Here is a 57317-nt window from a genome sequence, read left to right as displayed (position 1 = left end):
AGAACTCATTACCTGCAACAAAATATGTAAACATCATTTGGGCATTATACTTTTCACATAATTTATCACCTTTATCATCACTAAACCCCAAACAAAACTTGCATTTTTCTTTTCTGTCTTTAGGCAAAGCTTTTTTCATACAATCTTTGACCGCATCAAAAGCAATTTCATAGTTTTTTTCTCCACCAATAAATTTCTTCAGATAGAATATATAGTTTTTTTCGTTCTGGGTTTTGAAGTATTCATTCATCTCTTCGGACATTGGTATATAAACCACTTTTGAATCCTCAGGAATATTTATTTCGCAGCCAATTCTCTTATTTTTCATTACTTAGCTTTTTTCAATGGAACATCTTCTAATCTCCAAACTGTCTGCATAAAACCTTTTCTATCATCATTATTTGGTTTATAGTACTTATTAAACACCTCCAAACTTTTATGCCCCGTATAACTCATTATCACTTTGTCAGGGATTTTTTTGTTTTTCATTATTGTAATAAAGCTTCTTCTTGCCGTATGTGACGAAATACGCTCATACATTGGATTGATTTGTTCTATTAGGTCTTTACCAATTTTAATAGTCTTCTTGATATTCTCATCATATCCCATTAATTCAAATACTTCTTTGATATAATCATTAAACTTCTGATTTGATAGCTTAGGCAGCTTATATTCATATTTTTTAAGTATATAGCTAGAAAAATCATTAAGAGGAACTTCTAAGGACTTATCATTATTCTTTTCATCACGAACCTTTATAATACCATTCTGAATATCTTTTTTTGCTACTTTTGAGTAATTACCGTAACGCATACCTGTTGCACAACCAAAAACAAATAAATCTCTTACTTTTTCTAATCGTTCATTATTACTCAAATCAAACTCAAACACTTCTTGAACTTGAACTAAGCTTAATGCTATTTCATCTGTTTGTTGCGCTTTAGGAGCTTTAAATTTTTGAAAATCTGTTTTATATGTATGCCCATTTTCTAAAGCCCAATATAAAAAGGTCTTGAAGAGACCTACATTTCTCCTAAGTGTATTAACAGAATGACTCTTTTGATTTACACAAAAGTCGATAAATGAATTATAAAACGCTTTGTTAACTTGATTAAAATGTAGCTTCTTCTTTCGATGAGTTTGAAATTCACTCAATAACTTTTTATTATACTCATATCTTTTTATAGTTGTTTGTGAATTAGCGCCTTCTGTATAATCATTTTTCTTTTCTGTTAAGAATATATCATAAACCTCAAAAAATTTACTTGATATAGATTTAGTTCGCTTAAATTCAATATCAAAATCATCCTTAACATCTGATATTATAATTTCTCGATTAGCCAATTTATAATTTTGGATAGTATCTGAAAAAAAGTTTGAATATCTATCTAACTGTCTTTTTATCCCTCTTTGTTTATTAGCTTTTTCAGTTCTACCGTTGAGGTTCTTTGGTTGCTTATTTTCAAAATCCCAATCATTTGGATGAATAGATTCACCAGTAGAGTAAACAAATTTGCGCCCTTCATTTTTAAAATATGAAGAAAACAAGATTAATGTTTCCTTGTCTTTCTTGGGTTCTTTAAGATTAAATGTACTTCTCATAACTTTTTATCAGTTGACAGAATCGTTGACAGTAAAGTTATGTTTTAATATCATATTACGATATGAAAAGATATTAAGATTTTTAACAACTTATTGACAATTAAGGGTTTTAATAAAATTAACTATATCAAAAGACAAAAGGTTCAAATACCTCTTTCTCCGCTTAATAAACGAAAAAGCCCAGTAATCACTGGGCTTTTTTATTTTTGATCGATAATGTAGTTGATTATTCTATATCTTTTAATGATTATGACCTGAATGATTATCTGACTTATTTTCTCCAGACTGATTCATTTTCATACTATGATCGTATTGACAACAACCAGGTAGGTTTTTATAAGCTTCTTTACTTCCAGCTACTTTTTCTGTATCGTAACCTGAAGCTGCAATAGCATTATGAATAGCCATTAAATTTGTTTTAGACTCATCAAAAGACACATCTATTTTCTTTTTGTTTCCATCCCAATTTGCACTAGTAACCCCATCAACACTATTTGCTGCTTTTTCTATAGTATTTTTACACATACCACAATTTCCTCTAACTCCAAAAGAAACATCCTTTATTACTAATTCTTTAGAGTTTTCTATTGCTGCATTTTCTGTTTGTTTTTTTTCTTGATTATTACATCCTGTTAATCCAATCATTGCTATCATTGATAGACTTAAAATCACTTTTTTCATTGTTTAAAATTTAATTATTGTTTTTCTATTACTTGTTTTACTTCTCCACATTTCAGCATCATATCACCAAAATACGGATTAAGTATTTGCTCTTCTTTACTCAACCAGTAAGCTCCTTTATCATTATTTGCCATTGGACAAAACTGAATGTACAGCTTATCGTTAAGCTCATCAATATTCTTAACTATATCAATCAGTTTATCTGAAATGATATTGAATTCTTTTCGTTGCCATTCTAAATCCGCTTTTTTATTTATCTCTTTAGATGCACTGTGTAATAAAAACCAATAGTTATGTGTTTTATCTCTTAACTCTACAGGTATTTTTTCTAATTGCTTTCTAAATGCTTCACTCTTAGATGATGCTAACAAAACATCCGATTTAATTAATGCATCTTTAAGTTCTATATAAGAGTCTATAACTCCATTAAATGATTTTTGTACATCGGAATCAAAATCTATTTCAATAGTATTTTCTTGCCCTTCTGATACATTACTATCATTACTCTGATTCATCATAGATTTTTTACCTTGTAGCTGAGCAGACGCATCTACAGTAAATGTACCATTGCTTACTATCTCATCACCATTTTTAAGCCCTTCTATAACCTCATATTTATCTCCTAATTGCAATCCTAGTTTTACAACTTGCATTTCAAAAACGGGTTCTTTTGGGTTTGTTTTTAAATACACTACAGAACGTTTACCTGTCCACATTACAGATGATGATGGTATTATTATTTTTGATTCTGATGTAGAAACTGTCTTCTCTAGAATCCCTTCAACAAACATTCCTGCCTTTAATTCACCTTTTTCATTATTTAAAACTACTCTAAGATTAGCAGTCCTCGTCTGTTGACTTAATATTGGGTCTATAAAATCTACCTTACCCTTTAACTCTTTGTATGGATAAGCATTAGTAGTTATTGTAATATTTTGCCCCTTTTTAAATAATTCAATTTGATTTTCATAAACATCGAACAATGCCCAAACAGTATGTAAGTTAGCTATTCTTAATAAAGTCTGTCCCTGTTTCACATAATCACCTTGGTCAACTAATTTTTCAGATACAGTACCCGAAACGGTGGCATAAATAGGAAAGTTTTGCATTACTTTACCTGATGATTCTATCTGATTAATTTGACGATCTGAAATTTTCCATAATTTCAATTTATTACGAACAGCTTTGTACAATGCAGGCTGTGAATCTTTTAATGAAGAAGCTGTAATTAATTCTTGTTGTGCTGAAAACAATTCAGGCGAATAGATAGTAGCTAATAACTGTCCCTTTCTAACCTCTTCACCTACAGAACTAATATTTAAACGTTCTATTCGACCTGAAAAATAACTTGCTTGTACTACATTCGTATTTTGATTTTCCTTTATCTTTCCTGATAGTTTGATGGTATTACCCTCCAAAGGGACATTTCCTACTATAGAAGTTTGGATATTAGCTAAAGCCATTGCGTTTTTAGTCAATTTAAACTCATTAGGTTTTAAACCACCTGCACCGGCCTCGACAGGTATTAAATCCATACCACATATTGGGCAATCTCCAGCTTCTGGCTGCATAATTTGTGGATGCATAGAACAAGTCCACATCTGATTTTCTGATACCTTTTCAGAATGATTATGCTCATTTTTAATGTTAGATGATTCACCAAACAACAACCAACCTAAGAGCAATCCAACAATTAGTATTCCGATATAAATTATATATTTTTTCATATTAAAGTGTATTTAATAACATTAATATTGCCATAATTATCATAATGGCATTCTCTATAAACGTAGCTTCAGTCATAGGAAGTTTTAAGGCTGTACCCAAGCAAGCACATCTAATAGATTTTTTATCTAATAGTGTTTTAATAACACCAATAGTTGTTATTCCTAATACCACAAGTGTAATTATTAGAGCGATTTTAACTTCAAATCGCATTAAAAACATTAAACCTAAAGCTGTCTCAATAAATGGGTAAATCCACCCATAAACTGGGACTTGTTTTGCTAAGGGGTCATACATTCTAAAAGACTCTGGGAACCCTTTTAAATCTAGCATTTTAAAAAAACTAAAAACTATGTAGAACAAGCCCATAAAGTCGATCATAAAATCGCTCCAACTCCAATTTTTAAAATGTAGCAGTATACTTGCCGATGTTATATAAAAAATAATTAACAAAAGTGGTTTAAGCTGTCCTAACTTGCTTTTTTCTTGTTGAATTTCCAAACTTGATGTGTTTGTTGTAACGAACTTTTTTTCAGAAATACTGTATTTTGATGGTAATATCTTTTGCAATTCTATTATATCAATATGTTTACTCATCGAAATGCTTACTTCTCCTTTTTCGAAATCAACTTCAACATTTTCAACATCTTGCAATTCACTTATTTTTTTCTCTATTGTGGCTTTACAATTACCACAAGTCATTCCAACTATTTTATAAGTATGCTTCATAACTATTTAGTTAAGTAATTAATAATGGTTCTCTGTAAATAATACTTCTTTACTGAGTCGATTTGGTTCATTTGAAATTTTAATTGTAGCTCTTGAACATCTAAAACATCATTAAAATCAATGGTTCCAGTCTCATAGCTTTTCACTAAAATGCTTTCAGCATCTTTTGCCTGTTTCAAATTTTTAGTTTGTGTATTATAACTTATTCTTGCCGAATTACTGTTTTTAATTGCTTTGTCAAGTAAAGTTTCTAGTTTGTTTAATCTGCTTTCCTTTTGAACTAAAATCTTCTGTTGCTTTAACTCATTTTGTTTTGAAATAGATTTATACTTATTATTAAAAATTGGTATAGAAACACTTAACATAGGCATAAGAATATCCTTTCCATTGTCACTAAAATCCATATTTGGACGTTCTGAAACAGCTATATAATCCAAGCCAAAACCTAACATTGGGTTACTTTCTTTCTGATTTAACAATTCGGATTGTTCTACTGAGATGTATAGCTTATCGTATTTTAATAACTCAGGATGTAAAGCCAGATTATCTGAATTAATCAATTCACTCTCTAAAGGGATATCTAATTTATTTGTAATTATTACTTCTGTGGTTTTATCTCTATTAAGTAGCTTGTTAAATGTTGTTAGTTCTGCCAAATAATTTTGCTCTAAAACCTGTTTTAACTGTTCTAATTCATTCTGTCTCATTTGCAATCTTAACACATCAACAGCGGAAGCTTTATCAACTTCAACTGAAGTCAATGCTAATTCTTCATAAGTTTTAAGCAGTTTAATGTTATCATTTAAAATAGCTTGCTTTTCTGTTATTGTATATAGGTTATAATAAGATTGAGATACAGATACAATCAGTTTTCTTTTTTCTAAAGTTACGTCTTCATAAACAGCATCTGCCAATGAATTAATATAATTTTCTCGTGCTGATATTACCCCAAAAGAAGGCAACATTTGCTTTATTGAAATTTTAAATCGTTGCGCTCCTGTTCTCGTTTCAGGTTCACTAGCAAAATATCCAACTCCTAATTGCGTATTAGGTAAAGTATTAGCTTCGTTAACCTTTTCTTTTGCTACTTGATACTTTAATTCAAAAGCTTGTATCTTAGGATTACTCAATAATGCTTCTTCAATTACATCACTTAATTGTTGAGCTTTAGATATATTAAATATTGAGACTACAAAAAGGAATATTAATAACTTTTTCATCTTAATTCTTTTTAAGTTTTAATTCTTGTTTCCAGCTGTACAAAACAGGCACAACAAACAGTGTGATTAATGCAATTAACATACCTCCAAAACTTGGAATTGCCATTGGTATCATTATATCACTTCCTCTTCCTGATGATGTCAAAACTGGTAATAATGCTAATATGGTTGTTGCCGTGGTCATTAAACAAGGACGAATTCGTTTTGTACCTGCTTCAACAACCGATGCTCTGACTTCTTGTTTTGTTTTGGGTGCATTTCTGTCGAATGTTTGTGTTAAATAAGTTGCCATAACAACACCATCATCGGTAGCAATTCCGAATAAGGCTATAAATCCAACCCAAACTGCTACACTTAAATTAATTGGGTGCATTTGGAATAAATCTCGTAGGTTCTCACCAAAGAAGTTAATATTCAAGAACCAATCTTGGCCGTATAACCATATCATTAAAAATCCTCCTGCAAAGGCTACAGCTATTCCTGTAAATACCATTAATGAAGTAGCTACTGAACGGAATTGAAAGTACAAGATTAAAAAGATGATCATTAAAGCTAATGGTACAACTACAGATAGTGTCTTTTCTGCTCGAAGTTGATTTTCATACGTTCCTGTAAACTGATAGTTAATACCTCTAGGAACAACCAATTCACCTGAATCAATTTTAGACTGTATTAAATCTTGGGCATTTTCAACAACACTTACCTCAGCATAATCATTCAGCTTATCAAATAGAACATACCCAATTAAGAAGGTATCTTCACTTTTAATAACGTGTGCGCCTTGTTCATATTTTATAGTTGCCAATTCACTTAAAGGAATAAAGCTTCCTTTAGCTACAGGAACATAAATGTTCTCTAAATCGGTTGGATTTGCTCTTAACTCCCTCGGATAACGTACTCTAACACCATAACGCTCTCGACCTTCAACAGTTTGTGTTATTTCCATACCACCAACAGCTACCTTTAGGACATCTTGCACATCTTGAATTGAAATACCATAACGCCCTATCTTATCTCTGTCAATATCAATTAATAGATAAGGTTTTCCTACAATTCTATCAGCAAAAACAGCCTCCTTCTTAACACCTTCAACTTGTTTTAAAATGCTTTCTAACTCAACCCCAAAAGCTTCAATCTGTTTTAAATCTTGCCCTTTCACTTTAATTCCCATTGGTGCACGCATTCCCGTTTGAAGCATTACCAATCTGGTTTCAATTGGTTGCAATTTAGGTGCTGAAGTAACCCCTGGTAATTTGGTTACTCTAACAATTTCTTGCCATATATCGTCTGCTGATTTGATTTCTGGTCGCCAATTTCTGTAAAACTCTCCATCATCATCTTCTATTAATCGAGACCTTTCGACTCCACTCAAGGTGACATTTTTGGAGTTATTCGGATTTGCTATAAAAGAACCATTTTTCAACTCAAACAAACCATCCTCATTCACTTTATAGCGTTGGCGTTCTCCATTATCATTCAACATGTATTCAGGTTTATACTGAATTAAGTTTTCATACATGGATAAAGGTGCTGGATCTAACGAAGATTCTACACGACCAGCCTTTCCTACTACGGTTTCAATCTCTGGGATACTAGCTACTGCCATATCTAATTGTTGAAGAACACGCTTATTTTCATCAACCCCTGAATGTGGTAATGATGTTGGCATTAAAAGAAATGAGCCTTCGTTTAATGATGGCATAAATTCCTTGCCTGTATTCTTCATTATTAAGAACCCACAAATAACAATAGCTGTTGGAATAGATAGGAATAACAGTTTATAAGCTAAAGCCCAATGTAAAATACGCGTGTAATATTTTCTAAATACAGTAAATACTCCCAATAATCCAAAACAAATAATACCAACAAAAATCAAGTTCAAGAAAATACTTTTATCGACACCTAAAGGTCTCCAATATTCAGCCAATAGGAATACTATAGCTAAAGCTGAAATAATGATATTGATAAGATTGGTCTGTTGTTCTTTTATTGTATTCTGAAGTTTTAATATGGATGTAACTCCAAAGGCAATTAGAATTATACCAAGCCAATAACCAAAAATGACAGCAGTTATTCCTAATAGAACTACAAGTCCATTTAAAGCATAATTAAAGCTTTGTTTAATATTTTTCTTTTTAAATAGATAGGCCGCAAATGGTGGAATTAAAAACAACGCTACCAATATAGATGCTACAAGTGCAAAGGTTTTTGTAAATGCCAATGGTCTAAATAGTTTTCCTTCGGCACCAATCATTGTAAATACAGGTAAAAAACTGATGATAGTTGTTAAAACTGCTGTGATAATTGCACCTGAAACTTCTGATGTAGCATTGTAAACCACTGTATTAATTGATAACTTCTCCTCATTGTCATCTAAATGTCTTATAATGTTTTCCGAAAGGATAACACCAACATCTACCATTGTTCCAATGGCTATAGCAATGCCTGAAAGAGCAACAATATTAGCATCTACTCCAAAGAACTTCATAGCTATAAATACCATTAACACAGCTACAGGAAGTAAGCCTGAAATTAAGACCGAAGCACGTAAATTAAATACCATTATGATTATTACCAAAATGGTAATTAAAATTTCTAAAGTCAATGCTTCATTAAGCGTTCCTAATGTTTCCTTAATTAGTTCTGTTCTGTCGTAGAATGGAACTATTGTAAGTTGTGATGTTGTACCATCTTTGAATTCTTTTGAAGGCAATCCAGCACTAATATCGTTAATCTTAGCTTTTACATTGTTTATGACTTCCAAAGGGTTAGCTCCATATCTCGATACTACAACACCACCAACAACTTCTGCACCTTCCTTGTCTAAAATACCACGTCTTGCTTTTGGTGCAAGTGATACATTTGCAATGTCCTTTATTTTGATAGCCGTGAAATCTTCAGAAGTTACTACAGCATTTTCTATATCTGAAATTGACTTGATATACCCCAAACCTCTTACCAAATATTCGGCTTGATTAATCTCTATGGTTTGCGCTCCAATGTCCTTGTTACTTTCTTTAACAGCCTTTACAATATTGTGTAGACCAATATTGTATTGACGCATTAGCTCTGGGTTAACATCAACTTGGTATTCCTGAACATATCCACCAATAGAAGCTACTTCAGAAACGCCATTTGCAGAAGACAAAGCATACTTTACGTAATAGTCTTGAATACTTCTTAATTCATGCAAATCCCAACCACCCGTAACGTTTCCTTGTTCATCTCTACCTTCTAAGGTATACCAAAATATTTGCCCTAATCCGGTGGCATCTGGTCCTAAAGATGGATTAACATTCTCGGGTAATAAATTGCTTGGTAATGAGTTTAGCTTTTCAAGGATTCGGCTTCGACTCCAATAGAAATCAACATCTTCTTCAAAAATGATATAGATACTTGAAAATCCAAACATAGACGAACTTCGAATGGTCTTTACACCCGAAATTCCTAATAAAGATGTTGTTAATGGGTAGGTAATTTGATCTTCTATATCTTGCGGTGAGCGACCTTCCCATTTTGTAAATACTATTTGTTGATTTTCACCAATATCAGGAATAGCATCTACAGCAACAGGATTAGTTGGTAAGAACCCAGTGTCCCAATTAAAAGGTGCATTTACTGTTCCCCATCCTATAAAAAGAATAAGAAGCAATACAGCAACAAGCTTATTTTCTATTAAAAATTTAATGCTTTTATTTAGCATAGTTTTGATAATTAAACAATTAGACATAGGTGTTAAAAAACACCAAATACAACAAATTATCCACACGACATAAAGCCACTGGATAACAAAGTCTATTGTTTAAAAATCAAATTAGGTAAGTCTCATCAAGCTTGTATATCTGCCTGACGACCAAAGGAGGTTTATATTCTTGAATAATATTAACATTCTTATCTACTTCTGTAAATAAATGAATGTAAGTATAAATAAAAGAAGCTAAGAATAATTGCTTTTCAAAAGTAATAGTATCAACAGATTGCTTTAGCTCGTCTTGACCTTTAATTGTAATCTGCTTATCATCGCAGCAACTTTTTTTAGAAATAGAGCAACCTTCAGTTTGAGGTGATTCCATATCCATCCCACATCCCTTAGCTTTTTTAAATATAGCTGTATCTACTAAAGTATTGCCACAATAATGCATATCAACAGTTAATGACATTGTAGAAAATAAAACTACAAAAGCCATAAATAGTGACCATATTTTATTCAACACTTGTTTCATAAAGCTATACAAAGTTACTAAAGTTTAATTAAATCAGTTATTTTTTTTACATAGCTTAATATTTAAGTTCCTGTAGAAACAAAAAAAGCAGCTTTATAAGCTGCTTTTAATATTGAAAAGTAAAAACAATTACTTTTTAAGTTTGTTACTTAATTCTAAAGATAATGCGGTACGTTCAAACTTAATTTTACCAGCACTTGTTTCTATAACACAAGTGTTATCGGTGTCATTTATTTCTACTATTTTACCGTGCATACCACTTTTAGTAACTACTTTATCTCCTTTTTTTACTTCTTTAGTAAAATTAACCTCTTGTTTTTGTTTTTTAACTTGAGGTCTTATAAAAAATAAGTACGCTACTACAAATAACAATAACATAGGAGCCATAGATCCCATCGACTGTAAAAATTCTTGCATATATTATTATTTAGTTACCGCTGGAGTTTTTGCAACTGGTTTTGCTAAAGTTACATCTGCTTCTGGCACTTCTACCATAGCTTTGATTTTAACAGTTTCTCTTCCTTTTTCAGTGTTAGCAGTAATGGTTACAGTTTGTTGTGCTAAATTTTTCTTTCCTCTAGAGTTGAATTTAACAGAAAACTTTCCTTCACCACCTGGAGCAATTGCTTCTCTTGGCCAATCATTAGGGATAGTACATCCACAAGATCCTTTAATACCAACTATTACTAATGGCTTCTCTCCTGTGTTTTTAAAATTAAAAGTAGTTTCTACTTGATCTCCTTGCTTAATAGTTCCAAAATCATGCTCAACTTTATCAAAAGTCATTACCGGAAACTTTCCTGAATTTGCATCTCTTTCAGCAGCAGCAGAAATATTCGCTTCGTCAATTTTAGCTGCAGCATTTTCTTGCTTACATGATACTAATGCTAATCCACATATAGCCGTTAAGGCTAACATTTTTATTCTTTTCATATCGCTATTTTTAAATAATTTATTTTAAAGTGTCGTAAATGTACTAATTTCTGTGTATTACATCAAGCCTCTACCCATTTTTTGAAGTTTATTTGCTTCCTTAAAATCTTTAGATAAACTATCTAAAATACCATTTATAAATACACTACTTTTCTTTGTTGAATATTCTTTAGCTATTTCTAAATATTCATTAATAGTTACTTTTACGGGGATAGATGGGAATTTTAAAAATTCACAAATGGCCATTTTCATTAAAATAGCATCTATTGTAGCTATTCTATCTGCATCCCATTTTGGTGTTTTTTCATCTACATATTTAGCCAACTCATCATCGTTTAAATACACTTTATTTAATAAAGTTCTTGCAAACATTTTATCTTCTGCATCTTTATACAGCTTAACCATTTCTAATGGCTCGGCAATATTCATCTTTTTTAATTGCTTAAGTATAACTGTATTTACAATTGGTAAATCGTCTACCCAGCTAATGCATGAATCTTCATAATAAGAATACAACTTATCGTTAGGTGCTATAATTTTCTTGAATACAAATAAAATTAATTCTCTATCCTTTTCGAATGAACTCGACTCTTGAGTATATTTTTGATAAAACTCAGAACTTAAAATTTCATTTAAAAACAAGCTCGCATATTCATCATCTAACTCCCAATTAGCTAACTTATTATTTTCTATAAACATTGCTAACTCCTGACTAGAGTTAATATGATTAAAGAACATATTGTTCACTAGTCGAACCGCCTTGTCGCTTTTATTAGCAGATAATAATGTTTCTTGAGAAGCTTTGTTTAGTTTCTGGGCCTTTTGTAAGATTACTGTAAATAACTGTAACTGTAAAGCATATAAATTATGTACATTTTGTAAGCTATCGTTTAGCTTTTTATATGCTGGATCTAAATTCTGACTATTAGTTAATTGTAATTCAAAAAGACTTTGCATTACTTTTTTACGAATATGTCTTCTGTTTAACATGGATAAGAACTTTTTATAGAAACAAAGCGAAAGGAACATCCTTTCGCTTTGCAAAAATACTATATTATAATCTAAAACCTACTGCTGGTTTTCTTTTTTTCTAGTTTCAATTCTAGCTTTTGCTACTTCTAAAGAAGCAGCATGAGTAGTAATACCTTTAGAATCTGCTAAATTAAATATCTCTAGGGTTGTATTGTAGATATTTTCTGTTTTACGCATGATTTCTGTTTTACCATATCCTTCTAACTCTGCATAAACATTTATAATACCTCCTGCATTTACAACAAAATCTGGAGCATATAAGATACCCTTTTCTTGTAACATATTTCCGTGAACTACTTCGTTAGCTAATTGGTTATTAGCTGCTCCAGCAATAATATCTACCTTTAACTGGTTTATTGTTGCATCATTTACTGTTGCACCCAATGCACATGGAGCATAAATATCTGCATCTAAACCATATAAGTTATCACCTGTAAATATAGTAGCACCATATTTTTTACTAACCGCTTCTAAACGCTCTTGGTTAATGTCTGCAATAACAACTTTAGCACCTTCATTAGTTAAATGCTCTACAAGAGATTCTCCTACGTGTCCAATTCCTTGAACAATTACTCTTTTATCTTCTAAAACATCAGATCCATATTTTTGCTTTGCAGCAGCTTTCATTCCCATAAAAACTCCATAAGCCGTAATAGGTGATGGATTTCCTGCTCCTCCTCTGCTTTCAGAAATACCTGTAACATAAGGTGTTACATCTCTAACTAAATCCATGTCTGAAGTTTCCATTCCAACATCTTCTGCTGTAATATACTTTCCACTTAGAGAATGTACAAACTCACCGAATTTTTTCATTAACTCAGGAGTCTTTTGAGTTTTAGCGTTACCTATAATAACCGCTTTTCCTCCTCCAAGGTTTAAACCGGCAACAGCAGATTTAAAAGTCATTCCTCTAGACAAGCGCAAAACGTCATTCAACGCTTCCCACTCATTATTATATTGCCACATTCTAGTTCCTCCTAAGGCAGGTCCTAAAACTGTGTTATGTATACCAATAATTGCTTTTAATCCGGTATCTTTGTCGTTACAGAAAACAATTTGCTCATGATTATCAAAAGATAACTGTCCAAAAACGGGGTCAACTTTTGGTAAATCTTTACTGTTAATTATTTCAGATGTCATTAGTTATATTGTTTTTAATTAATACCGAGATTTTTATAAATCTCTCAAATTAGGAGTGCGAAATTACACGATTATTCATTTTTAAACAAAAAAATGCTTTATAAAATGAATAATTATCAACAAAAAAGCTCTGCGATGAGCTCATATTAAATGAAAGAACTTAAATACCTTAATCGTTATTTTTTAAAACATAAGTACCGCTTATTTATTGGTTTATTAATTACCGTAATAGCTCGAATATTTTTAGTTTTCACTCCTAAATTTTTAGGAGATGCTATAGCTATTATTGAAACATACATTGAAACCGAATCAAACGATATAGCTACTTTAAAAAATGAATTACTGTATTATATTATGCTTATTATTGGCGTTAGCTTAATTGGTGCTTTCTTTACTTTTTTAATGAGACAGACGCTTATTGTCATGTCTAGGCTAATAGAATTTGATTTAAAAAATGAAGTGTATCAGCACTACCAAAAACTTTCATTGTCTTTCTATAAGCAAAATAGAATTGGAGATTTAATGAATCGTATTAGTGAGGATGTGGGTAAGGTTCGTATGTATTTTGGTCCAGCTTTAATGTATAGTATCAATACCATTACTTTATTTGCAATAGTTATTCCTCTTATGGTTAGTACTGCTCCTAAACTTGCTATGTATACTTTATTACCTCTGCCAGTTTTATCTATAGCTATTTATAAATTAAGTAAAGAAATTCATATAAGAAGTACCATTGTACAGCAATACCTTTCTAAATTAACTATTTTTACTCAAGAGTCATTTTCTGGTATATCTGTAATTAAAGCTTATGGATTAGAACAAAATGTAAGTTCTAAGTTTACAACCTTATCTAATGATAGTAAAGATAAAAACATGAGCTTGGTAAGAGTACAAGCTTGGTTTTTCCCGTTTATGATTTTATTAATAGGTTTAAGTAATATATTGGTAATTTACATAGGTGGACAACAATATATAGAAGGACACATACAAGATATTGGAACCTTAATAGAATTTATTTTATATGTTAACATGCTTACATGGCCTGTTGCAACAGTAGGATGGGTAACTTCTATTATTCAACAAGCTGAAGCTTCTCAAAAAAGAATCAATGAATTTTTAAAAGTAACTCCTGAAATTAAAAATGAAAACAACAGTACTTACCCATTTGAGTCTGATATCGTTTTTAACAATGTAAGCTTTACTTATCCAGATACCCAAATAACTGCATTGAAAAATGTTTCTTTCAAATTAGAAAAGGGAAAAACTTTAGCAGTGATTGGTAAAACAGGTTCTGGAAAATCTACCTTGTTACAACTGGTTTCAAGATTGTATAACATTAATTCTGGAGAGTTATTAATTGGAGGTAAACCAATTAACCAACACAATTTAAACCTCTTGCGGTCTAATATAGCCACTGTACCACAAGATCCGTTTTTATTTTCGGATACTATTTATAATAATATTGGCTTTGGCATTGAAAACCCAGATAAACAAATGGTGATTCAAGCTGCAAAAGATGCGGTAGTACACGATAATATTTTAGGTTTCAAAAATAAATATCAAACGGTTTTAGGAGAAAGAGGTATTACTCTTTCAGGCGGCCAAAAGCAAAGAGTATCTATAGCCAGAGCCTTAATAAAAAATCCCGAAATATTATTATTAGACGATTGCCTATCTGCTGTAGATACAGAAACTGAAGAACTTATTTTAAGTAACCTTAATAGAGTTACTCATAATGCAACTACCATTATTGTAAGTCATAGAATTTCTTCTGCAAAGAATGCAGACCAAATTATTGTATTAGAGAAAGGTAGCATAATTCAAAGTGGTACACATCAAGAGTTAGTGAATATAGAAGGACATTACAAAGATTTATACGAAAAACAACTTGCTGAAAAAGAAAATTAAAAAAAGTTGGCAGTACGCATTTTTTTTAGCATTTTTGGGTATCAATTTTAATAATACATTTTAAGAAACGATTATGAACGATAAAGAATTATTAGAAAAAGAAGATATTTTTTCTAAAGTATTAAGAGCTGGAAGAAGGACTTATTTCTTTGATGTAAGAGCTACTAAGGCTGGAGATTATTATTTAACCATTACCGAAAGTAAAAAATTTACTAATGACGATGGTTCTTTCCATTATAAAAAACATAAAATCTATTTATACAAAGAAGATTTTGCTGCTTTTAATGAAATAATTGGCGAAATGACCGATTATATTATTGGAGAAAAAGGAGAAGAGGTAATTTCTGAGCGCCATCAAAAAGACTTTAAAAAAGAATATGAAACTATAGAAACTAACAAGAGTTCAGACAGTTTTACAGATATTAGTTTCGATGATATTTAATCGAACTCACAATATTTATAAAAGCTCAATTATATATAATTGAGCTTTTTTTATGCAATTTTGGTTCCGTTACTTACTTGTTGCTCTGGTTGTAAAAGTACAACTCCATCTTTACCTCCTACCCCTCCTAACACTAAACACTCACTCATTATATTGGCTATTTGCTTTTTAGGAAAGTTAACTACTGCTACCACTTGTTTACCTACTAATTCGTCTGTGTTATATAGATCGGTTATTTGGGCAGAGCTTTTTAAAACACCTAAATCGCCAAAATCAATTTCTAATATATAAGCAGGTCTTCTAGCTTTTTCAAATACTTGAGCTGTAACTATTGTACCTATACGAATGTCTATTTTTTCAAAATCACTCCAACTTATCTCCATATCTTATATTTTAAATCTATATATTTATTTCTAATAAAAAAGCTTATAAATTTAGTGCTTTAATTAATTAGTATCTACAAAAAATAAAACAAAAAATCATGGCAAGAACACCATCTAATATGTTAGCTTTAGGTACAAGAGCTCCTCATTTCGAACTCCCTGATACTGTTAGTAATCAAATATTATCATTAGAAAATTTAAAAGGTAAAAACGGTACAGTTGTAATGTTTATTTGCAATCACTGTCCATTTGTTGTTCATGTAAACAAAGAATTGGTAAAAATAGCCAAGGAATATAATAGCGAAGGAGTTTCTTTTATTGCTATAAGCAGTAACGATGTAGAAAACTATCCTCAAGATGCTCCTGATTTAATGACAGAACATGCTAAAGAAAATGAATATCCTTTTCCGTATTTGTACGATGAAAGCCAAGAAGTAGCTAAAGCTTATGATGCTGCATGTACTCCTGATTTTTATCTATTCGACAGTGATTTAATGCTAACCTATCGCGGTCAGTTAGACAACTCTAGACCTGATAACGGTATACCCGTAACAGGAGAAGATTTAAGGAAAGCTATACAACATACTCTTAAACAAACAGCTATCAATTTTACTCAAAAACCTAGCATTGGTTGTAATATTAAATGGAAAAATAAAAACGTTTGAGTACCTAAAAAGAAACATTTACAGTAAGAAGAAATTCTTATCTATTCAAGTAAAAACTTGTATCGAGAATAAAATTTAGTACTAAATAGTTCTCAATACAAGTTTTTACCCTTTTAAATCCATACTATTTACCTTAAAAAGAATTGTGTATTATTTATTCTCTAACTTCAAATAATATTGGTAAGGAGTATGATACTGTTACTGGTTTACCCATTTGTATTCCTGGTTTCATCTTTGGTAAAGAGTTAACTACTTGCTCTGCTTCTTTAACCAATTCAGGATGAGGAGCTCTTGCACGTACTTTAACCACATTTCCTTTCTTATCAATTTTAAATATTACACTTATTCGCATTTTTCCAGAAAGACCTAAATCGGCAGCTAAACTATTATCAAATTTTTTACTTACAAACTTGGATATCTTAACAGACATGCATTTTTTACGATCTGAATTTGTTTTATAGGTTTCACAGCCCGGAAATATAGGAACATTTTCTATAACCGTAAATGGCACTTCTATTTCTTCTTCTACCTCATTTATAATTACTTCTTCAACTTTCAATTCTACGGTTTCTATTTCTTCAGATTCATCGGTTTCTGTTGACTCAATTACAGTTTCAATAATTTCTTCTTCGTTTTCTACAATTTCAATTACCACTGGTGCTGGAGGTGGCGGCGGAGGTGGAGGCAAATTTTTTAATTCTGTTATAGGTATTTCTTCTTCACTGCTAGCATCTACTTTCAATACTATTACCTCTTGCTTAGCTTTTTTATAAGATTTATGGTTCATACCTAAATAAACCACAAACATCATTACAGCTAGCCCTAACGCAAAATAAATCGAGCTGCTTTTGGAAATGTCTATATTGGGATTTTTTTTCGCTTTCATGACTCATCTCCTTTCTTAAAAACATACCGTAAATATGTCTTATTTTGACCTCATACATTTTTGGTCACACATAGCAAGAATACTAATAAACTTGCTTTCATTAAAATACGAAAAAATCAAGAAAAAAACTAATTATAGCTCCTGATTCAAGCTGTAATACTAGGAAGTACTTTTTAAAAAAATGATAAGGAAATTAATTCAGTTCTTTACTTTCTTCAACTCTAAAGCATCGTTCTTCTCCTAAGTAATTAGGGTCTCCATACTCTTCAGACCAAAAACCTTCTAACAGAGATTTCGTCAAGCATTTATATACTACTACGCCTGTATACAATTTATTATCGTCTCCATAATAAGAAAAATTAATAACAAGAATATTGTCCTTGAAAAAACCTATACCCGATTGTTTTTGAGTATTATTAATGACCCACTTGGCTATTACTCTTCGGTTTTGGTCTATACTTAAACTTAAAATTCCTGAATATGTAACTTCTGTATCTTCTTGGTTTTTACCTATAACATTGTATGTTCCAAGTATATCATTAATATTCATTACTAAACCTGAAATGCTATAGTTTTTCTATTTTCTCTCCTAAATAAACCAATTTCATATTATGGGCAAACTCTTTGTTTTCTAGTTGAGAAGTAATTACATCGAGCTTTCCGTCTTTATTTTTAATAAATAGAGGTGCAGAGTTATTTTTTCCATTAAACAAACTCATTATATCTTCGTAACCTACTCCGTCTTCTAGATCTATTTCACCAATATAAGGATAGTTTTTTGTAATGCTAGTTAGGTTTATAAAATCTTTGTTAATGGGAAAAAGCCAACCGTTTTCATCATTTGGGTCTTGTACTTCTCCATTGGTACGTACTCTAAAATATCCATTCTCTCCAAACTGCTTTTTAAGCCTAGTAACTGCAGAGGTATTAATATTTGAACTTCCGGTAAGAGCCAATAAATATCCTATATCATTCAATTCTATATCATCATCTAATTCGCTTGAAAAAATATCGATATTTAATGCTTTTAACCCTTCTGAAATAGATTTTTTAACATTTTCTTCATTGGTATCAATCAAGACCACGTCTCTATCGTTTTCTTGTAAATAAACTGCTATTAATCGCGATAACTTAGAGGCTCCAATAATCAATACTCCCTCAGAGTTTTTCAAAAACACACCTACTAATTTAGCAAACAATCTAGCAGTTGTAGCGTTTAGCAATACAGTACCTAAAACAATCATAAATACTAAAGGTGTTATATACTCTGCTCCTTCAACACCCTGCTTAATTAGTTTTCCTCCAAATAATGAAGCTATACCTGCTGCAACTATACCTCTAGGTCCTACCCAACTAATAAAAAGTTTTTCGTTGAACTTTAATTTAGATTTTGTGGTACTTAACAATACGGCAATTGGTCTTACTACAAAAACTACTAAAGCAAAAAGTATAACTGTTTCCCAGTTATATAACAGCATCATATCACTCATATTAATATTTGCTGCCAACAATATAAATAAGATTGATATTAACAATACACTTAATGACTCTTTAAAGTATAAAAGTTCTTTTATATTCTTTAATTTGCTATTACCTAAAACCATACCCATAACAACTACTGCAAGCAACCCAGATTCATGAGCAAATATTTCTGACTCTACAAAAACTAATAATACTGTAGAAAGCGAAACAACATTTAGTAAATAATGAGGGATAAATTTTTTATTAATAGCAAAAGCTAATGCGTGTGCAAACGTAAAGCCAAATGTAGTACCAAAAAGTAATATTTTTCCAAACTCTATCAGAGCTGTTTTTGTAAAACCTCCACCTCCACCAACGCTAATAAACTCAAATACTAAAACGGCAACTAAAGCCCCTATAGGATCAATTAAAATACCCTCCCATTTTAATACAGCAGACACATCTTTTTTTAAAGGAATATTTCTTAATATAGGTGTTATAACGGTTGGCCCTGTTACTATAATTAGTGCTGAAAACAAGAAAGATAAATCCCAACCTAGTTCAAAAACAAAATGAGCTATGATACCAGCTCCAAAAAAAGTTATAGCAGAGCCTAAAGTTATTAATTTAGAAATAACTGGACCTACATTTTTTATTTCATCTCTTTTTAATGTTAAACCTCCTTCAAAAAGGATAATACTAATAGCCAGAGACACAAAATAGTATAAACTTTCTCCTGGAAAAAGTCCTTTTTTACCATTCCAAACAGGTTCAATCCATTTAGAACCGTCTGCACTCAAATATTCAGCTGCAATTGGCCCAACTAATAAACCAATTAAAATTAGTGGTAAAATAGCTGGGATTTTAAATTTCCAAGCTACCCATTGTGCTAAAATTCCTAATATTATTATTCCTGCTAATTCAACCATATATATAAAGTTATTGAACCTTTTTTAACAATAAAAATAGTACCTCCATTGCTTTAAATTCATCAGATTCAAATATAATTAATTTATCATGATATTTTTACTCAAAAAAATAAATCAAGCATTATAGACAATAAATAACATTAATCTAACATGATATATATCATTCTTTAAAAGAATACTACTGTATACTTTTACATTAAAGTTATATATAATATGTCTTTAATACAGAAATACAACATACCAGGACCTCGCTATACCAGTTATCCTACTGTTCCATTTTGGAATGAAAAAGATTTTAGAACTATAAACTGGGTTCAGTCATATCAAAAATCATTTTCTGAATCCAATCAAAAAGAAGGCATTAGTTTATACATACACTTACCCTTTTGTGAAAGTCTATGTACTTTTTGTGCTTGCCATAAACACATTACCAAACGCCATGAAGTAGAAGACTCTTATATTGATACTGTTCTAAAAGAGTGGAATCTGTATTTAGATTTGGTGTTAGAAAAGCCAATTATAAAAGAAATTCACTTGGGTGGTGGCACACCAACATTTTTTAACACTCAAAATTTAACTAGACTAGTTAAGAGCATTCTAAAACTAGCTGATATTCATCCAAATTATGAATTTAGTTTTGAGGGACACCCAGGAAATACCACTAAAAATCACTTAGAAGCTTTATACAAATTAGGATTTAGAAGAGTTAGCTTTGGAATTCAAGACTATAATGAAACCGTACAGAAGGCTATTAATCGTAAACAAACTTTTAATCAAGTAAAACAAGTAACAGAATGGTCAAGAGAAATAGGTTATACTTCTATTAGTCATGACATCATTTTTGGTTTACCATTTCAAAAACTACAAGATATAGAATACACTATTTCTAAAACCAAAGAACTATTACCAGACAGAATTGCTTTTTATAGCTATGCCCATGTTCCTTGGGTTAAAGGAGTTGGTCAAAGAGGTTTCAATGAAAGTGATTTACCCCAAGATAAAGAAAAACGCATGCTGTATCAAAAAGGAAAACAATGGTTAGAAGAAGTTGGTTATATCGAAATAGGCATGGATCACTTTGCTTTAAAAACAGATAATCTATATGCGGCTACTGAAACTAACACATTGCACAGAAACTTTATGGGTTACACTGCCAATAAAACCCAGTTAATGATTGGCCTAGGTATGTCGGCTATTAGCGATTCTTGGTATGCATTTGCCCAAAATGAAAAAAGTGTTAAAGCATATATTGAGCAAATTAACAAAGGAAAGTTAGCTATTTTCAGGGGACATATATTAAATAATGAAGACTTGATATTAAGGCAACATATTTTAAATATTATGTGTCATTTCAAAACAGAATGGCAGACTCCGTCTTTAAAAATTAAAGGTTTAAAGCTACACCTTAAAAAGTTAAATGAACTCATAAAAGATGAGCTAGTTATACTTAAAGAAAACTCACTAATAGTTCCTGATCATGCAAGAGCTTATGTAAGAAATGTATGCATGGCTTTTGATGCTCATTTACAGCGCAAAAAACCAGATACTCAAGTTTTTTCAAAAACAATTTAATAACAACTAATTATAATTTACCATTATGAACAAGATTTTAGTACCAACAGATTTTTCAAAAGAATCTGAATACGCTTTAGAAACTGCAGCAAAATTAGCTAAGAATTTTAATGCCGAAATCATTGCACTACACATGTTAGATATTCCAGAAACCATTTTAACTAAAGAAACTTCTGAAGAGTATCCTGAACTATTATTATTTAGCAAGCTTGCTAAACAACGATTTTCTGATTTTTTAGATAAAGACTATTTAGGTGGTATTACTGTTACAGAAGCAATACAGCACCACAAAGCTTTTGAAGGTATAATAGATTCTGCAAAAAAAGAAGACGCAGATATTATTATAATGGGATCTCACGGTGTTAGTGGGGCTAAAGAATTGTTTGTTGGCTCTAATACTGAAAAGGTAGTTAGAAGTTCAGATATTCCTGTATTGGTAGTTAAAGAAAACCAAGAAGATATATCTTTCAATAAGTTTGTATTCGCTTCAAACTTTGTTGAAGATTGCTATGAGGCTTTTAAAAAAGCTAAAAACTTTGCTAAAACCATTAATACAAAGATCAACCTTCTATATATCAATACACCTAAAGACTTTAAAAATAGTACAGAAATAGAAAAACAGGTTTCTCTATTTTTACAAAAAGTAGAAACTCCTGCCGATGAAATTAGTTTTGCTATTCATAACGATTACGATGTAGAACAAGGAATTTTAAACTACTGCCAAAAGGTTAATGCCGACTTAATTGGTATTCCAACTCATGGTAGAAAAGGTTTGGCACATATTATTAAAGGTAGCATAGGAGAAAATGTTGCTAATCATGCTGATATTCCTGTTGTAACATTTAAAATATAAATAATAAAAAAAGCCTCATTTTTAAATGAGGCTTTTAACAACTAACCTAACTAACTCTTCTACTTATTACATGCACAAGTAGGACAGTTTTTTTTACAATTCTTCGTTGGTATTAAAGACTTTTTAATTGCATTAAAACCTCCGTTAATATTAATTAAATTATTGAAGCCTTTTTGCTTTAAAAAGGAAATCGCTATTACAGATCTATATCCGCTTTTACAATAAACAAAGTATTCTTTTTCTTTTTCAAAACTATTAGCTGCAACATGTATATGATTTAATGGCAAATTCTCTGAAACATTTACCCTATCATCACCGAATTCTTTTATACTTCTTACATCTAAGAAAGAGCTTTCTTTATCTAATAATTCTAAATCATCTGCTTCTAAATTTTGAATCGATTCTATAATTAACCCTTCTTTTTCCCAGGCATTAATTCCTCCTTTTATATATCCTAAAACATTATCATAACCAACCCTAGCTAATCTTGTTACTGCTTCTTCTTCTCTTCCGTCAGGAGCCAATAGTATTATTGGTTGATTTATATTTTCTATTAAAGTACCTACCCACGATGCAAAAGTACCATCTAAACCAATGAAAACTGAATTTGGAATGTGCTTCTCTAAATATTCCTTTGGAGACCTAACATCTAATAACATAACATTTTCTAAAGACAAATAGTGTTGATATTGATTCACTTCTATTGGTGACATTCCTCTTGCTATAATTTCATTAATAGAAGTATTAACTCTCTTATTCATTTTAGCGTTTTTAGGAAAATATTGAGGTGGTACTGCCAAACCGTTCAATACTTGTTTAACAAATTCTTCTTTACTTAGATCTGTATTCAAAGCATAGTTGACCTTTTTTTGATTCGCTAAAGTATCATAGGTTTCATTACTCATATTCTTGCCACATGCTGAACCTTTACCATGATTTGGATAAATTAATACATGATCTGGTAAACCCAATATTTTTTCGTGTAATGAATAATATAACTTTTCAGTTAATTCTTCTTTGGTAATTGAACTTGTTACTGCTAAATCAGGTCTTCCAACATCGTTAATAAATAATGTATCTCCAGAAAACAAGCAATATTCTTTCTCCTCTTCATCAAATAACAAATACGAAGAAGACTCTAAGGTATGACCTGGAGTATGCAATAATTTTAATTTTAAACGACCTATTGTAAACAACTCATTATCTTTTCCCTTGTAAAAATCAAAATCAGCAGTAGCAGTTGGCCCATAAACTATAGTAGCTCCTGTAGCCTTAGCTAAATCAACATGACCGGATACATAATCTGCATGAAAATGGGTTAGAAAAACGTATTTAATTTTAGCTTTATCTCTTTTCGCTTTTTCTAAGTAAGAAGCTATATCTCTTAAAGGGTCTATAACTGCTGCTTCACCTTTAGACATTATATAATAAGTAGCTTCAGATAAACATTTGGTGTATAATTGTTCTATTTTCATACATCAAAATTACCTCCTGATAATTTTATATGAAATGATAATTATCATAGTTATTCATTTTTTTAAATAACTATATTATCACTACTAAACTAAGTAATGTATGATAAATGTTATTTCTGCTATTTTATATGTAATTTCATAGTTATATTCGTACCTAAGAACATTACTGGAGAAACTATTTTACTTTTAAACTAAAAATTATGGAAAATGATTTAAAAACTTTTTTTCAAAAAGTTGGTAAGGTATTATACGCTATTGCGATTGTAGATAACAATATTGCAGAAGAAGAATACAAAATAATTAAACAAATAGTTGATAGAAATTGGGATTTATACAATTTAGATTCTAATAAAACTAAAAATCTACCTCAACTTAAAAACGTTTTTGATCATTTATGCAAATACCCACAAAGCGTAGATGAGATTTTAGAAGAGTTTAAAGCATTTAAATCAAACAACCCTAATTTATTTTCTGATGAAATAAAAACATTTATTTACAAAACTGCTAACGAAGTGGCTTCTAGCTATGCTAACAAAAATAAGTCTGAACTTATTATTTTGGGTAGACTACATTTTATCTTGAAAGACTAATTAACTAGTCTATGAATTTTAAACTTTTTGTTTTTTTCTTTGTCAAATACTTCTACCCAACATTCATTTATATTATCCTGATAAATTTCTAATTTTACTTGATACGTTTCTCCTTTATCAGAATTATAAAGAGTTCCTCCAGATAACACACCATCCTTATAGCACATATTTTTTAAAATTACTAACCCTACTATAGGTTGATTTCTTAGGTCTTTATTCGGGTTTTTATTATCTAAACCATTTCTATTATATATAGGAAAATTAGATCTCTTGATAATTTTACCTTCATAAATGCCATTATTTTTATAAATCTCAACTACAGATCCACCTAACAATTTCCATCTACCTAAATAATTTTCAGAAGAAGGTTGACCACAAAAAATGAATAATAGGAAAATCAATAATAATCTCAAAACAAAACAATTTAACCGTAAATATACAAATACTTATTCATGACAATATTTAGCCGAGATATTAATGAATAGTGTATTGTCTGAGGGTGAAACATAAGGTATACCCAAACCTAATCCTCGTAGAATAAAGAGTATCCCTATAGCAACAACAAAAAATGGTATTATTCTCTGTAATTGCTTTTTAAACTTTATGGAAAAGCTATTCTTGATATATAATAAGACACTTAATAAAGGAACTGTTCCTAAACCATAAAGCAACATATATAACGAAGACTCTAACAGACTTGGCATAGCAATAGCTCCTACTAAAGCTATATAAACCATTCCACAAGGAAGAAAACCATTAAAAAAACCAAAACAAAACAGTGCATAATAAGAGTCCTTTTTTAAATATAATCCCATTTGCTTTTTCAATCTTGTCAACAAAATATTAATTACCAACAAACGAATTGTTAGTCTATTACTTACTTTAGGGAACACTACCAACAGAATCATTATTACACCTATTAAAATTGACAGTTGTTGTTGAATTCCAGCAAATTGAAATCCTTTACCCGCTATCCCAAATAATAATCCTAAAATAGAGTAAGCAACTATTCTACCCAAATGATACAATAAAATTTGACCATGCTTTTTATTTAGTTGATTGTTACTAATAGGTAACATTACGGCCAAAGGTCCGCACATACCTATACAGTGAAAACTTCCTAAAAAACCTAATATGAGTCCAGACCAAACTAACATTTATAATATCAGTTCTTTTTTATATAAATAAGGAATATCATTATGGGTAAAATCTATTACTAAGTTCCAGCGACCACCCACAAGATCTTGTTTCGGTAAAAATAAGATGTTGGAAGAAATTTTTAGAGGAATTTCTATATCCATATTCTTGTTAGATGGTCTGTACAGGAACACTTTTCCGTTTAATTTATGAGGGTTTAATTCATCAGGAAAACTTATTAAAACACCATCTGCTTTTAGTTCTAAACCTATAGGGTCTAAAAGCATATTTAAGTTTTTTTCTTTATCGATTTCTTCTTGAAAAGCTAATTCGCTTTTATAATAATTTTCGGTTACTAAATCATGATCATACTCACTATTTGTAGACATTTTTACTACAAAAAATAATATAAACGCCATAAATAAAACTATAGCTATAACTATTCCTCCTCCCCAATTTATCTTCATATCATATCGTTTTAATAACTACCTAAATTTTCTAGGCCCTAAAAAATTAGTAGTTGTGGTTTCTATTTTCTTATTATTAGAAAAAATTCCTATTTTAATTTTTTCTCTGTCTTTTTTCAATTCACTTAATGGAATATTAATAAATAAAGTACCTTTTGTAAGTGCTTGTTTTTTTAGTATAATACTATTAATTCCTACTGGTTTCACCTCTCCTGTATGAGATAATAGCCTAAACTCTATATTGGTAATATCTTTTACCGTTTTATTAACTAACTTATAGCTATAAACATTACTTATTGTATTATTCTCTGTACGTTCGTATAATTGACCTGGTAATTTAATTAGAGTTGCTTCTACATCATTTCTCATAAAAAGCATTACCCCCATAATCCCCATTAGAACTATTAATACTGCTGTATAAGCCTTTTTTCTAAAAGTAAAAATGTTTTTTTCTCCTTTGTTAATATTATCTTCAGAATCATAACGAATTAATCCTTTAGGTAGGTTTACCTTTTCCATCATAAAGTCGCATGCATCTATACAAGCAGTACAGTTTACACATTCTAGCTGGGTGCCATTTCTAATATCTATACCTGTTGGGCAAACTTGTACACACTGATTACAATCTATACAATCTCCTTTTCCGCTAGCTCCCCTGTCTTCTTTTTTTTTAAATTTTGCTCTACCTTCTTTTTTTTCTCCTCTTACATAATCATAAGCAATGTTGATGGTTTTATTATCTAACAAAACTCCTTGAAGCCTACCATAAGGACAAGCTATAATACATACTTGCTCTCTAAACCATAAAAACACAAAAAAGAAAACGGTAGTAAAAATTAATAAAGAAACTAAAGTACTTATGTGTAAGGTAGGCTCCTTGAATATATACTGTATTAATATATCTCCACCTATGAAATAAGCTAAAAAAGCATTCGCTATTAAAAAAGATATGATAAAGAAGATAATCCATTTTAATACTCTTTTCTTTATCTTTTCAGTATTCCAAGGTTGCTTTTTTAAGCGAATTTGTGCTCCTCTATCGCCCTCAATTATATATTCAATTTTTCTAAAAACCATTTCCATAAAAATGGTCTGTGGGCAAATCCAGCCACAAAATATTCTACCAAATATCACTGTAAATAAAACAACAAAAATCACCCCAATAATCATTGCCATTACCACTAAATGAAAATCTTGTGGCCAGAAAGGGAACCCAAAAATATTAAACTTACGATCTAGTACATTAAATAATAAAAACTGATTGCCATTTACCTTTAAAAAAGGAAAAGAGAACAAACACAATAATAAAACCCAACTTATATATGTTCTATACGAATAGAATTTCCCTTTTGGTTTTTTCGGGAATATCCACTGACGCTTACCTTCGCTGGTAATCGTTCCAATAGAATCTCTAAACACCTCTTTTCCTTGATCTCCCATTTAGCTTTACTTGTTTACTTGTAAAGTATCTATTACTAATGAATCTGCTTCTTGCTTTATAACTTCTTCTTTAACGGTATCATCTTTCCATAATTCTCCCTCGGCTTTTTTAGCTTCTGGAGGGTTTGTACCTGAAAGAGTGGTTATATATGAAGCTACTTGTTGAATATCGTATGACTTCAAACCATTTTTAGACCAAGGTTCCATTCCTTTCCCAGGCCTTCCTCCTTCTGAAATAGATTTAAATATATTATTAATCCCTCCTCCTAAAATCCAGTAATTATCTGTTAAATTAGGACCAATATTTCCGCCTCCGTCTGGTTTATGACACACCGCACAATTTTGCATGAAGATTTCTTTTCCAGAAGCAATATCTGAAGCTTCTGTTAATATGGTAGCTGTCTTATAGTCTACTAAATTCTTAGCCGTTTTCTTGTATTCTTCAATATCAATCTTTGCTTGAGCCATTTCAGTCTCAAACTCTTGCTCCTGCGTTTCACCACCAAACATGTGATATCTAGCTAAATAAATTACCGCAAAAAGTATAGTTGCATAAAATCCCCAAACCCACCAAGGTGGTAAAGCATTATCTAGTTCTTTTATACCATCATAATTATGATTCAAAAAAATCTCTTCTTCTTCATCTATAGGTGTTGCATTAGTTGCCTTCTTTAAAAAACCTGACCACCAATTTGATTCTTTTATTGCTAATTTAGCTTCTCGTTCTTCTTCTGTAAGTGTATGCCATAAAACACTATTAATTGCTGCGTAACAGGCTTCAAAAGAAATCAATACTAAAAGTATAATAGCTAATAAACCTAATACTTCTGGTTTCTCTATAAAAGCAGGTAATTCTTCTGTATCTATTGCGTATTCTAATATAACAGCAGAAGCAAAAAAGATAAGTGGTAACCTTATATACCAAGGGAATAAATATTTCATTTGCATAATTTTTAATGATCTAATGGTAAATTACTTACCTTTTCTATATATTCTTTTTTTGATCTAACTACCCACCAAAACAAGGCTATGAAAAAGATGAAAAAAATGAGTAGCGATATGATTGGATACACTTCCACTCCATCTATAGTAGCCATATGTTGTTTAACAAATTTTAGCATGGTTAATCTTTTTTAGGTTGAACATTCTCTTTTACTTTTATATCTGTCCCTAAACGCTGTAAATAAGCAATTAAGGATATAATTTCTCTTTCTTTTAGAGGAACAAAACGATCTCCGTATGCAGCTCTTTCTTCATCAAATGAAGCTTTTATATCTTCATTACTTAATAAATCTTCTGCTATTTCTTGGGCTTGTTTATTAATAGATTCTTGAGCATTAGTAATCTCTTCTTCAGAATAAGGTACTCCCAAATCTACCATGGCATTCATTTTACTTTTTGTTTGAGTATAATCTTGTTTATTACTTATCAGCCAAGGATAACGAGGCATAATAGATTTTTCTTCAATAGCTTGTGGATCATACATATGATTGAAATGCCAAACATTAGACTTTTTACCTCCTTCTCTATGTAAATCTGGGCCTGTTCGTTTTGAGCCCCATAAAAACGGATGATCATATACAAATTCTCCGGCTTTAGAATATTCACCGTAACGTTCTACTTCCGACCTAAATGGTCTAATCATTTGTGAGTGACAAGAAACACAGCTTTCTCTGATATAAATATCTCTTCCTTCTAACTCTAAAGGAGTGTAAGGTTTAACACTTGTTAAAGTAGGTATATTAGAATCTACCATAATTGTTGGTACAATTTGGATAATACCACCAATTAAAATTGCTATAGTAGCCAAAATGGTTAACTGCACTGGCTTACGCTCTAACCAAACATGAAAAGTTTCTCCTTTTAATCTACCCTTTCTAACTTTTTTAAGAGCTGGAGCTTCAGCTAATTCGTCTGTTACTTTAGTTCCAGATTTTACTGTCTTCGTAATATTAACTAACATAACAATAGAACCAAGTATATATATTGACCCTCCTATTGCACGCATCCAGTACATTGGAATAATTTCTACCAATGTATCAACAAAGTTGTAAACTAATGTTCCTTCAGGAGTAAATTGTTTCCACATTTCAGCCTGAACAAATCCTGCTACATACATTGGTAGTGCGTAAAGAATAATACCTAAAGTACCTAACCAAAAGTGAGCATTAGCCCATTTAGTAGAATATAGTTTAGTTTTAAACATTCGTGGTACCAACCAATAAATCATACCAAAAGCCATAAAACCATTCCAAGCCAAAGCCCCAACATGTACGTGAGCAATAATCCAATCTGTAAAATGAGCAATTGCATTAACATTTTTTAGTGATAACATTGGGCCTTCAAAAGTTGCCATACCATAACCCGTTATAGCTACTACCATAAACTTTAATACAGGATCTACTCGTACTTTATCCCAAGCCCCTCTCAAAGTCAATAATCCGTTTATCATACCTCCCCAAGAAGGTGCTATCAGCATTACTGAAAATGCCACACCTAAATTTTGAGCCCAATCTGGTAATGCCGTATATAATAAATGGTGTGGTCCTGCCCATATGTAAATAAAAATTAAAGACCAAAAATGAACTATTGACAGTCTATATGAATACACTGGTCTTTCAGCAGCCTTAGGAACAAAATAATACATCAATCCTAAAAATGGCGTGGTTAAAAAGAATGCCACCGCATTATGCCCATACCACCATTGAACTAAAGCATCTTGAACACCTGCATAAACAGAGTAACTCTTTAAAAATGATATTGGTAATTCTAAACTATTGAATACATGCAAAACGGTTACTGTAACAAAAGTTCCTAAATAAAACCAAACAGCAACATATAGGTGTCGTTCTCTCCTTTTAAAAATTGTCCATATCATATTGGCTCCAAAAGCCAACCAAACTAATGCTATAGCAATATCTATTGGCCACTCTAATTCTGCATATTCTTTACTTGTAGTATACCCTAATGGTAGGGTTATAGCAGCTGCAATAATTATAGCTTGCCAACCCCAGAAATTAAATTTGCTTAAAAAGTCACTAGCCATTCTTGTTTTTAATAATCGCTGTAACGAATAATAAACTCCTGCGAAAATGGCATTACCCACAAAAGCAAAAATTACAGCATTTGTATGCAATGGTCGCAACCTACCAAAACTTAACCATGAAATGCCATCAGTAATATTTGGAAAAATAAACATTACTGCTAAAAGCAATCCAACAGACATCCCTACTAGCCCCCATAAAATGGTTGCGTAAATGAAGTTTTTTACAATTTTGTTGTCATAATAAAATTGTTGTAATTCCATAAAATTTTATGATTTGTTGTTTTTAGAAGAAGTAACTTTTATTTCATCATCAAAAAGCATGCGCACAGATGGTGTATACGAATCATCATATTGTCCTTTTTTTACAGCTATAATAAATGCTATGAAAAAAACCATTGCCACAATAAAACTAATAGTGATTAAAATGTAGATCACTCCCATATCTTAATTTTTACCTTAAACAAAGGTATGATGAGCAACTAGTAGAAACTATGACGTTTGTTAGCTTAAAAACTGATAAATATCATGTTTTTTAAGCTTCAGGTTTTTTAATCGTTTTTGATATTAATGATGTAGATAAAATTGTAACAAAAACTACTACTGATATAGAGCTCAAAGGCATTAAAATAGCTGCTATTATAGGTGATAATTTTCCAGTTACAGCAAACGAAAGTCCTATAATATTATACAGAAAAGACAAAACAAAACTTGCTATAATTATCTTTTTAGATTGTTTTCCTATATGTAACAATCTATCAACATATTTAAACATACTTGCATCTATAATTGCATCACAAGCAGGAGAAAATACATTCACATTTTCTGCTATAACGACCCCCACATCACTCTGAGCCAAAGCTCCAGAATCATTCAATCCATCTCCTACCATTAAAACTTTTTTATCACTTAGTTGTATTTCTTTAATTTTTTCTAATTTATTAGATGGAGTTTGATTGAATAATAATCGGGTTCCTTTTGGAGAAATTACTTCTAAATAGTCTTTCTCAGCTTCATTGTCTCCAGAAATTATATACATAGAAGTTTTATTTAATCTCTTGAATAGCTTTAACATTCCTTTTCTATAACTGCTTTTTAAGGTAAATTCACCTTTAAACTTACTGTCTATCTCAATAAAAACTTTTGTACTATTATCATTAGTTTTATTGACATTTACCAGTAAATGAGATCCTATTTTAATTTCTTTACCTGCTACATCGGCCATTAAACCCTTACCTGGTATTTCTTTTACATTAGAAACACTATAAAAACTCTCTTTATCTATATTTAAATGATTAAACAATAACCTACTAAGAGGATGATTAGAGACTCTCAATAGTGATTTTATAGCTATTAATTCTTCTTTAGAAAACTCTTCACCACTATATTGAATTTTACTATTACTGCTATAAGTTAATGTTCCTGTTTTATCAAAAACAATAGTATTAATAGAAGCTAAACGTTCTATAACTGAAGCATTTTTTAAGTATATTTTTTCTTTCCCTAAAAGTCTAAGAATATTTCCTAATGTAAATGGAGCTGATAATGCTAAAGCACAAGGGCAAGCAACTATCAGCACTGCTGAAACTGCATTAATTAATAAGCTACGATCTACTACATACCAGAAAACTGCTGTAAGTAAAGTAATTAACAATATAATTACAGTAAAGTACTTACTAATTTGATTGGTCAAACTCTCTATTCTATTTTCTTTATCAATAGCAAAAACTTCATTGCTCCATAACTGAGTTAAATAACTCTGATTAATACTCTTAGTTGCCTCCACCTCAATTATACCACCCTTTTGTTTTCCTCCTGCAAAAAGTTTATCACCCGACTCTTTGTTTATTAAATTAGCTTCACCTGTAACAAAACTATAGTCGATTTTTGCTTCTCCTTTTATCAAAACTCCATCAACAGGAATAAGTTCTTCATTTCTAATTAACAGCCTATCTCCTTTCTTAATTTTATGTACAGGAATAGTTTCTTCCAGATCATTAACAATCTTAGTAATTGCTATAGGAAAGTATGATTTATAATCTCTTTCAAAAGATAAAAAGCTATAGGTCTTTTGCTGAAAAAACTTTCCTAACAACAAAAAGAAAATTAATCCACATAAACTATCTAGAAAACCTTGTCCGGTTTTAGTATAGATTTCATATACACTTCTAGTAAATAATACTATAATACCTAGAGCTATAGGCACATCTATATTCAAAATTCGATGCTTTAATCCTTTATATGCTGAAACAAAATAATCTTGTGCTGCATATACAACTACCGGTATCGAAAAGAACAACATTATTGAATGAAAAAATGGTTTATATTGATTAAGCCAAAATTCATCAAGTTCAAAGTATTCTGGAAATGATAAAAACATCACATTCCCGAAAGCAAATCCTGAAGTAACTAATTTGAACAGTAACGAATTATTAACCTTTTTTTTCTTTCGTTTACTATCATCTAGACTTATGTAAGGCTCATAACCTATACTACTCAATAACTCAACTATACTTTGCAAACTAGTTGTTTCTTTCTTATAACAAATTCTAACTGTCTTTTTAGGGAAATTAACTTGAGTATTAGCTATATGAGTATTGAGTTTATGAAGGTTTTCTAAAACCCAAATACAGGAACTACAATGTATATGTGGAATATAAAGATTTACTATTTGTAACTCTTCATTATCAAACTCTAACAAACTATCTACAACCTCTTTATTAGATAAATACTCAAATTTAGTTTTTAACTCACTGGGAGCTTTACCTGGTTTAGACTCTAACTCATAATACTTTCCTAATTCATGATGATTTAAAATCTCATAAACTGTTTTACAACCATTACAACAAAAGTCTTTTTTATCAAAATGTATATAAATTGAGCTAGTATCTCCACAGTGATAACAAGATTGTTCTTCCATAACTTATTTTTACCGAACACAAATTTCTCAACTAGTAACATTTGTTACAATGATATTTATCATATTTAAGGTATATTTGTTATATATATTTAGTAGTAATGGGTAAGTGCCAGCAATGTATCATAAGACATTTTAATAGTTTTAAAACTTTAACTACAGAAGAGCTAATGTGTATTTCTAATGCGAAATCTGAAGTGGTTTTTAAAAAAGGGCAAGTAGTTTTTACAGAAGGTAGTTCTATTAATGGGGTTTTTTGTGTAAAATCTGGAAAATGTAAACTTACCAAACTAAATAGCAATGGTAAAGAACAAATTATTCGTTTTGTAAAAGGTGGGGATGTTTTAGGTTATAGATCGGTGGTTGTAGATGAACCTGTAAGTTTAACTGTTACTGCTTTAGATGAAATGAAAGCATGTTTTATCCCTAAATCTGATATTATGGAGGCTCTAGAAACCAACCCTAAGTTTACCATAGATATGATGAAAACAGCCTGCTCTGATTTAAAAGATGCCAATATGACTATTTCAAGTATGGCCCAGAAAACAGTAAAAGAACGAACTGCCGACTCTTTACTATTCCTTCATGAAACCTTTGATACAAACGATGAGGGTTATATCGATATTCAATTAAGTAGAGAAGAAATTGCAAGTGTAATAGGTACCGCTACAGAATCTGCAATTAGATTACTATCTCAATTTAAAAAAGATGGTTTAATAGATTTAAAAGGTAAAAACATTAAGGTTTTGAATATCCCTAAACTTACTTCTATATCTGAAGGTTTTTAAAAACCTTATTTCAAATTCATAAAACTATTGATATTTTTCTTACATGATAAATATCATGTTATATACAAGTTAACTCACATAACTTTGCTCATATATTAATTTAATACTTAAAATTAAGATGAGTACGATAACTACAGCTAAAAGCATTTTTGCTAATGGTAAATTCTTAGAAACTAAAATAAAAGCAAGTGATATTTTTCTTGTAAAACTCTATAAAAGATTATCAATAGAATTTGAAGAAGCTTATTACCTAAACGCTGCAATAACAATCATGCTGCAAAGTGTTATTGGAGCCATTGCAGCAATGGTTATATTAGCTAATATGAAAAATTCTAATTACGGTATATTTCAGTTAGGCTTATGCATTGGTTTAAGCTCTATTTTTAATGCACTTATATTAGGACAAATAAAACCTAAAATAGTTTTTAAAGGATTGTTATTATCCGTAGTCGTAAACATATTACTCATTGTAATTAATATTTAAACAAATAAAACGTTTAAAATGAATAAAAAAAGACCAGTAAAAACTGGTCTTTTTAGTTTAGCTCTAAAAACACTATGCCATTGCTTCTGCTAACTTATTCTGTCTTGCTGCAATATCTGGACTCGTAAGTGTTCCCCAAGTTTTTTGCATTTGTTTAATTTTATCGGTAGCACCTGCTTGTTGTAAAATATTGTTTACAGCATTATAAGCAGAATCTAAAGCTCCTACAATCCAACCGTGATGTACAGAACAACATTCTCCAGCTATATTTAAACAACCATTAAACTCTGGTGTTAATAAGGTTGGGTATAAGTTTTTAAATTGTCCTGGTGAAAATAATGCAAAAGCACCACCTCCAACGTGATTATCCCAAAACCATGTTTTAGTAGTTACTTCTGGGTTGTATCCTGCAAAAGCTTCATATACATCAACTTCAGGATATAGGTAGGCAATACCTTTTAAGCATTCGTTAACGCGCTCCTCATCAGTAAGTGCTCCCATTCGTTCTGCATCTTGTGCCCAAGAATAAATTTGCAACACTCCTCCATTTGCTTCGTAACCATACGAAGGATATACTACTTGTCTGTTGGGTCTGTCTGTTGCAGCCACACCCAGTCCTTTTCCTTGACGGTTTCCTAGTTTTGCCCAAAATTGAGTTTTAAAAGTCAAAAAGGCTTTAAAGGCTGGCATGTAGTTAGACTGTCGAATAGCGCGTGCTTTAGAAAATGATAAATTATCGAAAAAATTAGTCTTCAAAGCTCCATTTAAATAAGCTCCGTTTGGCAAAGTACTTATTACATATGGATATTGCTTTTCTATAGATTCGATTTTTCCAGTAGTCTTATCCTTTTTTTCTACAGATATTTTCATTCCTCCATGATTGTCAAATAAATGAGGATCGTGCTGAACTGCCACAACTTTATGGTTCATATAAACACGTTGCTTTTTAGCTGATGGCTTTCCTTCAATAGGCTTAGGTGCATCTGCATGCGGTACAGAAGCTGGTGGTTGAGCATCTTTAGTTAAATTAGAAGGAGAATACCCTTTTTTACCATTTAATCCTGGAATCATACCTATTTCCATTTGAGCACTGTAACCGTCAGTTGGTAAAACACCTTCTTCTAAATCTAAAACAGTTCTACAAGCATCTGGAAAATGTTGCATTCCTTTATCTACAGTAATCATGTATATGTTCTCATCTTTCTTATCGTAAGGGTTTTTACTCCCCCCCCAATCGTAAACAGCTATTACCATTTCTACAAATGAGACTCCATACATGCCTGTACCAGCATTCAATGTTTCTAAATAACTTGCTACATTATAAGGCAGTAAATCTGTCCTTTCTCCCATTTCCGAATTGTAATATTCGCCTAAATCTCCTAGAGTAAATACATTGGTTAAATAAGCCCACATAGAGTAATTATCGTATTGCATTAATAGTTCGAAACCTTCTGCAAAAGATCTGTCTATAGCAGCTAAAAAGCGCTCGTTTACTTTATCTAAAACTTTATTAATAGGTAAATATACCTCTCCGGCTTTAGAAGTAACTTCTGTAACCCATACCATAGGCAAATCGCCACCTTTATCTATGCCAAAATTTAGTGAATTGGTTGATGCGTCTTCGGCAGTTATGGCTTCTTTCATATTATTGTATCTCAAACGCTGTACGTTTGAATTGTAATAAAACTTTCTCCAGTTTACTAACTTATCATTTAGTTTATTACGTTTAAGCACTGCGTTTAAGGATAAGGTTAGATGCTGTACTGGCAACATGTCTTCAGAAAATTGAGGAACACGCATACCCCCAACTTCTCCATATAACCCACTAGCATTTTTATCATTAGCATTGTAATTCGTAGAGTACCAAGTATCTATTCTACCGCCTACTCTATCAGAACTTTCAAATACTTCGAACTCAATCCCAAGAGACTGTAAAATTAATCCTGAATACAATCCTGCAAAACCACCACCAATAATGCCTACTGTTGGTGTTTGTGCAGACTTTTCTGTTGAAGAACCAGCTATGTTTTGCTTTAAATGTTGTGCTTCTTTTCTAGCGCGCTGCTTCTTTATTTCTAGCAGGTAATCATTTCCGTAATTTTCTATCAACCAGTCAGAAAAAGCTTTTTTTACAGAACCTTTAGATTGGCTAATATTGCTAGCAGCTTTGTTTTTTGGATTAAAAGAATGGTAACTCATAATATATATTGTTGGTTAGTAATAGTTTCTATCTTGCTTTTTATTGAAAACAGTATGAAACAAATTTACTAGTATCAACTTTACTATTTACGAGTATTTATACCTGTTCTTTTAAATTAACCTAAAGTTATAGAAGTAATTATACGGTAATAGTGAATTGTTTTAAATAGTTAAAAACAACTCTGTAACTTATTAAATATAGAATAGTTATTATAAGTATCTATTTTGAAAAATCTGGCAAAACCAATATTGGTGTATTTCCCTGAAGGGTTAACTCTTTAATTAAATCCTCTTTAAAATAGCGTTCTATAATATTTAGTTTATACCTCGTAAAAACAGATAAACCATCTCCTATTTCTTCTAGATAATTGATGAGATTTCTTGATTTTAATTGATTATTCGAATGGTTTAAATCATCTAATAAATCTTGTAATTGCAACTTATTCGTTACTTGCTCATTATCTAACTCATTAATTTTGCTAGTATCCAACACTTCAATAGAATAATTATTTACAATACTTATCAAAGTTAACATTTTTAGCTCTTTAGCTATAAATGCCCTTTTAAAGTTTGTTGGAAAAACCAACCTATTTATATTTTTAAACTTATACTTTTCTGGCACTACAATAATGGGGCAATGCTTTATATTTTCTATTATAGTTAGGGTGTTAGTCGCTTTAGAAGAGCCCTGTATATTATTTACTCCGCTAGTACCCGAAATAATTAAGTTGATATCTTTTTCAAGAATTGTTTTATGAATTGATTTTATAAGTGAATTAGAGTCTACTTTGTACTCATAAATAAAAGTAGACTCCTCTCTATTTAATATTTCTATAAGATATTTTAATTCATCTGTTAGTTCATACTCAACTTCATTAAACCATTTTTTATTTTGTTCGGTACTTAAGAGTAATGATTTATTACTAATATAAACATCTAATAATACAATCTTAATTGGTTGATTCTTAAAAAGCTTTTTGGTAAAATTTAAAGCTCTAATTGCTGACTCTGAAAAGTTATAGGGAATTAAAACATTCATATTTTTTATTCAATAGCTTTTAAAATACCTCTGAATTCTTCTATATCAAAATCATAATTAAATATTCTTTCAGATTTACTTATTAAATCTTTAGCTACAGTTTCAGAATACCCCAATTGTATAGCATACCTTAAAACTAAATTTCGTTCTGGACTATCTAACTGATGATCTGAAAAAATTATTTTAAAAAAATCTAATATTCGTTCTAACCTATTATCTAAATTACTTTGAGGAATTATAGGGTACTTATTAGGTTCTTCTGCTATTTGGTAATATTCATCATCTGTTATATCTAGTTTATCTTTAAACTTTAAAATGATTCTTTTTTCAGATTCATTTACCTCCCCGTCAGATATTGCTAAATTATAAATAGCTGCAAAATGAGCCATGTTGTTTCTATGTTCACTCGACTCGAATAAATCAATTATACTCATAATCTTATTTTCTTTTTAAGTCAAATTACCATGAATACTTGGTAATATTAATATTGGTACTTTGGAATAAAAATCCCTATTATAAATTCCGTTATTTTCAGTTAAGGCATTAAAAAATACTCTTTGATGATTTACAAAAACTATCATTTGGCTATCTAAACCATCTATATCTTTCTTAATTGAAAATAAGTTGGAGTTTTTTTCGTCAGAAGAAATGTAATTAATTTCCATATCTTCAAAATATGCTTCTAGATCTTTCTTGTTGTTTTCCTGTTCTTCAGAAAATGAATTTCCTTCAGCTAAATTTAATACTTCTATGGTCGATTTATAAATAAGAGCTATTTTTATAAACTCTCTTAGTTCTGGAGAGTTAAAACTTTTTTTAAAATCGGTTAAAAAAGTTATTTTTTCAATAAATGAATAATTATAGTTATGAGGTACCAATAAAATAGGAATACCAAACCCACTAGTAATTATTTTAGAAACTTTTTCTCCTATAAACTTATCACTTTCTTGGCTATTAAACTTTGTGGTTAATATAATTATATCAATCAATTTTTTATCTATAATCTTTCCTAATTCTAATAGTAAATCTGCTTCCGCATCTAGTTCATACTTTCTGTCAAAAAGAGATTTTTTATTAGATATAAAAGTTTTTGCTTCATTGTTTAAACTATTACTAATATCAAACAATGAAACCTTAACCTTCTCACCTTTAAAAAGCGAAATAGTATAATCAAAAACAGCTAATGAAGTTTTTGAGTAATCGTTAATCACTAAAACATTATCCATATTTAAATATACTAAAAATCAGTCTAGTTCGAATAAACTAGACTGAAAAAAAAATTATAATTTACGAAGTGATTTTAACTCATATACAATCCATTCTTCTTCTTGACCATCTTCATTTTCCATTTTCTCGGTTCTGGTTACATAAGTTATCGAAAAATGGTGTCCATCATAAGCGTCAGACTCTAAGTCGTATTGATTCAAAATTGTATTCGGAACCTCATCAAACTCTATTGTCTCTTCTAAAAACTCATCTCCTCCTTCTATTACGAATGTATATGTTCCTTCAAAGAACCCTTCATAAACTGCTTTAGTAGTTACTTCTTTTTGAAGTTCTGTATTCGTTAATCCTATAAATAATATAACTAAAATTGATATTGCTTTCATTTTCTTTTTTTTTTAAATTATTACTTGTTAAATCAGGATTTTTGCCACATCAAGTCCTTAGCTTTTAGTAACACCTATCTATAGGTATTATCTGTGGGGTAATCTTTACTTCTTACATAAGCTTTATTATAAACATATCAATAACTTCAACTAAAATAAGTAGGATAATAATCCATTCTAATTTTTTACTTTCATTATGATCCATAATATCTTTAAAGAGTTCTAAATTTTCTTTAATAATTTCTATTCTATGGCTTAACCTTCTATATCTATCTTTTAAGTCAAAAGTTACTTTAAGCTTTTGATCTAATTGATTTAACAGCTCATCTTCCCAAATAATATCGGGTGAATCAAAAATGTACAAGTTTTCTAATATCCCGTTTTTTATATTTAAAACTCTACCAATAAACTTTTTTAAGTTATTCCCAGATATATTTAACTTTCCGTGTAGCTCTAAATATTTGGTATACTTAGTGGTTTCTGCAATTAGTTTTTCTGTTATTTCACCATACCTGTTTAAAGCAACAGACTGCGATGTATACAACATTACTAGCCTAATTATTTCTGGATTAATTTCTGGAATAATTACCTTATTAAATTTTACAAGTATGTTGGCATTGTTAATTTCTACTTCTAATTCTTCTTTTAACTTTTCATCAAAATATTGCTTACAAGCTCTTTTTAACTTACTAATTATAGTTTGTATTTCTTGATTAGAAATTCCGAAAAAACTTATCATTCCAAATTGAAAAGCATAGATAAACTCACCTTCATTTTTTTGATAAAAAACCTCATCGCTGTCTTCAAACAAAGGATCTAATGAAAGTATATCTGTACACAATTTTAAATCTAAATAACTACCTATTTGATATGCTACTACTTTATTCATAATGTCTCGTAATTATTGCCACTTAAAGAGTCTTTAAACAAGAAAATCGTTATAGCTCTTATGGTAGCTCGATAATAAAATATCTTCTACTACAAACCTTTCTTTAAGTTTTAACTTATTAGAAGCCTTAATAATGTTTACCCAACTAAGCTCAGAAAATTTAAATGTTTCTAATAACTTAAACTGAAACTGTTCTGGATTCATTAATAAGTAATAATGGTTTTCTTCCTTTTTATTTCCCTTAGCCATTGAAAACGATGCTAAATATCTCAAGTCTTTCTTAGCTACTTTTGCTCCTATTTCTTCGTATACTTCTCTAATTAATCCTTCTTTTAAAGTCTCTTCTTTCTTTACAACTCCACCAGGAAACGTATAGCTTTTCTTTATATCTTTTTTTAAAAGCAATAGTTTAGAATCGTGAAAAATGACTATACGTGCTCTTTTAATTGTTTTCATTTCGTTATAAAAGCTTTAAGTCTTCTAGCTTAAAAATTATAAAATCATCACTTTCAAACTCATCGTATGATTCTGAGTACGTTATCTCAAAAACCATATCAATATGTTTATTAGATTTTAATTGATACTCTTTAGATATGCTTGAGTCTACCTGTTCAAAAACAATTATATCTCCATTAGCTAATTCAAAAGAATAGTATCCATTAAAATGTTTTTTAAAAACTCCTATTGCAGTTCTTAACTCTTTATATTCTATATCGTACATAATTTTAATCGTTTACGTAATCATTAAACTCATCGTTTTCTAAATCTATATCTAAATCATCATCAGAAAAATTTTCCATAGCTTTAGTTAGTTTTAAACCTACTTTTACTAAGTAAACTGTATCATTTGTTTTAATTTCTACAGCTTCTATTTCTTCTCCTTTAGCATTTTTAAAACCAATAATATCTTCATCTCCATATCCAGCTGGAAATTTGTTAACTAGCTCTTCTAATAATTCATTAGTTATTTTTTTATAGTCTACTATTACTCTTTTCATAACTACAGGTTTAATAAATAAGCAAATATTAGTGGCGCTACTATTGTAGCATCAGATTCTATAATAAATTTTGGTGTATCTATATCTAACTTACCCCAAGTAATTTTTTCATTAGGCACAGCTCCAGAATAAGATCCATAACTAGTAGTTGAATCACTTATCTGGCAGAAATAACTCCAAAAAGGAGTTTCTTCTTCCTCCATATCTTGATATAGCATAGGCACTACACAAATAGGAAAATCTCCTGCTATACCTCCTCCAACCTGAAAGAAGCCAATACCATTTTTAGAGTTTTCTGTATACCAACTAGCTAGAAACGTCATGTATTCTATTCCAGATTTCATAGTGCTAGCTTTTAGTTCTCCTTTAAGTACATATGAAGCAAAAATATTCCCCATAGTACTATCTTCCCAACCAGGAACAACCATTGGTAAGTTTGCTTTAGCCGCTGCTAACATCCATGAGTTATTCGGATCTATTTCATAATACTGCTCTAAAACACCCGACATTAAAAGCCTATACATAAACTCATGAGGAAACAATCTTTCTCCGTTATTTTCTGCTGTTTTCCAAATATCAAAAATGTGCTTTTGCAAACGTCTAAATGCTTCTTCTTCTGGTATGCAGGTATCTGTTACTCTATTTAATCCTCTCTCTAATAAATCCCACTCGTCTTTTGGAGTTAAATCTCTATAGTTAGGTACTCTCTCATAATGAGAATGTGCAACCAAGTTCATAATATCCTCTTCTAAGTTAGCACCAGTACACGATATAATATGAACTTTATTTTGCCTAATCATCTCTGCAAATGTTTTTCCAATTTCTGCAGTACTCATAGCTCCTGCTAACGATACCAACATTTTAGCATTTAAATTTAATTGCTCTTCATAAGCTTTAGCTGCGTCGACTAAACTTGCAGCATTAAAATGTAAAAAGTTGTTTTCTATAAACTGTTTAATATTACCGTTATTCATAATCTTCGTCTTCAAATTGGTTGTTTTTATTTATTTTTTCTTCAGAAAACTCTACTTCAAACTCAAAATCCTCTTTTTCTAATTCAAACTTGTAGCTAAGCATTTTGTAATACAATTTAGCTGCTAAAAAATCTGAAGCTTTATCTTCTTTATTTGGGCATAATTCTACTATATCGAATCCTACTACATTTTTCTCTTGAAATACTTTTTTAAGAAATTCTAATGTTTCATACCACAATAAACCTCCAGGTTCCGGAGTACCCGTTGAAGGAAATATAGATGGGTCTAACACATCTAAATCTATAGTTATAAATACATTATTAGTCATTAAATCTATAGCGTTTTCCATCCAATAATCATCGTTAACCATATCTTGAGCAAAAAACACCTTGTCAGGATCCATAACTGTTTTTTCAACAGCATCCATACTCCTTATTCCTACCTGAATTAGGTTAGTTGTTTGACTGGCCTCATAAACAGCACACGCATGGTTACAACTAGATCCCTCATAGGTTTTTCTTAAATCTGCATGAGCATCTAATTGAAGAACCGTTAAATTATTAAAAGACTCGTTAAACGCTCTAATTGTTCCTATAGAAACAGAATGCTCACCACCAAATATGGTTACAAACTTCTTTTTGTTTATAAAGGCTTTTACAACTCTATGAACTTCTTCTACCATTGCTTCTGGCGATGTTTTTTCTAAAACTTCTGGAGCTAAATAAATACCGTTTTTATATACTTCCGAATCGGTTTCAATATCATATAACTCCATATTTTCTGAAGCCTCTAAAAAAGCTTTTGGTCCTTTATCTGCTCCTTTTTGCCAAGTACTAGTTCCGTCATACGGAACAGGAATTAAAACGATACCAGACTTATCTAGCTTTGCGTACTCATTTGGGATTCCTGCATAATTATTCATATCCTAATATTTTTAAAAAATCGTTATGTGTTTGTTTTTCTTTATAAACAGAAGTTTTAATATTTCCTTCTGCATCTTTATTAATTAAAATGTGTTTTGGTTGTGGTATTAAGCAGTGCTGTAAACCACCATAACCACCTATACTATCTTGATAAGCTCCTGTATTAAAAAAACCTATGTATAAAGGAACTCCTTCTTTGTATTTAGGTAAATAAATAGCGTTTATATGTTGTTCTGAGTTGTAATAATCGTCACTATCACAAGTAAGTCCTCCTAATAAAACACGTTCATAGTTATCGTTCCACCTATTAATTGGCAGCATAATAAATCGCCTGTTTATTGCCCAACTATCTGGAAGAGTTGTTATAAACGATGAGTCTATCATATTCCAGCTTTCTCTATCATTTTGCTTTTTCTGATAAAGAACCTTATAAATATTCGCTCCGCTTTCTCCAACTGTATAACTCCCAAACTCTGTAAAAATATTTGGTGTAGCAACCTCTGCTTCTTCACAGGCTAGTTGTATCTGGTTTATAATTTCATCAATCATATATTGATAGTCATAACTAAACCCTAAAGAAGTTTTTATTGGAAAACCTCCTCCTATATTCAAAGTATCTAAACTCGGACAAATGCGCTTTAAATCTATATAAACCTTAAGACACTTATTCAATTCATTCCAGTAATAAGCATTATCTTTTATACCTGTATTAATAAAAAAGTGAAGCATTTTTACCTCTGCTTTTTTATTGCTTTTAATTTCTTTTCTATAAAAATTTAAAATATTCTTGTAACCTATACCCAATCTAGAAGTATAAAACTCGAACTTAGGCTCTTCTTCAGAAGCTATCCTAATTCCTAGCTTTAACTTCTTTTTAGTTTCTTGCTGAAGCAAGCTTAACTCTTCATAATTGTCTATAACAGGAATACAGTTCTTGTGACCGTTATTAATTAAACGAGCAATATTTTTTATGTATTCATCTCTTTTAAAACCGTTACATACAACATATGTTTTATCAGATATCTTTCCTTCTTCTTTTAATTTTTCTACAATGTTGATATCAAAAGCCGATGATGTTTCAATATGAATATCATTTTTTAGAGCTTCGTTTAATACATGTTTAAAATGAGAGCTCTTAGTGCAATACGAGTAAAAATACTTGCCTTTATAATTATGCTTTTTAATGGCATCGTTAAACCATTTTTTAGCTTGCAAAATGTTTTCACTTATTTTTGGTAAATAGGTGATTTTTAAAGGAGTACCGTGTTCCTCTATTACTTTAATTAAGTCTATGTTATGGAAATTTAGTGTTCCGTTTTGTAAATAGAATTCTTGTTGAGGAAACTCGAAAGTTTGCTCAATTAAATCTATATATCTAGTATTCATGATATAAAATGTGATTAAAGCCCGGGAAAAACCAAGCAAAAAAATTAATAAATAAAACCTAAAGTGATTTTATTCTAATCAAATTCTATAAACAAAAAGGTCTAATTTAGTTTTGAATAAACTAAATGATGAGGTCATAAATTGTTTTTTAGAAGCCAGCCCTATGATTCGGTTTTCAATCCCTTGAAAAGCTTTGGAATTAGACTTCCTTATAGTCCAAAGCCCGAACATGAAATTACGTTTCATTATATTTATGGCACTGCGTCTAGAACATATTTTATGCAATAGACTCATATTACACTAATATCAAATGTAGTATTTTTTTAAATACAAAATAAAAAATGTTTAAAAAAAATATTTTTTTTTAAAACCCTTGATAAACAGTCGATTGAAAGATATTTTTGTACTAAAAAAATAAAATATTATTACTTTTTAAGACTAAAATCATTAAAAAAATAAGGCAATTAAATCAATTATTGAGCTTAAAATATTTTTATCCCTAACTTTTGCTCAAGGTGTAGCGTAAGAATTTCACCCATATTTTTACAGTTTTTAAACTCTTCGTTTTTATGGTAAGCACCCAATTCTTTTTTTAACCTATTAATATGCTCTATAGTAGAAATATTATCTCTTCTCATTTTACGTAAAAGACTTTTAGTTCGTTGCCTTGAGGCTAAAAATCTTTTTCTCATTGCTACTCTTTCTTCTCTTGCATATTGGTTAGAAATTTCTGGTAACAACATTTCTTGAGCATGGTTTACTAATTTAATATTGTCTCTAAAGTATTGTGGTAAATATAAACTCTTCCTACCTTCATAACTTTGCTGATCAAAATCTATTGAACGCATTCTATATTGAACATTGTCAAAATCTTGAATAATTTCAATTATAAAATTATAAGCCCTAATATCTCCTAATAAACGCACAAAACACCTTTCGTTAAACTTAACAAACTCCTTAGCAAATCCTAGCCTATTTTCTATCTCTATATTGCTATAGGTTTTTATAAATTCATCACAAGGAATTCCTACTATATGTTCTATAACAATAGTACTATTGTTTACTAAAAAAGAAACCTTGTCTGGAGAGAATATTTCTTCTAACTCTAAACCGTAAACTCTAGAAGAGTCTGCTCTCTTAATATAAAAATAATCATGATTGTCGTTTATTTCATTTTTCACCTTAATCCTAAAAGGCTGCGAATTTCCAAAAGAGCAAAATTCAATTCGTTCAATCTTTAAAAAGGGCACCTTATCACCATCGGCCACTAATAATTCGTAAATTTGAATTAGCTGCTCGTATATTCTATCTATATCATAACTATTATAAATTACCAGCAACCACAAATTAGATTCTCCTGCATCGTTGGTAACTGGAATTAAATCTTGATATACCGTTAAATCATCGTAAGTTAAAGGTAAATCAGCATACCTAGAATAGGTTTTTAAATGCTCTTTTAAAGGGGCTTTTATTTTATAAGTTGGTTTTTTATATTGTTTTTCTTCTTTATTCATATCACTTAAAAACATTATTACAATACTTGTCTAAATTACTATACTTTTTAAAACTTTTAAGTAGCTTTTATAAAAAGTAAACCATGCGTTTTACTATCCCTCTTTGTCTAAGCCATCAAACATTACACTCCCTATAGAAGCCGGAAAAGATAATATTAAAATGCGTTTAATAGATGTTAGTGTATCTATAAACAAAGAAAGCTTATTAATGGTAATTAAAACAATAGATGCCATTATAATGGTTATTATATAATTTAATATAGTTCTTTTAATTATAATTCTAAAAGTAATGACTTTAGGAGACTCAAATACAATAAAAGCTGTGTAAATCATAATAAAAATTAACGAAATAACAACCATTAAAACAATATTATAGATTGGTAAAGAAAAACTCAAGTCCCAAAACTCTTTGGTAAATGCAATAGGTAGAGACACTACTGTAGACCCGATGATAATTTGGGCAAAATCTTCTTTATTAAAATACTTCATAATTTATTTTATTGCTATTTTTGAATGTATTAACCGTAAGTTTAAACAAATGCGATATTTGCTGCTTTTAGCCTTTTTACTGCTTATTTCATGTAATCAAAAAAATCCAAACTTAAACAAGTCTGGAAAAGATGAGTTACAATCATTAGAATTAGATCAGAATATCAAATTAGATAAAATCAAATATCAAGATAAACTATATGTACCAATATATTCTGACATATATATCGATAAACAAAATCCTAAACAGTTGTTAAGTGCAACTCTAAGTATTAGAAACACAAGTTCTAAAGATTCAATTTTTATATCTAAAATTAATTATTACAATACCAATGGTAATTTAGTAAAAAAGTTCATCAACAACTTAATAAGCATACCTCCAATGGCAACTATCAACTATGTTATAGAAGAAGATGATGACACAGGAGGTAATGGTGCAAATTTTATTGTAGAATTAAGTAGCTTTTCTAAAAACACAAAACCATTAATACAAGCTATAATGATTGGTCAGTATAGCAACAAATCATTTGCATTTAAAACAGATGCCTATTCTTTAAATGAATAAATGGCAATCATTGTAGTTTTTTACTTCTCCGTAATAGGTATTTCTATACTTATGCAGTGTTTTAATTGGTACTCCTAAAAAATACTTTTTTACATAGGTAACTTTAGATATCAACCTACCCATTTTTTTAGAAAATATATTCTCGGTTTTAGTTTCTCTTTTTACGTATATAAATTTCATAATTATGATAAAATAAAGTTTTCTTTATAGCTTTCTTTTGTATGTTTAGACCATGCGTTTAGCATCCAACTTGTTTTTTCTAAATCACTTATATATCCGCTAATAATATCTATTGTTCCTTCGTCTTTCGCTTCAGATGATTTTTTAATTACCTTATTCATTTGAAGCAACAATATTCTATGGTCTTTTAATAATATTTCAACCATGTCTTTATCGCTTTTGTATGGAGACTCTTCTTCTATAGAAGATACTTCTAAGTACTTTTTATAACTACTTATAGGATGATATTGCAATGTTAAAATTCTCTCAGCAATTTCATCAATTTTAGACCTAGAGTCTATGTACATACTCTCAAACTTTTCATGAAGTGTAAAGAAGTTTTCTCCAGTAATATTCCAATGAAAATTCCTAAGCTTTTGATAATAGATTTGATAATCTGATAATAATTGATTCAACTCATTAACAACTGGTACAATATTTTCGTCTCTTATGTTTAAATATTTCATTTTTTTTGTTTTTAAATTTTGTATTGTTTTATAAATCAGTGGTTTGACAGTGATCTTACCCACCAACTTTTAGGTTATCCCTGTATTTTTAACTTTGTTATACTATGCTAAAACTTCTAGTATTTATAAAAACAAAGGCTTAAAAAAGAAGTTTTCCTCTTTAGAAACATCGGTATTAACATACTCTACAACCAATTCATTTTTATTGTTGTAGTATAAAATCATCTTCTTACCATTTATAATTTCTTCAAGATCTGTTTTAGTTACCTGTACGCCTCCCTTTTTTATAAATAATGCGTTATCATCTACATGTATATGTTTTTTAGAAGAATGGTCTTGCATAAAAAATAATTCAGACTTTAAATCGTAAAAAGAATCACCATCATTATCAATATAAATTGTTTTAGTTATTGATTTAGGCGAATGAATTAAATCCTGATTCAATTCTTGTTTCTGATGTGGGTTAAGTGCTACAGACTGGCTTTTTGTTGTTACTACTTTTACCTTGGTAGTATTTAAAACTCCATCTTTTAAGTAATCATTAAATTTTACTTTTGTAGTTTTAATTGTGTTCGTTTGAGCGTTTAAAGATGCTATACAGCTAAATACAAATATTGTATTCAATATAAATTTCATAATATTTAATTTTTAAATACTAAGTAATTTTTTTATCAAGATGCTTACTTTTTCACATCTTTTAGCTCACTAGTTCTTTGGGTGCATATTTGTTTTTATTTGTTTAACACAAAACTATAAAGTAGCTAACTTCATTATTAACTCATATCATTAAATAATTAACTCATATAGTTATTCTCATAAAATATAGATTTAATTTCTTGCTGTATTCCTCGTTATAAGCTATTTATAAATACCACTATAAAACTTACAACACTATAAATTGTTTTATCTGTTTGTATAAAATCTTTCTTCAAAAAATATGCTTACTTTAGTAACTAACTATACTTGTTTAATTTAATTAGGTATAGAAATAAACGTGCTTTTAGCATTAATTTACTTACTTTTATTTAAGTTAAATACATTAATCATTTATTTAGAATAATGGATAGTAGTTCAAAAACAATTCTACTCTTTCATAAATTTGAAAAAGTAATCACTATAATTGTCTCTGTTATTATAGGGTTTATCATTATTATTTCACTCTTAAGAGTGATAAGCGAATTGTATAGTATTATCTCTTCAGATATATTATCTCCACAACTGATACAGTTCAAAGATTACCAATCTTTATTTGGAAAAATAATGACACTATTAATCAGTTTAGAATTCTTAAATTCTATTTTAAAAACTCTTAAATCTCACGAAATAAAACCGTTGGTTTTAGACGTTTGTCTTATAACAGCACTTGCTATAGCTAGAAAATTAATTATTTTTGATTATACTAAAAACGATCCTTTATTAACAATATCTTTTGGAGGTATTTTAGTTTCTATAGGGGTATTTTATTTCTTAATAAAACACCATGCATTAGTAAAAAAATAACTATTCAAAAAAACAATAAACACAATCTCTTTACTATTTTCGTTATCTAAAAACATCCAGATGAAAAACAAATTACTACTACTTTTATTTGCTTTTACTTTAACGGTAACCGCACAAGAAGAAAATAAGCAAACTGAAAAAAACACGTCTAGATTTGGAATTAAAGGAGGTTATAATTTAGCTTCTATTAAAACCGATAGCAATGGAACTACAGATAACAGACACGGATTCCATATAGGTATATTTGGCGAATCGTTTATTTCAGATTTTTTTTCTATTCAACCAGAATTAATGTATTCACAACAAGGTTATAAAATAGAAAATGAGTTGTATGAACTAGAACAGCGTTTAAACTATTTAAACCTTCCTATAATGTTAAAAGTTTATCCAGACGAAGCTTTTTACTTAGAATTAGGACCTCAAGTAGGTTATGCTATTTCTCATAAAGAAGAATTAAAATCCAATATCTTAACTACAACCAAGTCATTTGAGCCCAACTCTTTTGATTGGGGAGTTAATGCCGGATTAGGTTTTAGAAGCAGGTCTGGTTTTAGCATAGGAGCAAGATACCACTTGGGACTAGGAAAAATATATGAGGATTCCGATACTTTTAATAGGTTAATTCAGTTTTCTTGTGGTTTAGATTTTTAGCACTATATGTAAAATGGAAATAAAAGAATCATCTATAAAAAGAATTGGGGGGTATTTACACAGAATAGTTCCTATTGCCAATAAGTCTGGCGAAATTATAAGCTACACCCTTAAACCGTTGATGTTAGAATTTAAACCTAGAGACATCATGCAAGTAGTTGTAGGATCATCTTTAATGGCCATACCTGTGGCACTTACAGAAGAAGCCTGGAACCTAGGTCAATTTCTCCCCAACACAAATGTGCTGTTAATAGCCCTAATATCGCTTCTTTTAATATCTATTTTTGTCTACTACAATTTTTACAAAGTCACACTTAAAGGATACGTCTTTGAATTTATAAAAAGAATACTAGGCACTTATTTAATTTCATTAATTATTGTTGCTTTAATTTTAACTATAATACAAAAATGCCCTTGGGGAGTAAACAACCTCATAGCCATTAAAAGAATAGTTATTGTAGCATTCCCAGCTGCCATGAGTGGTACTTTAAGCGATACTATAAAATAGTTTTTATGAAATACAATCTTATTTTTAATACTATAATTTCAGGTATAATAGTTATTACTTTAATACTATCTATACAGTTTATTAAAAGCGGAGTTAAAAAGTTTAGTATTAGTAAAGGAATAGATAAGAATAGAAGAAAAGTAATATTAAATGCTTCATATTTATGTATCTATCTCTTATCTGGAGTACTATTAGCCTTAACGTGGGGTATTAAGTTTAATGAATTTAGCTTATTTATATCATCAATTCTTGCAGTATTAGGAGTTGGCTTCTTTGCTCAATGGTCTCTATTATCAAATTTAACTTCTAGTGTCATATTATTTTTTTATCACCCAATGAGAATAGGCGATAAAATAAAAATTATTGATAAAGATTATAATTGGACTGGAACTGTGGTAGATATAACTGGTTTTTATGTTTTTCTAAGAACAGACCTTGGCGAAAATATTACCATCCCAACATCTTTAGTACTACAAAGGGGTATAGAAATTTTAAAAGAATAGCAACCCATTATTAACTAAAGAAGTAATGAGTGAAGAAACGGAAGTGCTGTGCAATAGCACTTAGCATGCAGTTTCGAAAACGAATTGTGATTAGTGGTATTTTGCCCTCTTGAAGATTTATCGTAAAATTCACACCGAAAAAGTGTTGTAAAAATATCTCTCGTCATAAGATGTGGCAGGCGAGTGTCAATATTTTGAAGATACCGTAGAAAAGAAATGCTGTTTGAGCCTTGGCGAGTTCATTTCTTTTAGGTGTCAAAAAATTAATTGACCTCCGAACATCGAAGACTAGACTGTTTTGTTTCTTTTAGTTCGTATAATTTTTACTGCTTTTCAAAGGAACTCATGAATACTGCGCATTTTTCGGCGATGGAAAAAAGAAAAGCCCTGTAAGTACAAAAAGCATTAAACCATTCATAAAATATAGCAAGCCAATATTAACTTTTAACTTCGTCAGACTACAGAAGTAATGAGTGAAGAAACGGAAGTGCTGTGCGATAGCACTTAGCATGCAGTTTCGAAAACGAATGCTGCGAAGCAACTTCCTAATGTCTGACTTGATTTTTTTGGTTCGTTTTTTTATCAAGAAAAAAATGAACAACAATCCACATCATGAGCTCAATAAAAAATTAACCCTTACTCAATAGTAAAGAAAAGTTAAAGCCATGTCAAAGCCATGTTTACTTCACCAAAAGCCAACAAAAAGCATACCCCTTATTTGCCGATACAGAAGTTAGCAAAGATATTCCCTAATAAATCATCAGTAGTGATCTCCCCTGTTATCTCACCAAAATGAAATAAGGCTTGGCGGATATCGATTGCCATTAAATCACCCGATAATCCAATGTCAATACCATTTTGTACTTTATGAATTTCTTCTAAAGCTTTTAATAAAGCATCGTAATGACGGGTATTGGTTACTATGGTTTCGTTATTACGCAAAGCACCTGTATTTACAAAAGACACCAGCGTATCTTTTAGCTCCTCTACTCCTATTTGCTGCTTAGCCGATAGCAATTGCAAATTATTAAACTCAAACTCTTGAGTAATTAATTCTTTATTGGCCTTGTCTATTTTGTTCGCAACAACAACTAATGGAGTTAACGGAAATTTATTTTCTAACTTTTTAATCTCAACAATATTATGCTTGATTAAATCTTCAGATTCCGACACTTCTGATGCATCAAACAAATAAATAATTACCTGAGCTTGCTCTATTTTTTCAAAGGTTTTCTGAATACCAATGCTCTCTACCACATCTTTAGTCTCTCTAATACCTGCGGTATCAATAAAACGGAAAGAAATTCCGTTAATAATCAATTCATCTTCTATCGTATCGCGAGTAGTACCTGCAATATCAGATACAATTGCACGCTCTTCGTTTAATAAGGCATTTAATAAGGTTGACTTACCAACATTGGGGGCGCCTACAATAGCAACCGGAATACCATTTTTAATAACATTCCCTACCGCAAAAGAATCTATTAATCTTTTAAGAACTAACTGAATTCTATTAATTAAATCCTGAAAATCTTTCCGATTGGCAAACTCTACATCTTCTTCTGCAAAATCGAGCTCTAACTCTATTAAAGACGCAAAGTTCATTAGCTCATCGCGTAACTTTTTAATTTCCGACGAAAAACCACCACGCATTTGCTGCATAGCTAACTGATGCGATGCTTCAGAATCACTAGCTATTAAGTCGGCTACTGCCTCTGCTTGAGACAAATCTAGCTTACCATTTAAAAAAGCACGTAAGGTAAATTCTCCAGCATCTGCCATTCTACATCCCTTACGCAACATCAACTGAATAATTTCTTGCTGAATATAAGGAGAACCATGGCAAGATATTTCAACTGTAGGCTCGCCGGTATACGAATTGGTTCCTTTAAATAACGAAACCAAAGCTTCGTCTATAAATCGGTCACCATCTACTATATGTCCTAAATGCAACGTATGACTAGCCTGATCTACAAGCTTTTTACCTTTAGTTACCGATTGAAAACACCTATCTACTATAGCAATAGCATCCTTACCCGAAACACGAATAATAGCAATAGCTCCGCTTCCTGAAGGAGTTGCCAAGGCAACTATAGTATCTTGATGTATCATAAACTAAAATTTGAGGCAAAAATAACATAATTACCAATGGCCTCCTAATAACTAATTCATTACTCATCATTACTTATAGTCAAGCAACAAAAAAGGGTTAAACCTAATGGTTTAACCCTTTTATCATATCTATTTTTTTATAATTAAGCTTTATCCTTTTTAGCAGAACAAGCTTTTTTAGATTTCTCACAAGACTTTTTTGCTTTAGAACAGCTTTTAGTTGTTGCCTTTCCTGAATCTCCATCTACTTTAGAATCTCCTCCTGCCATAGCTTTAGATTTACTAGCACAACATGCTTTTTTAGATTTCTCACAAGATTTAGCAGCTACCTTACCAGCATTTCCTTCTACAGAAGCTTCTGCACCTTCTAATGTCTTTTTAGACGCTTTACATTCTTTCTTTGCTTTAGCACAAGCTTTTTTATCTGCCTTGCTACATTTCTTTTCTGTTTTAACTTCTACTTTTTCTGCTACTACTTCTTGAGCATTAGAAAATGCCATACAGCAAAACACAAAAAGAAAACTCAATACTACTTTTTTCATAACTAAATTTTAAATTGATTAAACGTAAATTCGTATAAAGATACTCTTTATCAGTCAATAATAGTCTAAAACTTTTGTTAATCCTTGCTATTGTTTCTTCGCTTTCTTGCTCCCTTCGTACATTTCGTACTTCACTAAACGCGATTCTAACTTACCATTTAACAATTTAATTTTTCTAGAAGGTCTTAAGCCTACTGCTTTTAAACCTTCCATATTAGAAGTAATAAACCAAGCATTTGTATTGGCATAACCTTTTTTTAAGGTATCTCCAATTTGCTGGTAAAACATATTAACATCTACAGGTAAACGCTCTCCATAAGGCGGATTAAACAATATATGTAAAGGACCTTCATTTGTTTTTTCAGTCTTGAAAAAATCCTCATGCTCAACAGAAATGTAATCAGCTAGGTTCGCATTTCTCACATTTTCTCTAGCTTTTCGCATAGCCGAGGGTGCTTTATCATAGCAAACTATTTGATGATGAAACTCTCGTATCTTATTCAAACAAGACTCTTCTATTTTATTATACAATTCTTCATCAAAATTTGGCCACTTTTCAAAACCAAATTCTTTTCTATTAATATTTGCAGGAATATTACAAGCAATCATAGCTGCTTCTATAGCCAATGTACCACTACCACACATTGGGTCTAACAAGTCGCATTGTCCATCCCATCCAGATAACATAACCAATCCAGCTGCTAAAACCTCGTTAATAGGAGCAATATTTGTAGAAGATCTATACCCTCTTTTATGCAACGATTGTCCAGAACTATCTAAAGAAATGGTACAGTCATGTTGCTGTATGTGTACATTAATTCTTAAGTCTGGATAATCTAAATCTACATTAGGTCGTTCTCCTTTTGTATTTCTAAACTTATCTACAATGGCATCTTTAGATTTTAACGCAATAAACTTAGAATGAGTAAACTTGGTAGAGAAAACAGTTGCATCAACAGCTAGAGTATCTGAAGAATTCATATACTTGCTCCATGCAATTCTATATATTTGATCATATAAATCTTGTTCATTTCTAACTTTAAAACGCTTAATGGGTTTTAAAATTTTTATAGCCGTTCTTAAACATAAATTGGCCTTATACATAAAACCAATATCACCATAAAAACTTACATTCCTAACACCTTTTTTTACGTCTATTGCACCTAAGTTTCTAAGCTCTTTAGCTAATAAATCTTCAAAGCCAAAAAGAGTTTTGGCTACCATTTTAAAATTATCTCCCATAGCTTGCAAAAATACAGTATTTTTGCCGTTCAATGGAACAAAAAGTAAAAGAAGAAAATAATTGGTTTGCTTCGTGGTTTAACACACCCTACTATCATATCTTATATAAAGATAGAGATGAGCATGAAGCAGAATTATTCATGAAGCATTTAACAAACTACTTAAATCTTCCTGAAAACGGAAGTATTTTAGATTTGGCTTGCGGAAAAGGAAGACATGCTATTTACTTAAATAGTCTCAATTATAATGTTACAGGAGTAGACTTATCTGAACAAAGTATTGCACATGCCAAACAGTTTGAGAATGATACCTTAACATTTAATGTTCATGATATGCGCAAAAAATATCATAAAACATTCGATGCTGTTTTTAATTTATTCACCAGTTTTGGTTACTTTGAAAACGATTCAGACAACTTAAAAGCTATTAAAGCCATTAAAGAAAACTTAAATGACATGGGTTTTGGAGTTATCGATTTTATGAATACAGATTATGTCATAGAAAACCTTGTTCCGAATGAAGAAAAAGAAGTAGAAGGAATTCTTTTTAAGATTAAAAGATTCTTAAAAGATGGTTTTATTCATAAAGAAATTAAGTTTACAGATAAAGGGCAAGACTTTTCCTTTGTAGAAAAAGTAAAAGCTATTAGCTTATCTGATTTCGAAAACTATTTCAAGCAAGCTAATATTACTTTATTAGATATCTTTGGAGATTATAAACTAAACAAGTTCCATAAATCAACTTCAAAAAGATTAATTCTTATTTTTAAATGATTCAGTATTTACTACCTATAATAGCTGTAGTGGTTGGAGCTTTGTCTGTTATTATTTTTAAACCACAAAAAAAGAAAAACTTAAAGCTTTTATTAGCCTTTAGCGGTGCCTTTCTGTTAGGAATTACCATTTTTGAAATGCTCCCTAATCTATTCATAGATAAAGAAAATAGCAAATCTGTTGGTTTATTTATTATTCTAGGGATATTATTACAAATATGCTTAGAGTTCTTTTCTCAAGGTGCTGAACATGGTCATGTTCACTTACATAAAAACAGCAAACAATTTCCTTGGTTATTATTTATTAGTCTAAGTATTCACTCCTTACTAGAAGGAACTCCTTTAAAAGGACATGACAATATTCTACTAGGTATTGTAGTACATAAAATACCTGTTGTTATTATACTTACAACCTTCTTTTTACAATCTGCATTATCTAAAAAGTCTATAGTTTTATTTTTATCTTTATTTGCTTTAATGACTCCTTTAGGCACCTATTTAATTAGTAATTACCCTTTATTAACAGCGTATAACGATCAAATAACTGCAGTTGCTGTTGGTATATTTTTACATATTTCTACTACTATTTTATTTGAAAGTAGCGAAGGACATAAATTTAACTTAGTAAAGCTTCTCATTATTAGTTTTGGTTTATTAGCATCTTATTTTATTTAATTATTATGTTCAGCAAAGAAGAATCTAGACAACTAAGAGAATTGTTTTGGACTAGTTACGGAAAATCATTTCCTAGAAAATGGATTTTGTATAATACCAAAATTAAAGACTTTTCGTTTAAATTTCAAGCAGATAGAAAAACGGCTTCAGTTTGTTTAGATATTGAAAGCCCTGATGAATATGATCGTTTACTTCAATTTGAAAAGCTAGAATCTTTAAAAACAATTTTAGAAACTGAATTCTTACCAGAAGTAATTTACGATAACGATTATTTCTTGGAAGAATCTGGTAAAACCATTTGTAGAATTTATGTGATGCATGATAAAAAATTTAGCATTCATAACAAAAATACTTGGAGAGATGCTTATGAATTCTTTAATAAAACTATGGATGCATTTGAACGTTTCTTTTTAGAATACGAAGATTTTATTAAAATTACCGAATAAAGAATTTACTCCTAAAACAAATAATATAGGTTTGGAATAACTATATAGTTTAATTTATCTAAACCGATTGAGTCCTAATTTAACGTTTGTAAACTAGCTTAACCAACTAATACATCATGTAAATATCATGGGATTTCCCAGAATGGTATAACTCTTATCAATTACAACTTGTATATCTCTGAAATAGAGATAGATAAAGAATAACTATGATTATTCACTATAGAAGATGAAAATTCTGCTATTACAATTTCCTTGTTGTTGACTACTATCAGAATCAATAACACTATCTGAAGAACAAGAAATTATAAACTTACAATATTAATGATTATTTATATTAGAATTCATTGTATAAAAAAACCCTCAACATTT

Annotated in this window: 62 protein-coding genes (1 of these 62 running past the window's edge); 16 read left to right on the top strand and 46 right to left on the bottom strand. The window is 30.2% G+C overall.

Annotated elements, in window-relative coordinates:
• The 12 genes from ACFQ1O_RS07410 to ACFQ1O_RS07355 form a co-directional block, all read right to left on the bottom strand.
• On the bottom strand, window positions 1-328 hold the 5' portion of the coding sequence (locus ACFQ1O_RS07410; protein WP_377714938.1) for a hypothetical protein. It extends 716 nt beyond the left edge of the window; 328 of the gene's 1044 nt are visible here — the first part of the coding sequence; its start codon is at window positions 326-328; its stop codon lies beyond the left edge, outside the window.
• Window positions 328-1602 carry a tyrosine-type recombinase/integrase gene (locus tag ACFQ1O_RS07405; RefSeq protein ID WP_377714936.1) on the bottom strand — a complete coding sequence of 425 codons (1275 nt, stop codon included), beginning with the start codon at window positions 1600-1602 and terminating at the stop codon, window positions 328-330. The genes ACFQ1O_RS07410 and ACFQ1O_RS07405 overlap by 1 nt, the downstream gene beginning before the upstream one ends.
• Before the next feature lie 240 nt (window positions 1603-1842).
• A complete protein-coding gene (locus ACFQ1O_RS07400) occupies window positions 1843-2283 on the bottom strand; it encodes a heavy-metal-associated domain-containing protein (protein WP_377714934.1) in 441 nt (146 codons plus the stop codon).
• 14 nt (window positions 2284-2297) lie between these two features.
• Window positions 2298-4010 (bottom strand): efflux RND transporter periplasmic adaptor subunit, encoded by a 1713-nt coding sequence (locus ACFQ1O_RS07395; RefSeq protein ID WP_377714932.1) that lies wholly within the window; start codon window positions 4008-4010, stop codon window positions 2298-2300.
• 1 nt (window position 4011) lies between these two features.
• Window positions 4012-4737 carry a heavy-metal-associated domain-containing protein gene (locus tag ACFQ1O_RS07390; protein ID WP_377714930.1) on the bottom strand — a complete coding sequence of 242 codons (726 nt, stop codon included), beginning with the start codon at window positions 4735-4737 and terminating at the stop codon, window positions 4012-4014.
• A 2-nt stretch (window positions 4738-4739) separates the two neighbouring features.
• A complete protein-coding gene (locus tag ACFQ1O_RS07385; protein ID WP_377714928.1) occupies window positions 4740-5957 on the bottom strand; it encodes a TolC family protein in 1218 nt (405 codons plus the stop codon).
• Window position 5958: 1 nt separating this feature from the next.
• Window positions 5959-9660 carry an efflux RND transporter permease subunit gene (locus ACFQ1O_RS07380; protein WP_377715745.1) on the bottom strand — a complete coding sequence of 1234 codons (3702 nt, stop codon included), beginning with the start codon at window positions 9658-9660 and terminating at the stop codon, window positions 5959-5961.
• 106 nt (window positions 9661-9766) lie between these two features.
• Window positions 9767-10180, bottom strand: a complete 414-nt coding sequence (locus ACFQ1O_RS07375) for an HYC_CC_PP family protein (RefSeq protein ID WP_377714926.1) — start codon at window positions 10178-10180, stop codon at window positions 9767-9769.
• A gap of 129 nt (window positions 10181-10309) precedes the next feature.
• Window positions 10310-10597 carry a preprotein translocase subunit YajC gene (gene yajC / locus ACFQ1O_RS07370; protein WP_377714924.1) on the bottom strand — a complete coding sequence of 96 codons (288 nt, stop codon included), beginning with the start codon at window positions 10595-10597 and terminating at the stop codon, window positions 10310-10312.
• 6 nt (window positions 10598-10603) lie between these two features.
• Window positions 10604-11113 (bottom strand): DUF1573 domain-containing protein, encoded by a 510-nt coding sequence (locus ACFQ1O_RS07365; RefSeq protein ID WP_377714922.1) that lies wholly within the window; start codon window positions 11111-11113, stop codon window positions 10604-10606.
• A 57-nt stretch (window positions 11114-11170) separates the two neighbouring features.
• Complete coding sequence (nusB, locus tag ACFQ1O_RS07360; protein WP_377714920.1) at window positions 11171-12103, bottom strand: transcription antitermination factor NusB; 933 nt, start codon at window positions 12101-12103, stop codon at window positions 11171-11173.
• Between the two features lie 78 nt (window positions 12104-12181).
• Window positions 12182-13285 carry a Glu/Leu/Phe/Val family dehydrogenase gene (locus ACFQ1O_RS07355; RefSeq protein WP_377714918.1) on the bottom strand — a complete coding sequence of 368 codons (1104 nt, stop codon included), beginning with the start codon at window positions 13283-13285 and terminating at the stop codon, window positions 12182-12184.
• A gap of 150 nt (window positions 13286-13435) precedes the next feature.
• On the opposite strand from ACFQ1O_RS07355, the gene ACFQ1O_RS07350 reads away from it, so the two are divergent.
• Both ACFQ1O_RS07350 and ACFQ1O_RS07345 read left to right on the top strand, forming a co-directional pair.
• Complete coding sequence (locus ACFQ1O_RS07350; RefSeq protein WP_377714916.1) at window positions 13436-15193, top strand: ABC transporter ATP-binding protein; 1758 nt, start codon at window positions 13436-13438, stop codon at window positions 15191-15193.
• A 73-nt stretch (window positions 15194-15266) separates the two neighbouring features.
• A complete protein-coding gene (locus ACFQ1O_RS07345) occupies window positions 15267-15635 on the top strand; it encodes a PUR family DNA/RNA-binding protein (protein ID WP_377714914.1) in 369 nt (122 codons plus the stop codon).
• A gap of 50 nt (window positions 15636-15685) precedes the next feature.
• Here ACFQ1O_RS07345 and ACFQ1O_RS07340 read toward each other — a convergent pair whose 3' ends face one another.
• Window positions 15686-16018: a tRNA-binding protein gene (locus ACFQ1O_RS07340; protein ID WP_377714913.1), complete on the bottom strand. Its 333-nt coding sequence runs from the start codon at window positions 16016-16018 to the stop codon at window positions 15686-15688.
• Between the two features lie 98 nt (window positions 16019-16116).
• Here ACFQ1O_RS07340 and ACFQ1O_RS07335 point away from each other — a divergent pair, with 98 nt between their 5' ends.
• Window positions 16117-16683 (top strand): thioredoxin family protein, encoded by a 567-nt coding sequence (locus ACFQ1O_RS07335; protein ID WP_377714911.1) that lies wholly within the window; start codon window positions 16117-16119, stop codon window positions 16681-16683.
• Window positions 16684-16837: 154 nt separating this feature from the next.
• Here the strand turns inward: ACFQ1O_RS07335 and ACFQ1O_RS07330 are convergent, their stop codons facing one another.
• From ACFQ1O_RS07330 to ACFQ1O_RS07320, 3 genes are all read right to left on the bottom strand, one after another.
• Window positions 16838-17569, bottom strand: a complete 732-nt coding sequence (locus ACFQ1O_RS07330; protein WP_377714909.1) for an energy transducer TonB — start codon at window positions 17567-17569, stop codon at window positions 16838-16840.
• Window positions 17570-17762: 193 nt separating this feature from the next.
• Window positions 17763-18119, bottom strand: coding sequence for a hypothetical protein (locus ACFQ1O_RS07325; protein WP_377714907.1), 357 nt, complete (start codon window positions 18117-18119; stop codon window positions 17763-17765).
• Window positions 18120-18135: 16 nt separating this feature from the next.
• Complete coding sequence (locus ACFQ1O_RS07320) at window positions 18136-19959, bottom strand: cation:proton antiporter (RefSeq protein WP_377714905.1); 1824 nt, start codon at window positions 19957-19959, stop codon at window positions 18136-18138.
• 213 nt (window positions 19960-20172) lie between these two features.
• On the opposite strand from ACFQ1O_RS07320, the gene hemN reads away from it, so the two are divergent.
• A complete protein-coding gene (gene hemN / locus ACFQ1O_RS07315; protein WP_377714903.1) occupies window positions 20173-21531 on the top strand; it encodes an oxygen-independent coproporphyrinogen III oxidase in 1359 nt (452 codons plus the stop codon).
• Window positions 21532-21556: 25 nt separating this feature from the next.
• Complete coding sequence (locus ACFQ1O_RS07310; protein ID WP_377714901.1) at window positions 21557-22384, top strand: universal stress protein; 828 nt, start codon at window positions 21557-21559, stop codon at window positions 22382-22384.
• A 59-nt stretch (window positions 22385-22443) separates the two neighbouring features.
• Here the strand turns inward: ACFQ1O_RS07310 and ACFQ1O_RS07305 are convergent, their stop codons facing one another.
• Complete coding sequence (locus ACFQ1O_RS07305) at window positions 22444-23859, bottom strand: MBL fold metallo-hydrolase (protein WP_377714899.1); 1416 nt, start codon at window positions 23857-23859, stop codon at window positions 22444-22446.
• 200 nt (window positions 23860-24059) lie between these two features.
• Here ACFQ1O_RS07305 and ACFQ1O_RS07300 point away from each other — a divergent pair, with 200 nt between their 5' ends.
• A complete protein-coding gene (locus ACFQ1O_RS07300; protein ID WP_377714897.1) occupies window positions 24060-24449 on the top strand; it encodes a hypothetical protein in 390 nt (129 codons plus the stop codon).
• On the opposite strand, the gene ACFQ1O_RS07295 is transcribed toward ACFQ1O_RS07300, so the two are convergent.
• The 9 genes from ACFQ1O_RS07295 to ACFQ1O_RS07255 all read right to left on the bottom strand — a co-directional run bounded on the left by ACFQ1O_RS07295 (window position 24446) and on the right by ACFQ1O_RS07255 (window position 33456).
• A complete protein-coding gene (locus ACFQ1O_RS07295; protein ID WP_377714895.1) occupies window positions 24446-24850 on the bottom strand; it encodes a DUF2147 domain-containing protein in 405 nt (134 codons plus the stop codon). The genes ACFQ1O_RS07300 and ACFQ1O_RS07295 overlap by 4 nt on opposite strands.
• A 45-nt stretch (window positions 24851-24895) precedes the next feature.
• Window positions 24896-25606, bottom strand: a complete 711-nt coding sequence (locus ACFQ1O_RS07290) for a sulfite exporter TauE/SafE family protein (protein WP_377714893.1) — start codon at window positions 25604-25606, stop codon at window positions 24896-24898.
• Complete coding sequence (locus tag ACFQ1O_RS07285; protein WP_377714891.1) at window positions 25607-26053, bottom strand: FixH family protein; 447 nt, start codon at window positions 26051-26053, stop codon at window positions 25607-25609. It abuts the gene before it with no gap.
• 18 nt (window positions 26054-26071) lie between these two features.
• The gene (gene ccoG, locus ACFQ1O_RS07280) at window positions 26072-27493 is read right to left on the bottom strand and encodes a cytochrome c oxidase accessory protein CcoG (RefSeq protein ID WP_377714889.1); all 1422 of its coding nucleotides are present in this window, start codon (window positions 27491-27493) and stop codon (window positions 26072-26074) included.
• A 6-nt stretch (window positions 27494-27499) separates the two neighbouring features.
• A complete protein-coding gene (locus ACFQ1O_RS07275) occupies window positions 27500-28435 on the bottom strand; it encodes a cbb3-type cytochrome c oxidase N-terminal domain-containing protein (RefSeq protein WP_377714887.1) in 936 nt (311 codons plus the stop codon).
• Between the two features lie 11 nt (window positions 28436-28446).
• The gene (locus ACFQ1O_RS07270) at window positions 28447-28614 is read right to left on the bottom strand and encodes a CcoQ/FixQ family Cbb3-type cytochrome c oxidase assembly chaperone (protein WP_377714885.1); all 168 of its coding nucleotides are present in this window, start codon (window positions 28612-28614) and stop codon (window positions 28447-28449) included.
• A gap of 2 nt (window positions 28615-28616) precedes the next feature.
• Window positions 28617-30800, bottom strand: a complete 2184-nt coding sequence (gene ccoN, locus ACFQ1O_RS07265) for a cytochrome-c oxidase, cbb3-type subunit I (protein WP_377714883.1) — start codon at window positions 30798-30800, stop codon at window positions 28617-28619.
• Window positions 30801-30806: 6 nt separating this feature from the next.
• Complete coding sequence (gene ccoS / locus ACFQ1O_RS07260) at window positions 30807-30980, bottom strand: cbb3-type cytochrome oxidase assembly protein CcoS (RefSeq protein ID WP_377714881.1); 174 nt, start codon at window positions 30978-30980, stop codon at window positions 30807-30809.
• 91 nt (window positions 30981-31071) lie between these two features.
• Window positions 31072-33456, bottom strand: a complete 2385-nt coding sequence (locus ACFQ1O_RS07255) for a heavy metal translocating P-type ATPase (protein WP_377714879.1) — start codon at window positions 33454-33456, stop codon at window positions 31072-31074.
• A 98-nt stretch (window positions 33457-33554) separates the two neighbouring features.
• Here ACFQ1O_RS07255 and ACFQ1O_RS07250 point away from each other — a divergent pair, with 98 nt between their 5' ends.
• Window positions 33555-34241 (top strand): Crp/Fnr family transcriptional regulator, encoded by a 687-nt coding sequence (locus ACFQ1O_RS07250; protein ID WP_377714877.1) that lies wholly within the window; start codon window positions 33555-33557, stop codon window positions 34239-34241.
• Between the two features lie 118 nt (window positions 34242-34359).
• Complete coding sequence (locus ACFQ1O_RS07245; protein ID WP_377714875.1) at window positions 34360-34725, top strand: hypothetical protein; 366 nt, start codon at window positions 34360-34362, stop codon at window positions 34723-34725.
• 72 nt (window positions 34726-34797) lie between these two features.
• Here ACFQ1O_RS07245 and ACFQ1O_RS07240 read toward each other — a convergent pair whose 3' ends face one another.
• The 14 genes from ACFQ1O_RS07240 to ACFQ1O_RS07175 all read right to left on the bottom strand — a co-directional run bounded on the left by ACFQ1O_RS07240 (window position 34798) and on the right by ACFQ1O_RS07175 (window position 46746).
• Entirely contained in the window at window positions 34798-36924 is a 2127-nt protein-coding gene (locus ACFQ1O_RS07240; protein ID WP_377714873.1) for a flavin monoamine oxidase family protein, read from the bottom strand.
• A gap of 220 nt (window positions 36925-37144) precedes the next feature.
• Window positions 37145-37963 (bottom strand): universal stress protein, encoded by an 819-nt coding sequence (locus tag ACFQ1O_RS07235; RefSeq protein WP_377714871.1) that lies wholly within the window; start codon window positions 37961-37963, stop codon window positions 37145-37147.
• Window positions 37964-37968: 5 nt separating this feature from the next.
• The gene (locus ACFQ1O_RS07230; RefSeq protein ID WP_377714869.1) at window positions 37969-38397 is read right to left on the bottom strand and encodes a tellurite resistance TerB family protein; all 429 of its coding nucleotides are present in this window, start codon (window positions 38395-38397) and stop codon (window positions 37969-37971) included.
• A 15-nt stretch (window positions 38398-38412) separates the two neighbouring features.
• Window positions 38413-39189: a hypothetical protein gene (locus ACFQ1O_RS07225; protein ID WP_377714868.1), complete on the bottom strand. Its 777-nt coding sequence runs from the start codon at window positions 39187-39189 to the stop codon at window positions 38413-38415.
• A 54-nt stretch (window positions 39190-39243) separates the two neighbouring features.
• Window positions 39244-39573, bottom strand: a complete 330-nt coding sequence (locus ACFQ1O_RS07220; RefSeq protein WP_377714866.1) for a hypothetical protein — start codon at window positions 39571-39573, stop codon at window positions 39244-39246.
• A gap of 112 nt (window positions 39574-39685) precedes the next feature.
• Window positions 39686-40462 (bottom strand): RMD1 family protein, encoded by a 777-nt coding sequence (locus tag ACFQ1O_RS07215; RefSeq protein WP_377714864.1) that lies wholly within the window; start codon window positions 40460-40462, stop codon window positions 39686-39688.
• Window positions 40463-40495: 33 nt separating this feature from the next.
• Complete coding sequence (locus ACFQ1O_RS07210) at window positions 40496-40918, bottom strand: NUDIX hydrolase (RefSeq protein ID WP_377714862.1); 423 nt, start codon at window positions 40916-40918, stop codon at window positions 40496-40498.
• 4 nt (window positions 40919-40922) lie between these two features.
• The gene (locus ACFQ1O_RS07205; protein WP_377714860.1) at window positions 40923-41183 is read right to left on the bottom strand and encodes a hypothetical protein; all 261 of its coding nucleotides are present in this window, start codon (window positions 41181-41183) and stop codon (window positions 40923-40925) included.
• Window positions 41184-41187: 4 nt separating this feature from the next.
• On the bottom strand, window positions 41188-41460 hold the full coding sequence (locus ACFQ1O_RS07200; protein ID WP_377714858.1) for a hypothetical protein: 273 nt from the start codon (window positions 41458-41460) through the stop codon (window positions 41188-41190).
• 2 nt (window positions 41461-41462) lie between these two features.
• Window positions 41463-42434 carry a deoxyhypusine synthase family protein gene (locus ACFQ1O_RS07195; RefSeq protein ID WP_377714856.1) on the bottom strand — a complete coding sequence of 324 codons (972 nt, stop codon included), beginning with the start codon at window positions 42432-42434 and terminating at the stop codon, window positions 41463-41465.
• On the bottom strand, window positions 42427-43356 hold the full coding sequence (gene speB, locus ACFQ1O_RS07190) for an agmatinase (protein WP_377714854.1): 930 nt from the start codon (window positions 43354-43356) through the stop codon (window positions 42427-42429). The genes ACFQ1O_RS07195 and speB overlap by 8 nt, the downstream gene beginning before the upstream one ends.
• Complete coding sequence (locus tag ACFQ1O_RS07185) at window positions 43349-44743, bottom strand: arginine decarboxylase (RefSeq protein ID WP_377714852.1); 1395 nt, start codon at window positions 44741-44743, stop codon at window positions 43349-43351. Before ACFQ1O_RS07185 ends, speB begins: the two co-directional genes overlap by 8 nt.
• A 482-nt stretch (window positions 44744-45225) precedes the next feature.
• On the bottom strand, window positions 45226-46257 hold the full coding sequence (locus ACFQ1O_RS07180) for a hypothetical protein (protein ID WP_377714850.1): 1032 nt from the start codon (window positions 46255-46257) through the stop codon (window positions 45226-45228).
• A gap of 93 nt (window positions 46258-46350) precedes the next feature.
• A complete protein-coding gene (locus ACFQ1O_RS07175) occupies window positions 46351-46746 on the bottom strand; it encodes a DUF2391 family protein (RefSeq protein WP_377714848.1) in 396 nt (131 codons plus the stop codon).
• A 49-nt stretch (window positions 46747-46795) separates the two neighbouring features.
• On the opposite strand from ACFQ1O_RS07175, the gene ACFQ1O_RS07170 reads away from it, so the two are divergent.
• Window positions 46796-47311, top strand: coding sequence for a DUF3124 domain-containing protein (locus ACFQ1O_RS07170; RefSeq protein WP_377714846.1), 516 nt, complete (start codon window positions 46796-46798; stop codon window positions 47309-47311).
• Here the strand turns inward: ACFQ1O_RS07170 and ACFQ1O_RS07165 are convergent.
• The 3 genes from ACFQ1O_RS07165 to ACFQ1O_RS07155 form a co-directional block, all read right to left on the bottom strand.
• Window positions 47300-47491: a hypothetical protein gene (locus ACFQ1O_RS07165; protein WP_377714844.1), complete on the bottom strand. Its 192-nt coding sequence runs from the start codon at window positions 47489-47491 to the stop codon at window positions 47300-47302. The two genes, ACFQ1O_RS07170 and ACFQ1O_RS07165, sit on opposite strands and share 12 nt — an antisense overlap.
• A gap of 2 nt (window positions 47492-47493) precedes the next feature.
• On the bottom strand, window positions 47494-47997 hold the full coding sequence (locus ACFQ1O_RS07160; RefSeq protein ID WP_377714842.1) for a Dps family protein: 504 nt from the start codon (window positions 47995-47997) through the stop codon (window positions 47494-47496).
• A gap of 123 nt (window positions 47998-48120) precedes the next feature.
• Window positions 48121-48633, bottom strand: a complete 513-nt coding sequence (locus ACFQ1O_RS07155; protein ID WP_377714840.1) for a hypothetical protein — start codon at window positions 48631-48633, stop codon at window positions 48121-48123.
• A 423-nt stretch (window positions 48634-49056) separates the two neighbouring features.
• Here ACFQ1O_RS07155 and ACFQ1O_RS07150 point away from each other — a divergent pair, with 423 nt between their 5' ends.
• The 4 genes from ACFQ1O_RS07150 to ACFQ1O_RS07135 are packed head-to-tail and all read left to right on the top strand — an operon-like array spanning window position 49057 to window position 51159.
• Entirely contained in the window at window positions 49057-49497 is a 441-nt protein-coding gene (locus tag ACFQ1O_RS07150; protein ID WP_377714838.1) for a phosphate-starvation-inducible PsiE family protein, read from the top strand.
• A 60-nt stretch (window positions 49498-49557) separates the two neighbouring features.
• Window positions 49558-50148, top strand: a complete 591-nt coding sequence (locus ACFQ1O_RS07145) for a porin family protein (protein WP_377714835.1) — start codon at window positions 49558-49560, stop codon at window positions 50146-50148.
• 13 nt (window positions 50149-50161) lie between these two features.
• Entirely contained in the window at window positions 50162-50656 is a 495-nt protein-coding gene (locus ACFQ1O_RS07140; RefSeq protein WP_377714832.1) for a DUF2391 family protein, read from the top strand.
• Between the two features lie 5 nt (window positions 50657-50661).
• Complete coding sequence (locus tag ACFQ1O_RS07135) at window positions 50662-51159, top strand: mechanosensitive ion channel domain-containing protein (protein ID WP_377714830.1); 498 nt, start codon at window positions 50662-50664, stop codon at window positions 51157-51159.
• Between the two features lie 714 nt (window positions 51160-51873).
• Here the strand turns inward: ACFQ1O_RS07135 and mnmE are convergent.
• The 3 genes from mnmE to ACFQ1O_RS07120 all read right to left on the bottom strand — a co-directional run bounded on the left by mnmE (window position 51874) and on the right by ACFQ1O_RS07120 (window position 55055).
• Window positions 51874-53271, bottom strand: coding sequence for a tRNA uridine-5-carboxymethylaminomethyl(34) synthesis GTPase MnmE (mnmE, locus tag ACFQ1O_RS07130; protein WP_377714828.1), 1398 nt, complete (start codon window positions 53269-53271; stop codon window positions 51874-51876).
• A 143-nt stretch (window positions 53272-53414) separates the two neighbouring features.
• The gene (locus ACFQ1O_RS07125; RefSeq protein ID WP_377714826.1) at window positions 53415-53813 is read right to left on the bottom strand and encodes a hypothetical protein; all 399 of its coding nucleotides are present in this window, start codon (window positions 53811-53813) and stop codon (window positions 53415-53417) included.
• Between the two features lie 87 nt (window positions 53814-53900).
• The gene (locus ACFQ1O_RS07120) at window positions 53901-55055 is read right to left on the bottom strand and encodes a THUMP domain-containing class I SAM-dependent RNA methyltransferase (RefSeq protein WP_377714824.1); all 1155 of its coding nucleotides are present in this window, start codon (window positions 55053-55055) and stop codon (window positions 53901-53903) included.
• Window positions 55056-55087: 32 nt separating this feature from the next.
• Here ACFQ1O_RS07120 and ACFQ1O_RS07115 point away from each other — a divergent pair, with 32 nt between their 5' ends.
• From ACFQ1O_RS07115 to ACFQ1O_RS07105, 3 genes are read left to right on the top strand one after another with little or no spacing between them, the layout of a single operon-like run.
• Window positions 55088-55828 carry a class I SAM-dependent methyltransferase gene (locus ACFQ1O_RS07115; protein ID WP_377714822.1) on the top strand — a complete coding sequence of 247 codons (741 nt, stop codon included), beginning with the start codon at window positions 55088-55090 and terminating at the stop codon, window positions 55826-55828.
• Complete coding sequence (locus ACFQ1O_RS07110; protein ID WP_377714819.1) at window positions 55825-56502, top strand: ZIP family metal transporter; 678 nt, start codon at window positions 55825-55827, stop codon at window positions 56500-56502. The genes ACFQ1O_RS07115 and ACFQ1O_RS07110 overlap by 4 nt, the downstream gene beginning before the upstream one ends.
• A gap of 5 nt (window positions 56503-56507) precedes the next feature.
• Complete coding sequence (locus ACFQ1O_RS07105) at window positions 56508-56948, top strand: DUF4268 domain-containing protein (protein WP_377714817.1); 441 nt, start codon at window positions 56508-56510, stop codon at window positions 56946-56948.
• Window positions 56949-57317 lie beyond the last annotated feature (369 nt).

This window comes from Pseudofulvibacter geojedonensis, from assembly GCF_042675745.1.
Taxonomy (GTDB): domain Bacteria; phylum Bacteroidota; class Bacteroidia; order Flavobacteriales; family Flavobacteriaceae; genus Pseudofulvibacter; species Pseudofulvibacter geojedonensis.
The sequence above is the reverse complement of the archived record's forward strand: the minus strand, read 5'-3'. Positions and strand labels throughout refer to the sequence as shown.

What these genes read in the sequence shown, in the direction of transcription:
- ACFQ1O_RS07255 (WP_377714879.1), bottom strand. Translation starts at nt 33,456, where the DNA reads ATGGAAGAACAATCTTGTTATCACTGTGGAGATACTAGCTCAATTTAT.
- ACFQ1O_RS07175 (WP_377714848.1), bottom strand. Translation starts at nt 46,746, where the DNA reads ATGAAGTATTTTAATAAAGAAGATTTTGCCCAAATTATCATCGGGTCT.
- ACFQ1O_RS07250 (WP_377714877.1), top strand. Translation starts at nt 33,555, where the DNA reads ATGGGTAAGTGCCAGCAATGTATCATAAGACATTTTAATAGTTTTAAA.
- hemN (WP_377714903.1), top strand. Translation starts at nt 20,173, where the DNA reads ATGTCTTTAATACAGAAATACAACATACCAGGACCTCGCTATACCAGT.
- ACFQ1O_RS07215 (WP_377714864.1), bottom strand. Translation starts at nt 40,462, where the DNA reads ATGAATAAAGTAGTAGCATATCAAATAGGTAGTTATTTAGATTTAAAA.
- ACFQ1O_RS07180 (WP_377714850.1), bottom strand. Translation starts at nt 46,257, where the DNA reads ATGAATAAAGAAGAAAAACAATATAAAAAACCAACTTATAAAATAAAA.
- ACFQ1O_RS07305 (WP_377714899.1), bottom strand. Translation starts at nt 23,859, where the DNA reads ATGAAAATAGAACAATTATACACCAAATGTTTATCTGAAGCTACTTAT.
- ccoN (WP_377714883.1), bottom strand. Translation starts at nt 30,800, where the DNA reads ATGGAATTACAACAATTTTATTATGACAACAAAATTGTAAAAAACTTC.
- ACFQ1O_RS07270 (WP_377714885.1), bottom strand. Translation starts at nt 28,614, where the DNA reads ATGCTAAAATTTGTTAAACAACATATGGCTACTATAGATGGAGTGGAA.
- ACFQ1O_RS07200 (WP_377714858.1), bottom strand. Translation starts at nt 41,460, where the DNA reads ATGAAAAGAGTAATAGTAGACTATAAAAAAATAACTAATGAATTATTA.
- ACFQ1O_RS07225 (WP_377714868.1), bottom strand. Translation starts at nt 39,189, where the DNA reads ATGGATAATGTTTTAGTGATTAACGATTACTCAAAAACTTCATTAGCT.
- ACFQ1O_RS07220 (WP_377714866.1), bottom strand. Translation starts at nt 39,573, where the DNA reads ATGAAAGCAATATCAATTTTAGTTATATTATTTATAGGATTAACGAAT.
- ACFQ1O_RS07355 (WP_377714918.1), bottom strand. Translation starts at nt 13,285, where the DNA reads ATGACATCTGAAATAATTAACAGTAAAGATTTACCAAAAGTTGACCCC.
- ACFQ1O_RS07300 (WP_377714897.1), top strand. Translation starts at nt 24,060, where the DNA reads ATGGAAAATGATTTAAAAACTTTTTTTCAAAAAGTTGGTAAGGTATTA.
- ACFQ1O_RS07125 (WP_377714826.1), bottom strand. Translation starts at nt 53,813, where the DNA reads ATGAAAAAAGTAGTATTGAGTTTTCTTTTTGTGTTTTGCTGTATGGCA.
- ACFQ1O_RS07170 (WP_377714846.1), top strand. Translation starts at nt 46,796, where the DNA reads ATGCGATATTTGCTGCTTTTAGCCTTTTTACTGCTTATTTCATGTAAT.
- ACFQ1O_RS07285 (WP_377714891.1), bottom strand. Translation starts at nt 26,053, where the DNA reads ATGAAGATAAATTGGGGAGGAGGAATAGTTATAGCTATAGTTTTATTT.
- ACFQ1O_RS07230 (WP_377714869.1), bottom strand. Translation starts at nt 38,397, where the DNA reads ATGAGTATAATTGATTTATTCGAGTCGAGTGAACATAGAAACAACATG.
- speB (WP_377714854.1), bottom strand. Translation starts at nt 43,356, where the DNA reads ATGAATAATTATGCAGGAATCCCAAATGAGTACGCAAAGCTAGATAAG.
- ACFQ1O_RS07105 (WP_377714817.1), top strand. Translation starts at nt 56,508, where the DNA reads ATGTTCAGCAAAGAAGAATCTAGACAACTAAGAGAATTGTTTTGGACT.
- ACFQ1O_RS07150 (WP_377714838.1), top strand. Translation starts at nt 49,057, where the DNA reads ATGGATAGTAGTTCAAAAACAATTCTACTCTTTCATAAATTTGAAAAA.
- ACFQ1O_RS07240 (WP_377714873.1), bottom strand. Translation starts at nt 36,924, where the DNA reads ATGAGTTACCATTCTTTTAATCCAAAAAACAAAGCTGCTAGCAATATT.
- ACFQ1O_RS07365 (WP_377714922.1), bottom strand. Translation starts at nt 11,113, where the DNA reads ATGAAAAGAATAAAAATGTTAGCCTTAACGGCTATATGTGGATTAGCA.
- ACFQ1O_RS07165 (WP_377714844.1), bottom strand. Translation starts at nt 47,491, where the DNA reads ATGAAATTTATATACGTAAAAAGAGAAACTAAAACCGAGAATATATTT.
- ACFQ1O_RS07405 (WP_377714936.1), bottom strand. Translation starts at nt 1,602, where the DNA reads ATGAGAAGTACATTTAATCTTAAAGAACCCAAGAAAGACAAGGAAACA.
- mnmE (WP_377714828.1), bottom strand. Translation starts at nt 53,271, where the DNA reads ATGATACATCAAGATACTATAGTTGCCTTGGCAACTCCTTCAGGAAGC.
- ACFQ1O_RS07195 (WP_377714856.1), bottom strand. Translation starts at nt 42,434, where the DNA reads ATGAATAACGGTAATATTAAACAGTTTATAGAAAACAACTTTTTACAT.
- ACFQ1O_RS07335 (WP_377714911.1), top strand. Translation starts at nt 16,117, where the DNA reads ATGGCAAGAACACCATCTAATATGTTAGCTTTAGGTACAAGAGCTCCT.
- ACFQ1O_RS07320 (WP_377714905.1), bottom strand. Translation starts at nt 19,959, where the DNA reads ATGGTTGAATTAGCAGGAATAATAATATTAGGAATTTTAGCACAATGG.
- ACFQ1O_RS07290 (WP_377714893.1), bottom strand. Translation starts at nt 25,606, where the DNA reads ATGTTAGTTTGGTCTGGACTCATATTAGGTTTTTTAGGAAGTTTTCAC.
- nusB (WP_377714920.1), bottom strand. Translation starts at nt 12,103, where the DNA reads ATGTTAAACAGAAGACATATTCGTAAAAAAGTAATGCAAAGTCTTTTT.
- yajC (WP_377714924.1), bottom strand. Translation starts at nt 10,597, where the DNA reads ATGCAAGAATTTTTACAGTCGATGGGATCTATGGCTCCTATGTTATTG.
- ACFQ1O_RS07205 (WP_377714860.1), bottom strand. Translation starts at nt 41,183, where the DNA reads ATGTACGATATAGAATATAAAGAGTTAAGAACTGCAATAGGAGTTTTT.
- ACFQ1O_RS07340 (WP_377714913.1), bottom strand. Translation starts at nt 16,018, where the DNA reads ATGGAGATAAGTTGGAGTGATTTTGAAAAAATAGACATTCGTATAGGT.
- ACFQ1O_RS07115 (WP_377714822.1), top strand. Translation starts at nt 55,088, where the DNA reads ATGGAACAAAAAGTAAAAGAAGAAAATAATTGGTTTGCTTCGTGGTTT.
- ACFQ1O_RS07350 (WP_377714916.1), top strand. Translation starts at nt 13,436, where the DNA reads ATGAAAGAACTTAAATACCTTAATCGTTATTTTTTAAAACATAAGTAC.
- ACFQ1O_RS07210 (WP_377714862.1), bottom strand. Translation starts at nt 40,918, where the DNA reads ATGAAAACAATTAAAAGAGCACGTATAGTCATTTTTCACGATTCTAAA.
- ACFQ1O_RS07330 (WP_377714909.1), bottom strand. Translation starts at nt 17,569, where the DNA reads ATGAAAGCGAAAAAAAATCCCAATATAGACATTTCCAAAAGCAGCTCG.
- ACFQ1O_RS07135 (WP_377714830.1), top strand. Translation starts at nt 50,662, where the DNA reads ATGAAATACAATCTTATTTTTAATACTATAATTTCAGGTATAATAGTT.
- ACFQ1O_RS07110 (WP_377714819.1), top strand. Translation starts at nt 55,825, where the DNA reads ATGATTCAGTATTTACTACCTATAATAGCTGTAGTGGTTGGAGCTTTG.
- ACFQ1O_RS07275 (WP_377714887.1), bottom strand. Translation starts at nt 28,435, where the DNA reads ATGAAATATTTATTCCCTTGGTATATAAGGTTACCACTTATCTTTTTT.
- ACFQ1O_RS07345 (WP_377714914.1), top strand. Translation starts at nt 15,267, where the DNA reads ATGAACGATAAAGAATTATTAGAAAAAGAAGATATTTTTTCTAAAGTA.
- ACFQ1O_RS07160 (WP_377714842.1), bottom strand. Translation starts at nt 47,997, where the DNA reads ATGAAATATTTAAACATAAGAGACGAAAATATTGTACCAGTTGTTAAT.
- ACFQ1O_RS07380 (WP_377715745.1), bottom strand. Translation starts at nt 9,660, where the DNA reads ATGCTAAATAAAAGCATTAAATTTTTAATAGAAAATAAGCTTGTTGCT.
- ACFQ1O_RS07310 (WP_377714901.1), top strand. Translation starts at nt 21,557, where the DNA reads ATGAACAAGATTTTAGTACCAACAGATTTTTCAAAAGAATCTGAATAC.
- ccoS (WP_377714881.1), bottom strand. Translation starts at nt 30,980, where the DNA reads ATGGGAGTGATCTACATTTTAATCACTATTAGTTTTATTGTGGCAATG.
- ACFQ1O_RS07325 (WP_377714907.1), bottom strand. Translation starts at nt 18,119, where the DNA reads ATGAATATTAATGATATACTTGGAACATACAATGTTATAGGTAAAAAC.
- ACFQ1O_RS07145 (WP_377714835.1), top strand. Translation starts at nt 49,558, where the DNA reads ATGAAAAACAAATTACTACTACTTTTATTTGCTTTTACTTTAACGGTA.
- ACFQ1O_RS07395 (WP_377714932.1), bottom strand. Translation starts at nt 4,010, where the DNA reads ATGAAAAAATATATAATTTATATCGGAATACTAATTGTTGGATTGCTC.
- ACFQ1O_RS07140 (WP_377714832.1), top strand. Translation starts at nt 50,162, where the DNA reads ATGGAAATAAAAGAATCATCTATAAAAAGAATTGGGGGGTATTTACAC.
- ACFQ1O_RS07155 (WP_377714840.1), bottom strand. Translation starts at nt 48,633, where the DNA reads ATGAAATTTATATTGAATACAATATTTGTATTTAGCTGTATAGCATCT.
- ACFQ1O_RS07375 (WP_377714926.1), bottom strand. Translation starts at nt 10,180, where the DNA reads ATGAAACAAGTGTTGAATAAAATATGGTCACTATTTATGGCTTTTGTA.
- ccoG (WP_377714889.1), bottom strand. Translation starts at nt 27,493, where the DNA reads ATGGGAGATCAAGGAAAAGAGGTGTTTAGAGATTCTATTGGAACGATT.
- ACFQ1O_RS07385 (WP_377714928.1), bottom strand. Translation starts at nt 5,957, where the DNA reads ATGAAAAAGTTATTAATATTCCTTTTTGTAGTCTCAATATTTAATATA.
- ACFQ1O_RS07400 (WP_377714934.1), bottom strand. Translation starts at nt 2,283, where the DNA reads ATGAAAAAAGTGATTTTAAGTCTATCAATGATAGCAATGATTGGATTA.
- ACFQ1O_RS07245 (WP_377714875.1), top strand. Translation starts at nt 34,360, where the DNA reads ATGAGTACGATAACTACAGCTAAAAGCATTTTTGCTAATGGTAAATTC.
- ACFQ1O_RS07390 (WP_377714930.1), bottom strand. Translation starts at nt 4,737, where the DNA reads ATGAAGCATACTTATAAAATAGTTGGAATGACTTGTGGTAATTGTAAA.
- ACFQ1O_RS07120 (WP_377714824.1), bottom strand. Translation starts at nt 55,055, where the DNA reads ATGGGAGATAATTTTAAAATGGTAGCCAAAACTCTTTTTGGCTTTGAA.
- ACFQ1O_RS07235 (WP_377714871.1), bottom strand. Translation starts at nt 37,963, where the DNA reads ATGAATGTTTTAATTCCCTATAACTTTTCAGAGTCAGCAATTAGAGCT.
- ACFQ1O_RS07185 (WP_377714852.1), bottom strand. Translation starts at nt 44,743, where the DNA reads ATGAATACTAGATATATAGATTTAATTGAGCAAACTTTCGAGTTTCCT.